At 49.1% G+C, this 57,671-nt stretch carries 54 protein-coding genes and 1 pseudogene (1 of these 55 running past the window's edge); 49 read left to right on the forward strand and 6 right to left on the reverse strand.

Going from position 1 to position 57,671, the window contains the following annotated elements:
• Positions 1 to 354 precede the first annotated feature (354 nt).
• Entirely contained in the window at positions 355 to 1,023 is a 669-nt protein-coding gene (locus tag HPY28_RS24940; RefSeq protein WP_174226299.1) for an MBL fold metallo-hydrolase, read from the forward strand.
• A 66-nt stretch (positions 1,024 to 1,089) separates the two neighbouring features.
• Entirely contained in the window at positions 1,090 to 1,671 is a 582-nt protein-coding gene (locus HPY28_RS24945) for a hypothetical protein (RefSeq protein WP_173622823.1), read from the forward strand.
• A gap of 83 nt (positions 1,672 to 1,754) precedes the next feature.
• Here the strand turns inward: HPY28_RS24945 and HPY28_RS24950 are convergent, their stop codons facing one another.
• Together HPY28_RS24950 and HPY28_RS24955 are read right to left on the reverse strand one after the other, a co-directional pair.
• A complete protein-coding gene (locus HPY28_RS24950) occupies positions 1,755 to 3,032 on the reverse strand; it encodes an erythromycin esterase family protein (RefSeq protein ID WP_174231648.1) in 1,278 nt (425 codons plus the stop codon).
• Between the two features lie 143 nt (positions 3,033 to 3,175).
• On the reverse strand, positions 3,176 to 3,751 hold the full coding sequence (locus tag HPY28_RS24955) for a GNAT family N-acetyltransferase (protein WP_173622825.1): 576 nt from the start codon (positions 3,749 to 3,751) through the stop codon (positions 3,176 to 3,178).
• Positions 3,752 to 3,867: 116 nt separating this feature from the next.
• Between HPY28_RS24955 and pdxR the strand changes: the two genes are divergently transcribed.
• The 17 genes and pseudogenes from pdxR (at position 3,868) to HPY28_RS25035 (ending at position 25,135) form a co-directional block, all read left to right on the forward strand.
• A complete protein-coding gene (pdxR, locus tag HPY28_RS24960; RefSeq protein ID WP_174231649.1) occupies positions 3,868 to 5,289 on the forward strand; it encodes a MocR-like pyridoxine biosynthesis transcription factor PdxR in 1,422 nt (473 codons plus the stop codon).
• A 91-nt stretch (positions 5,290 to 5,380) separates the two neighbouring features.
• Positions 5,381 to 5,950, forward strand: coding sequence for a TetR/AcrR family transcriptional regulator (locus HPY28_RS24965; RefSeq protein WP_106834671.1), 570 nt, complete (start codon positions 5,381 to 5,383; stop codon positions 5,948 to 5,950).
• 14 nt (positions 5,951 to 5,964) lie between these two features.
• Positions 5,965 to 6,327 (forward strand): DMT family transporter, encoded by a 363-nt coding sequence (locus tag HPY28_RS24970; protein ID WP_017251610.1) that lies wholly within the window; start codon positions 5,965 to 5,967, stop codon positions 6,325 to 6,327.
• Positions 6,324 to 6,746: a YvaD family protein gene (locus HPY28_RS24975; protein ID WP_017251609.1), complete on the forward strand. Its 423-nt coding sequence runs from the start codon at positions 6,324 to 6,326 to the stop codon at positions 6,744 to 6,746. Before HPY28_RS24970 ends, HPY28_RS24975 begins: the two co-directional genes overlap by 4 nt.
• Positions 6,747 to 6,962: 216 nt before the next feature.
• Entirely contained in the window at positions 6,963 to 7,793 is an 831-nt protein-coding gene (locus tag HPY28_RS24980) for an MIP/aquaporin family protein (protein WP_069849084.1), read from the forward strand.
• Between the two features lie 54 nt (positions 7,794 to 7,847).
• Positions 7,848 to 9,347: a glycerol kinase GlpK gene (glpK, locus tag HPY28_RS24985; RefSeq protein ID WP_174226305.1), complete on the forward strand. Its 1,500-nt coding sequence runs from the start codon at positions 7,848 to 7,850 to the stop codon at positions 9,345 to 9,347.
• 147 nt (positions 9,348 to 9,494) lie between these two features.
• The gene (locus tag HPY28_RS24990) at positions 9,495 to 11,165 is read left to right on the forward strand and encodes a glycerol-3-phosphate dehydrogenase/oxidase (RefSeq protein ID WP_106834669.1); all 1,671 of its coding nucleotides are present in this window, start codon (positions 9,495 to 9,497) and stop codon (positions 11,163 to 11,165) included.
• 13 nt (positions 11,166 to 11,178) lie between these two features.
• Positions 11,179 to 11,733 carry a glycerol-3-phosphate responsive antiterminator gene (locus tag HPY28_RS24995; protein WP_017251605.1) on the forward strand — a complete coding sequence of 185 codons (555 nt, stop codon included), beginning with the start codon at positions 11,179 to 11,181 and terminating at the stop codon, positions 11,731 to 11,733.
• 479 nt (positions 11,734 to 12,212) lie between these two features.
• A pseudogene (locus tag HPY28_RS30985) lies at positions 12,213 to 12,416 on the forward strand (proline dehydrogenase family protein); the annotation flags it as partial.
• A 198-nt stretch (positions 12,417 to 12,614) separates the two neighbouring features.
• Complete coding sequence (locus tag HPY28_RS25000) at positions 12,615 to 14,990, forward strand: DUF7408 domain-containing protein (protein ID WP_254613200.1); 2,376 nt, start codon at positions 12,615 to 12,617, stop codon at positions 14,988 to 14,990.
• Complete coding sequence (locus HPY28_RS25005; RefSeq protein ID WP_173622831.1) at positions 14,987 to 15,913, forward strand: ABC transporter ATP-binding protein; 927 nt, start codon at positions 14,987 to 14,989, stop codon at positions 15,911 to 15,913. Before HPY28_RS25000 ends, HPY28_RS25005 begins: the two co-directional genes overlap by 4 nt.
• On the forward strand, positions 15,910 to 16,770 hold the full coding sequence (locus tag HPY28_RS25010) for an ABC transporter permease (RefSeq protein WP_017251602.1): 861 nt from the start codon (positions 15,910 to 15,912) through the stop codon (positions 16,768 to 16,770). The genes HPY28_RS25005 and HPY28_RS25010 overlap by 4 nt, the downstream gene beginning before the upstream one ends.
• A gap of 3 nt (positions 16,771 to 16,773) precedes the next feature.
• The gene (locus HPY28_RS25015; RefSeq protein ID WP_174231651.1) at positions 16,774 to 18,519 is read left to right on the forward strand and encodes a hypothetical protein; all 1,746 of its coding nucleotides are present in this window, start codon (positions 16,774 to 16,776) and stop codon (positions 18,517 to 18,519) included.
• Positions 18,520 to 18,549: 30 nt separating this feature from the next.
• Positions 18,550 to 19,533 carry an AAA family ATPase gene (locus HPY28_RS25020; RefSeq protein WP_017251600.1) on the forward strand — a complete coding sequence of 328 codons (984 nt, stop codon included), beginning with the start codon at positions 18,550 to 18,552 and terminating at the stop codon, positions 19,531 to 19,533.
• Positions 19,530 to 20,411, forward strand: coding sequence for a DUF58 domain-containing protein (locus HPY28_RS25025; RefSeq protein WP_173622833.1), 882 nt, complete (start codon positions 19,530 to 19,532; stop codon positions 20,409 to 20,411). The genes HPY28_RS25020 and HPY28_RS25025 overlap by 4 nt, the downstream gene beginning before the upstream one ends.
• Before the next feature lie 16 nt (positions 20,412 to 20,427).
• Positions 20,428 to 22,302 (forward strand): VWA domain-containing protein, encoded by a 1,875-nt coding sequence (locus HPY28_RS25030; protein ID WP_174231652.1) that lies wholly within the window; start codon positions 20,428 to 20,430, stop codon positions 22,300 to 22,302.
• The gene (locus HPY28_RS25035; RefSeq protein WP_174231653.1) at positions 22,292 to 25,135 is read left to right on the forward strand and encodes a VWA domain-containing protein; all 2,844 of its coding nucleotides are present in this window, start codon (positions 22,292 to 22,294) and stop codon (positions 25,133 to 25,135) included. Before HPY28_RS25030 ends, HPY28_RS25035 begins: the two co-directional genes overlap by 11 nt.
• 57 nt (positions 25,136 to 25,192) lie before the next feature.
• Here the strand turns inward: HPY28_RS25035 and HPY28_RS25040 are convergent, their stop codons facing one another.
• The gene (locus HPY28_RS25040) at positions 25,193 to 27,322 is read right to left on the reverse strand and encodes a multicopper oxidase family protein (protein WP_174226310.1); all 2,130 of its coding nucleotides are present in this window, start codon (positions 27,320 to 27,322) and stop codon (positions 25,193 to 25,195) included.
• A gap of 292 nt (positions 27,323 to 27,614) precedes the next feature.
• On the opposite strand from HPY28_RS25040, the gene HPY28_RS25045 reads away from it, so the two are divergent.
• Positions 27,615 to 28,379: a class I SAM-dependent methyltransferase gene (locus HPY28_RS25045; protein ID WP_017251596.1), complete on the forward strand. Its 765-nt coding sequence runs from the start codon at positions 27,615 to 27,617 to the stop codon at positions 28,377 to 28,379.
• Between the two features lie 210 nt (positions 28,380 to 28,589).
• Positions 28,590 to 30,314, forward strand: coding sequence for a methyl-accepting chemotaxis protein (locus HPY28_RS25050; RefSeq protein ID WP_017251594.1), 1,725 nt, complete (start codon positions 28,590 to 28,592; stop codon positions 30,312 to 30,314).
• Positions 30,315 to 30,426: 112 nt separating this feature from the next.
• On the opposite strand, the gene HPY28_RS25055 is transcribed toward HPY28_RS25050, so the two are convergent.
• Together HPY28_RS25055 and HPY28_RS25060 are read right to left on the reverse strand one after the other, a co-directional pair.
• Positions 30,427 to 31,566 carry an ABC transporter permease gene (locus HPY28_RS25055; RefSeq protein WP_173622837.1) on the reverse strand — a complete coding sequence of 380 codons (1,140 nt, stop codon included), beginning with the start codon at positions 31,564 to 31,566 and terminating at the stop codon, positions 30,427 to 30,429.
• On the reverse strand, positions 31,563 to 32,306 hold the full coding sequence (locus tag HPY28_RS25060; protein ID WP_017251592.1) for an ABC transporter ATP-binding protein: 744 nt from the start codon (positions 32,304 to 32,306) through the stop codon (positions 31,563 to 31,565). The genes HPY28_RS25055 and HPY28_RS25060 overlap by 4 nt, the downstream gene beginning before the upstream one ends.
• 218 nt (positions 32,307 to 32,524) lie before the next feature.
• Here HPY28_RS25060 and HPY28_RS25065 point away from each other — a divergent pair, with 218 nt between their 5' ends.
• The 6 genes from HPY28_RS25065 (at position 32,525) to HPY28_RS25090 (ending at position 37,220) form a co-directional block, all read left to right on the forward strand.
• Positions 32,525 to 32,944 (forward strand): hypothetical protein, encoded by a 420-nt coding sequence (locus HPY28_RS25065; protein ID WP_017251591.1) that lies wholly within the window; start codon positions 32,525 to 32,527, stop codon positions 32,942 to 32,944.
• Between the two features lie 109 nt (positions 32,945 to 33,053).
• Positions 33,054 to 33,698 (forward strand): SurA N-terminal domain-containing protein, encoded by a 645-nt coding sequence (locus HPY28_RS25070; protein ID WP_017251590.1) that lies wholly within the window; start codon positions 33,054 to 33,056, stop codon positions 33,696 to 33,698.
• Positions 33,699 to 33,840: 142 nt separating this feature from the next.
• Complete coding sequence (locus HPY28_RS25075) at positions 33,841 to 35,349, forward strand: spore germination protein (RefSeq protein ID WP_174231654.1); 1,509 nt, start codon at positions 33,841 to 33,843, stop codon at positions 35,347 to 35,349.
• A gap of 35 nt (positions 35,350 to 35,384) precedes the next feature.
• Positions 35,385 to 36,566 carry a Ger(x)C family spore germination protein gene (locus HPY28_RS25080; RefSeq protein ID WP_174231655.1) on the forward strand — a complete coding sequence of 394 codons (1,182 nt, stop codon included), beginning with the start codon at positions 35,385 to 35,387 and terminating at the stop codon, positions 36,564 to 36,566.
• 28 nt (positions 36,567 to 36,594) lie between these two features.
• Entirely contained in the window at positions 36,595 to 36,822 is a 228-nt protein-coding gene (locus tag HPY28_RS25085) for a hypothetical protein (RefSeq protein WP_017251587.1), read from the forward strand.
• A gap of 47 nt (positions 36,823 to 36,869) precedes the next feature.
• A complete protein-coding gene (locus HPY28_RS25090) occupies positions 36,870 to 37,220 on the forward strand; it encodes a DUF2512 family protein (RefSeq protein WP_017251586.1) in 351 nt (116 codons plus the stop codon).
• A gap of 59 nt (positions 37,221 to 37,279) precedes the next feature.
• Here the strand turns inward: HPY28_RS25090 and HPY28_RS25095 are convergent, their stop codons facing one another.
• Positions 37,280 to 38,116: an oxidoreductase gene (locus HPY28_RS25095; RefSeq protein ID WP_174231656.1), complete on the reverse strand. Its 837-nt coding sequence runs from the start codon at positions 38,114 to 38,116 to the stop codon at positions 37,280 to 37,282.
• A 336-nt stretch (positions 38,117 to 38,452) separates the two neighbouring features.
• Between HPY28_RS25095 and coxB the strand changes: the two genes are divergently transcribed.
• The 22 genes from coxB to HPY28_RS25205 form a co-directional block, all read left to right on the forward strand.
• Positions 38,453 to 39,481, forward strand: coding sequence for a cytochrome c oxidase subunit II (gene coxB, locus HPY28_RS25100; RefSeq protein WP_017251584.1), 1,029 nt, complete (start codon positions 38,453 to 38,455; stop codon positions 39,479 to 39,481).
• Between the two features lie 71 nt (positions 39,482 to 39,552).
• Positions 39,553 to 41,397 carry a cytochrome c oxidase subunit I gene (ctaD, locus tag HPY28_RS25105; protein WP_017251583.1) on the forward strand — a complete coding sequence of 615 codons (1,845 nt, stop codon included), beginning with the start codon at positions 39,553 to 39,555 and terminating at the stop codon, positions 41,395 to 41,397.
• Positions 41,397 to 42,023, forward strand: coding sequence for a cytochrome c oxidase subunit 3 (locus HPY28_RS25110; RefSeq protein ID WP_017251582.1), 627 nt, complete (start codon positions 41,397 to 41,399; stop codon positions 42,021 to 42,023). Before ctaD ends, HPY28_RS25110 begins: the two co-directional genes overlap by 1 nt.
• A 3-nt stretch (positions 42,024 to 42,026) precedes the next feature.
• Positions 42,027 to 42,344 carry a cytochrome C oxidase subunit IV family protein gene (locus HPY28_RS25115; RefSeq protein WP_007723383.1) on the forward strand — a complete coding sequence of 106 codons (318 nt, stop codon included), beginning with the start codon at positions 42,027 to 42,029 and terminating at the stop codon, positions 42,342 to 42,344.
• A 600-nt stretch (positions 42,345 to 42,944) separates the two neighbouring features.
• Positions 42,945 to 43,244 carry an EthD family reductase gene (locus HPY28_RS25120; RefSeq protein ID WP_007723387.1) on the forward strand — a complete coding sequence of 100 codons (300 nt, stop codon included), beginning with the start codon at positions 42,945 to 42,947 and terminating at the stop codon, positions 43,242 to 43,244.
• A 2-nt stretch (positions 43,245 to 43,246) separates the two neighbouring features.
• Positions 43,247 to 43,708, forward strand: a complete 462-nt coding sequence (locus tag HPY28_RS25125; RefSeq protein ID WP_017251578.1) for a PaaI family thioesterase — start codon at positions 43,247 to 43,249, stop codon at positions 43,706 to 43,708.
• Positions 43,709 to 43,801: 93 nt separating this feature from the next.
• Positions 43,802 to 44,203, forward strand: a complete 402-nt coding sequence (locus HPY28_RS25130; protein WP_016741459.1) for a PaaI family thioesterase — start codon at positions 43,802 to 43,804, stop codon at positions 44,201 to 44,203.
• Positions 44,203 to 44,988: an enoyl-CoA hydratase-related protein gene (locus HPY28_RS25135; RefSeq protein ID WP_174231657.1), complete on the forward strand. Its 786-nt coding sequence runs from the start codon at positions 44,203 to 44,205 to the stop codon at positions 44,986 to 44,988. The genes HPY28_RS25130 and HPY28_RS25135 overlap by 1 nt, the downstream gene beginning before the upstream one ends.
• 56 nt (positions 44,989 to 45,044) lie before the next feature.
• A complete protein-coding gene (locus HPY28_RS25140) occupies positions 45,045 to 46,373 on the forward strand; it encodes a phenylacetate--CoA ligase family protein (protein WP_173622844.1) in 1,329 nt (442 codons plus the stop codon).
• Between the two features lie 33 nt (positions 46,374 to 46,406).
• Positions 46,407 to 47,180 (forward strand): enoyl-CoA hydratase-related protein, encoded by a 774-nt coding sequence (locus HPY28_RS25145; RefSeq protein ID WP_173622845.1) that lies wholly within the window; start codon positions 46,407 to 46,409, stop codon positions 47,178 to 47,180.
• A 9-nt stretch (positions 47,181 to 47,189) separates the two neighbouring features.
• Positions 47,190 to 47,969 (forward strand): enoyl-CoA hydratase-related protein, encoded by a 780-nt coding sequence (locus tag HPY28_RS25150; protein ID WP_174231658.1) that lies wholly within the window; start codon positions 47,190 to 47,192, stop codon positions 47,967 to 47,969.
• 22 nt (positions 47,970 to 47,991) lie between these two features.
• Positions 47,992 to 48,849, forward strand: a complete 858-nt coding sequence (locus HPY28_RS25155; protein ID WP_174231659.1) for a 3-hydroxyacyl-CoA dehydrogenase family protein — start codon at positions 47,992 to 47,994, stop codon at positions 48,847 to 48,849.
• On the forward strand, positions 48,833 to 49,588 hold the full coding sequence (locus HPY28_RS25160) for a 3-hydroxyacyl-CoA dehydrogenase family protein (protein WP_174231660.1): 756 nt from the start codon (positions 48,833 to 48,835) through the stop codon (positions 49,586 to 49,588). The genes HPY28_RS25155 and HPY28_RS25160 overlap by 17 nt, the downstream gene beginning before the upstream one ends.
• A complete protein-coding gene (locus HPY28_RS25165; RefSeq protein ID WP_174231661.1) occupies positions 49,585 to 50,784 on the forward strand; it encodes a thiolase family protein in 1,200 nt (399 codons plus the stop codon). The genes HPY28_RS25160 and HPY28_RS25165 overlap by 4 nt, the downstream gene beginning before the upstream one ends.
• Before the next feature lie 34 nt (positions 50,785 to 50,818).
• Entirely contained in the window at positions 50,819 to 52,018 is a 1,200-nt protein-coding gene (locus HPY28_RS25170) for a thiolase family protein (RefSeq protein WP_017251570.1), read from the forward strand.
• Between the two features lie 27 nt (positions 52,019 to 52,045).
• Positions 52,046 to 52,471, forward strand: a complete 426-nt coding sequence (locus tag HPY28_RS25175; RefSeq protein WP_174226317.1) for a thioesterase family protein — start codon at positions 52,046 to 52,048, stop codon at positions 52,469 to 52,471.
• A 169-nt stretch (positions 52,472 to 52,640) separates the two neighbouring features.
• Positions 52,641 to 53,468, forward strand: a complete 828-nt coding sequence (gene paaX / locus HPY28_RS25180) for a phenylacetic acid degradation operon negative regulatory protein PaaX (RefSeq protein ID WP_017251568.1) — start codon at positions 52,641 to 52,643, stop codon at positions 53,466 to 53,468.
• Positions 53,469 to 53,601: 133 nt separating this feature from the next.
• Positions 53,602 to 54,480 (forward strand): branched-chain amino acid ABC transporter permease, encoded by an 879-nt coding sequence (locus HPY28_RS25185; RefSeq protein ID WP_017251567.1) that lies wholly within the window; start codon positions 53,602 to 53,604, stop codon positions 54,478 to 54,480.
• Positions 54,477 to 55,508: a branched-chain amino acid ABC transporter permease gene (locus tag HPY28_RS25190; RefSeq protein WP_254613201.1), complete on the forward strand. Its 1,032-nt coding sequence runs from the start codon at positions 54,477 to 54,479 to the stop codon at positions 55,506 to 55,508. Before HPY28_RS25185 ends, HPY28_RS25190 begins: the two co-directional genes overlap by 4 nt.
• The gene (locus HPY28_RS25195; RefSeq protein WP_173622851.1) at positions 55,505 to 56,266 is read left to right on the forward strand and encodes an ABC transporter ATP-binding protein; all 762 of its coding nucleotides are present in this window, start codon (positions 55,505 to 55,507) and stop codon (positions 56,264 to 56,266) included. The genes HPY28_RS25190 and HPY28_RS25195 overlap by 4 nt, the downstream gene beginning before the upstream one ends.
• A gap of 22 nt (positions 56,267 to 56,288) precedes the next feature.
• Positions 56,289 to 57,032 carry an ABC transporter ATP-binding protein gene (locus HPY28_RS25200; protein WP_174226321.1) on the forward strand — a complete coding sequence of 248 codons (744 nt, stop codon included), beginning with the start codon at positions 56,289 to 56,291 and terminating at the stop codon, positions 57,030 to 57,032.
• A 50-nt stretch (positions 57,033 to 57,082) separates the two neighbouring features.
• Positions 57,083 to 57,671, forward strand: partial view of an ABC transporter substrate-binding protein gene (locus HPY28_RS25205; RefSeq protein ID WP_017251563.1) — the start only. The gene runs 599 nt beyond the window's last position; the window shows 589 of its 1,188 coding nt (coding positions 1-589); it begins with the start codon at positions 57,083 to 57,085; its stop codon lies off the right edge, out of view.

The following is a 57,671-nucleotide window of genomic DNA, read 5'->3' on the forward strand; positions in this document are numbered from 1 at the left end:
CTTAGCAACTGATCATGCAGATCCAGTTTTGAATGAATAATGAATGAAGAAGCCATTCCTTTAAGGAATGGCTTTTTTTGTGATAGGTTTGGAAACAAATACGTTCCCCGTATTCACTGGAATATAGACTAAAAGCGTTAGATTCAATGCGATTCATTAAACTAACGGGCTTGTTCCCTGTTCTTGAAATAGGATTTTACAATGGTGATTGTATCTAATTTGGCCGAAGTTCGTTTCTTTTGGATTGCTATCTCGAGCGCTTTATACAGAAGACGTTTACAGATGTTGACAACAACGAAACTAGCGTAATAATATATCCTTACGTAAAAATTTAATTTTACGGAGGTCTGATTGATGGAAATTTCAAAGGGAGTATCAATGCTTCATCTAGATTTTCATGGAAATATCATTCACCCCGTTCTTTTGTGGGATCGAGACATGGCTGTTTTAATAGACACAGGATTCCCAGGGCAAATGGAAGATTTACGCGTGGGGATAGAAAAGGTAGGAGTATCGCTCGACAAGCTAAAAGCTGTGATTTTGACGCATCAAGATGTGGATCATATCGGCAGTCTTCCAGAGATTTTGCAGGAGTGCGGGGATCATGTTCACGTTTACGCACACGAACTGGAGAAACCGTATGTCCAAGGGGAGAAACCGCTTTTAAAAGACGGGCACCTTGAGAATCCTCCAAAAGGCAGAGTGGACTATACCGTGAGTGACGGTCAGGAACTGCCGTTTTGCGGCGGGATTCGTGTCATCCATACTCCTGGACATACTCCCGGTCATATCAGCCTTTATTTAACGAAAAGCAAGACTCTCATTGCCGGGGATTCGATGTACAGTGTGAACGGGATTCTCTCAGGAATTCATGAACCGTCCACACCGGATATGGATGCAGCTCGTCTCTCTATAAAGAAGTATGTAGACCTCGACATTGTCTCTGTGGTTTGTTACCACGGAGGATTCAGTCATGGAAATGTTAAGGGTCAAATAGTAGGACTCAGTCAGGGGTTACGCTAATTTCGTGACAAAACCTCTCTTTTCCCCGTCTTATTGAAAAGCTGGAAAAAGGAAGGAGCTTTATTCGTGAAAAAATGGAATTATATCTTAGCGGGTGTTCTTAGTTCTACACTTATTTTTGGGGGAACGCCTGGCTTTGCAAAAAATAAAACGGAAACCAATCAAGGTACGAATTCAATGTCAACCGACAAGCCTATTGGACACGGCTTACATCTATGGAGCAATCCTGGTTTCCAATATACGCTGGAAGATCGGTCGAACAGCATAAAATTTCCCATTCCTGTCCCAAAAGAATTAGAGGGGAAAAGTAAGGGGCAGGAGCCTATTACTCCTGCACTTCCTTACTTGGACTTTACTAGTGACGATTCTAAATACGAGTTTTATATGTTTCATACTGGAACCGAACGCGAGGTTTTCCTACAACTTCTTCAATATGAAAAAGGGAAGCTTAGCTCTATGGGAGCTATAAAAGTAGCAGAAGATGTTCCAAATCGTATTTATGGCTTCTACAACGATGGGCGTAATTCCATCTATGTCCTTACGTTAAATAAAGAGGGTGAGTTGGATAGCTCGGCCGAGTACGTGTGGGATAATGAGACGAAGATGATCATAAAAGTATCGGAGCTCAAAGCCTCAAAACCTGATTGATGAAAATACTGAAGAATCACAGAAAACGGCAGCCTGTTTAATCGGCTGCCGTAATTTTATAAACAGGCAAATGTACTCACCCGTTAATCCTTTATCATTACCGAAGGAGTAGCCGTTCGTACGAAGATGATCGCATCAAAAGCTTTTGCCGGAACCATCTGCAACGTATACAGCTTCTCCATTTTTCCATACCATCCACTAAAAACATCACCGATTGCACTGATGGGCTGCGCTTTATTTAGATAGGTGTAAAAATCCTGATGATGCTTTGCCTTTGCAAAATCTAGGAATCCATCCGCCATCCCTGTCTGTGCAAACAGAACAGCTAGCCGATCTTTGCCACTATTTTTTACAGTAAACGCTTTGCGCTCATTGGTAGAGGCGTCATTTGCAAGGAAGGTGCTTTCGTAGAATTCACTTCCGATTGCGTAATATCGGTCCCCAAAGGCTTTTGCGAGATGTGCCCCCATGCAGGTTGTCATTCCTACGGAAGTAGAGGTCTTTTCAATGTGTCCATTATGTCCAGCGATGAACATGTTCTTGCGACCGTACTGTTTCTTTTCAAAGGATAAAATCCACATCACTTTGTCCGCCATGTAGCGATCACGGGTGTTGCTGTAGTTCACATTTGTTCCGCGCAGTGTAGCGTTTTGCTTGATGGATTCTGCGAAGGCAGTAGCCAGCTCATATGCTTTCTCAGAGCTTTTCGCGATGTAAACGGATTGGTTTTGTTTCATCTGATCCATCAAGCTTTTTATGTGGGGGATCGCTTCCTGTACGAGGGCGACCTTTTGATTATACACCGTCTTATCATTCAGATTCGTAAGCAGCTTCTCATACTTGGATGCGAGTGTCGGATCGACTTTTTTCAAATAGGAAAATAGCCCGTTTTTGTTATGGTCATAGCGTTGCATGTCAAAGCCGTAAAAATGAATTTGATCTTTGGTATCTCGCTTCTCATTAAAGGCGCGCATCCAAGAGAGAAGGGCGGCCATTTCTTCTGTATGGTAAATCGTAAATCCGATGGCTTTTGCGGCATCCTGAGCAGTTCCGCTGCCGCCTAAAATGTATTCATTGACCTTTTGTCCACCGCCAAAATCACCTTCGATGGCAAATACGCGATATCCTTGCTTTTCTACCAAATGCTTAAAAATATCTAACTTCAGCGTAGTGAATTGCTTGTTGCCATGCGTAGCTTCTCCAAACCCGATGATGGTTTTTGCAGGAAGCTCCATTTTTGAAACAGGGACAAGGTTTGCTTGGAATGACTGTTGCAAGGTGTTGGCTGATGCGGGATGGAACCCTGTCAATACACTCAGGATGATGAACAAGCTGATAGTGAATAGGAGTTTTCTCTTCATGTCACTCTCTCTTTCTTGCGCTGATCTTTTGTTTGTAAGTGGTTTTTCTTACCATTTTCCCTATTATACTCCTTTATGAAGTCGTTTACCTAGATTAAAAAAACACACCTGGTTTTGAGATTCCCGGGTGCATTTTCTCTTTGTTACTTTACATATTTCGCCCGATATTCATCTGCCAGCATGGACATAAGAATAGAGTCGTGATAGGTGTGGTTGTAATAAAGGGCTTGTCGCTGTACGCCTTCACGCTGGAATCCGAGCTTTTCATACGTGTGGATGGCACGTTCGTTAAAGGCGAATACGTTTAGCTCGATGCGATGCAGATTGAGGATGCCAAAACCATAATCGAGCATCAGCAGGAGGGCTTCGCTGCCGTAGCCTTTACCTTGATGGGCATTTTGGTCAATCGAAATTCGGATAAAGGCGTTGCGATTATTCCGATCGATATCCCCGATCTGGACGTCGCCAATCACCTGATCATTTTCGCACAGGCAGATCAATAAGAGGACACTGGAAGAGTCCTGGCCTTTGTTCTCGATGTACTGGTGGATTTGCTCACGAGTGAAATGCTTTTGTGTACCAGTCAGCATACGCGTTTCCTTGTTGAACAAGGAGCGGAAGTATAATTCGGTATCTTCTGTACCAATCGGTCGTAAAAAGACGCGTTCCCCTTCCAAAAAGCGAACCGCTGCACGTGTATTCTCCTGTGTCATAGACATAGTCTTTGTCCTCCTGTTCGTTCAAAACTTCTTTTTCTTAGGATAACGAGCAAGTGTATACTTGAAAATGTGCAGTTTTGTAAAAATGAAAAGGACAGATGGAGGGGGAAATCGAGATGCTCTTGACCCCAAAATGGCAGGAAAATGACAACGAGCCGCAATACGTACAGCTTTATGCTTATTTGAAAAAGGAAATCGTCGCAGGACGCTTGGCGGTGAGTAGCAAGCTGCCGTCCGTTCGAAAGCTGGCTGACTTGCTAGGCTTAAGCACAACACCCGTGGAGATGGCATACCAGCAGCTGCTGGCGGAAGGTTTTATCCAAAGTAAACCGCGCAGTGGGTATTACGTGGAGAAATTACCAGATCCTGAAGTGAAACCGGGTGCTGGTGCGAGCGCACAAACTATCCATCGGCCCATGGTGCGTGACGAGCGGGAGTACGTCTATGACTTTCATCTCTCCCGCAATGATTTTTCGTTATTTCCAACCATGATTTGGCGCCGTCTGTACAATGAGACGCTTCACATAGAGCAGCAGGAGAATCTTTTTTATGGAGATCCGCAAGGGGAGGCTGGACTCAGGAAGCAAATCGCTGACTACTTGCACAGGTACCGGGGTGTCGCTTGTTCGCCAAATCAAGTGGTGATTGGGGCGGGCCAGTTTGGCTTGCTGTCCTTGATCTGTTTGATGGTAAAGCCACAGTTCCAACGCATCGGCGTAGAAAATCCGGGGTATTTGCTGTTTGCCAATACGTTTCGCCAGCATGGATACGACGTGGCGCCGATCTCACTGACAGAGGACGGAATTAGCGTCAGTGAGCTATATGAGTCAGGGGTTGGACTGGCTGCCGTTTCTTCGGCTCATCAATACCCACGTGGGATGATCATGCCCATATCCAAGCGGCTGCAATTGCTCGAATGGTCCAAGAATGTGGGAGGATACATCATCGAAGACGATTACGACGGAGAGTTTCGTTACCATGGCAGACCGATTCCGTCCATGCAGGGTTTGCTCCCGGATGCGAATGTGATCTATATGGGGAGCTTTGCGCAGGTGTTGGCGCCAGCAATCGGCATATGGTACATGGTCTTGCCAGAATCTCTGCTGGATACGTACCACAACCTGCTGCGCGAGACACTTCTGGAACCATCTTCATCCCGACTGCATCAGCGGACGATGGAAGCCTTTATGGAAAAAGGATACTTCGAAAAGCATGTCCGCAAAATGCGCAAGCTGTACCGCAAAAAGCATGATGCGCTGCTGCTGGCTGTGCAAAAGCATTTTGGCGATAGAGCGACAGTCATTGGAGCCGATGCGGGGTTTCACGTCCTACTGCGGGTAAACAGCGAGCGAAGCGAGGAGGAGTTGAAAAAGCTGGCGATTCAGGCAGGCGTGAGAGCCTCGGCTGCATCGTTTACATGGCTGGTGCCACCTAATCCCTTGCCAAAAGAGTTTTTCCTCGGCTTCGCGGGTATTCCATTGGAAAAAATCGAACCCGGTATCGAAGCGTTGAGCCAAGCGTGGTTTGGCGATTGTTGACAATGCATGAGTACGCCGTTATGCTAAGAGTACCTTTTGGAAAATATGAAAAACAAAATATTTTCCTTGTTTTCGAAAGGAGGGCAAGAACATGCAGGAGCGAATCCTACAATGCGCCTATCATGAGATTGAGACCAAGGGCGTCCGTTTTACCATGTCCGATTTAGCTCGGCGCGCAGGCGTTAGTACCAAGACGTTGTATGCGAGCTTTCCTTCGAAAGAAGCCTTGATCACCAAAGTCATTGAAGAAAACATCGAGGATTTGCGTAAAGCGGAGGATCAGATTTTACATGATCTTGACCTCGATTTGGTAGAGAAGATGCGACAACTCCTGGCACTGGTTCCGAACAACTTCTCACGAACGGACCTGCGCGTGTGGTACGAGCTGAAGCGCTACTATCCCGAGCAATGGAAGCTGATCGACGAGTTCAATCAACAGGAGTGGGAGCATGTTCGGATCATTCTGGAGCAAGGGGTTGAGAAGGGCGTGTTTCGTCGTATCCAGCTTCCGATCCTGATTCAGATGTATACCGGGACGCTCAACCAGCTGATTGATCAGCAGTTGGCGAACCAGCATCAAGTGACGATTGGCGATGCGCTGGATGCAGTCATCGATATTTTACTAGGTGGCATCGTAGATTCTTCGTCTTCAAACAAGTAAGTAGGAGGAACATAATGAGTTGGGTCTATCTATTAATGGCCATTTTGCTAGAGGTGGCTGGAACAACATCGATGAAGCTGTCTGACGGGCTGAGCAAGCCTGTCCCTAGTGTGATGATGTTTATCTTTTATATTTTGTGCTTCTCGTCGCTGAGCCTGGCGCTCAAGGAAATGGAGGTCGGGACCGCCTATGCCATCTGGTCGGGTCTCGGCACCGCGATCATCGCGGTCATTGGTGTGGTGGTCTTCAAGGACGCCTTCACTGTCAAAAAATTGATTGCTGTCGGACTGATCATTGTGGGCTGTGTGCTGTTGAATCTGGGAGACACCTCCCACGCGCAATCTTCTAAAGAGACAGGAGTAGCTGAGGCGAAATGAGTGAGAACAATGCAAGAGCAATGCTAGTGTTCTTCTGGGTCACCGATGTTGCTTTTGTCGTATACTGGCTTGTTACATTTTTGGAGCTTCTCCCTGTGGAATATCTGTATCAGGATTACTACAACCCCAATTTGCTTGCATGGAACTTGTCCTTTTTTCCATTGGATATTTTCATTTCCATCACGGGCTTTGCCAGTCTGTACGCCTATCGCAGAGGACGGCACATCTGGAAGCCGCTTGCCATGTTGTCGCTCGTTTTGACATCCTGCTCGGGTTTGCAGGCGATCGCTTTTTGGGCGTTCAAGGCAGATTACGATTGGTCCTGGTGGATTCCGAACCTGTACCTGCTGATATATCCGTTATTCTTTTTGCCGGGCTTGATGCGAGAATTGGCAAAAGTGAAGGAAAGGGATTCTTGACAAATTTTGAGCGGTGGCTATATAGTAGGTCTTAAGTTAATAGTGCTGTGGAGATTGGGAGATCAGCTAATATTTGCAAAATGAGGGCATTGGCTCTTGTTTAGCGAGTATTAGCTTTTTTATTTTCTCTCCAGATAAACCACAAAGGAGTTAGCGTATTGTAAGCGCTTAACAGGAGTAGGTTTACGTTTTTTCCAAAAAGGGGGAGGATGGGGCATGTCTATTTATGTAGGGGAATTGATCGGGACGATGATCTTGATCATTTTGGGGGCAGGTGTTTGCGCCGGACAAAACTTGAAAAAGGCGTACTCCCAAAACGGCGGTTGGATTGTCATTACGCTGGGGTGGGGTCTGGCAGTTGCGTGCGGAGCGTATGCAGTTGGAAGCATTAGCGGAGCGCATTTGAATCCGGCACTTACGATTGCACTGGCAAGCATCGGTCAATTTCCGTGGGAGCATGTTCCGGGCTACATAGCGGCTCAACTGATAGGGGCGTTTATGGGAGCGACGTTCGTCTGGATCTTTTATTACCCGCATTGGCGTGAGACGAATGATGCAGGAGCCAAATTGGGGGTATTTGCAACAGGTCCTGCGATTCCCAATACAGTCGCGAATCTGTTCAGTGAAATTTTAGGTACGTTTTTCTTGGTGCTCGGTCTACTGGCGATCGGAGCGAATAAATTTGCAGAAGGACTGAATCCGTTTATCGTCGGCTTCCTGATTGTCGCAATTGGTTTGTCTCTTGGTGGTACTACTGGTTATGCGATCAATCCGGCCCGTGACCTGGGACCTCGTCTCGCTCATGCTCTCTTGCCCATCCACGGCAAAGGAAAGTCCAACTGGCGCTATGCATGGATTCCTGTTGTTGGACCTATCATTGGAGCAGTAAGTGGAGCGTTTTTTTACAAATGGACGTTTACAGATCATTCGCTGACAGGTGTAATAGCATTAGCGGCTTTCATGGTGATTGCCATCGTGGTCGGAATGACAACCAAAAAATCAATCGGCAGCAAGGAGCGACTCGCATCCGAGAGTGCGCGTTCTTAGACATAAAGGTAAGAATGAAGGCGATTTCATATGAGTGAAGGAGGAACAGTTGTCATGGACAATAAATATATGCTTTCCCTCGATCAGGGAACCACGAGCTCTCGCGCTATTTTATTCGATAAATCAGGTGCCATTATCGGTGTGGCCCAGAAGGAATTTACGCAAATCTATCCGAAGCCGGGTTGGGTGGAGCACAATGCTGAGGAAATCTGGGAATCGCAGCTGGAGGTTTTGAAAGCGGTTTTACTGGAGAATCATGTGAAGCCGGAAGAAATTGCAGGAATCGGGATTACCAATCAGCGGGAAACAACCGTGGTATGGGATAAGCACACGGGTAAGCCGATTCACAATGCGATTGTATGGCAAAGCAGACAGTCCATCGATATTTGCAACCAGTTGAAAGAGCAAGGCTATGAGCATATCGTTCGTGAAAAGACAGGATTGTTGATTGACGCCTACTTCTCCGGGACAAAGGTAAAATGGCTGCTCGATCATGTCGAGGGAGCACGGGAGCGAGCCGAGAAAGGCGACCTCTTGTTTGGAACCATCGATACGTGGCTGATTTGGAAGCTGACCAATGGCCTTGTGCATGTGACCGACTATTCCAATGCTTCGCGCACGTTGATGTTTAATATTCATTCCCTGGAGTGGGACGATGAGCTGTTGAACATGCTTCAAATCCCGAAAGCCATGCTGCCAGCTGTCCGTCCTTCCAGCGAATTGTACGGCTACACAGACGAGAAGCTCTTCGAATTCCAGATTCCGATTGCCGGGATTGCCGGAGACCAGCAAGCCGCTTTGTTTGGGCAGGCGTGCTTTGCGGAAGGGCAGGCCAAAAACACATACGGAACAGGTTGCTTCATGCTGATGAATACCGGAGAAAAGGCAGTTGCATCCAAGAACGGGTTGTTGACGACCATTGCCTGGGGAGTGGATGGCAAGGTAGAATACGCCCTGGAAGGTAGTATTTTTGTAGCTGGTGCGGCGATTCAATGGCTGCGTGACGGACTCAAGCTGATTGAAAAATCATCGGATTCGGAAAAACACGCACTGGCTGTTGACAGCACAGATGGTGTTTATATGGTTCCAGCCTTTGTTGGATTGGGAGCACCGTATTGGGATATGGAAGCAAGAGGCGCGATCTTCGGCTTGACTCGCGGAACGACGGAAGATCATTTGATTCGGGCAGCGCTGGAGTCACTGGCTTATCAGACACGGGATGTGCTTGAAGCGATGGAGGCTGATTCTGGCATCCGGCTGCAAAAGCTGGCGGTAGACGGTGGAGCCGTGGCGAATAACTTTTTGATGCAGTTCCAGTCTGACATCCTGAATACAGAGGTTGAGCGTCCGCGTGTCAATGAAACGACCGCGCTGGGAGCAGCTTACCTGGCAGGGCTTGCCGTCGGGTATTGGGGCAGCAAGGAAGATATTGTGAATAACAAAGTGGTGGAGCGCTCCTTCTCACCGGATATGGCGGAGGAACTGCGCCAGGAGCTGTACGCAGGTTGGAAGCAAGCTGTTACAGCAACGATGGGTTACAAGATTAGGCATTGATTTTTGTGTAAAAGAGGTCTAAAGTTAAAGATAAGTTAATCATGCTGTGGAGACTACGGAGACAGCCAGTATCAGAAGAGCAATGACATTGCATTGCTTCTTTTGGATATTGGCTGTCTTTTTCTTTTAGAGAGGATGAGAAGAACGATGAACGATCAACATGCATTATCATCAAGTCAACGCCAGGCTTGTCTGGATAAAATGGCAACGAAACAACTCGATCTTTTGGTTATTGGCGGTGGGGTGACGGGAGCAGGTATTGCCCTCGACGCAGCCGCGAGAGGTCTGAGTGTCGGACTCGTGGAAAAACAGGACTTCGCTGCGGGAACCAGTAGTCGCTCTACCAAGCTCGTTCATGGAGGATTGCGCTATTTGAAGCAGGGCGATGTGCAGTTGGTGCGGGAAGTAGGCCGGGAGCGAGCTATTTTGTATCGCAATGCGCCACATATCGTCATCCCGGAAAAAATGATTTTGCCCATCGTGAAAAATGGTACCTATGGCAAGCTGGCAACCTCTATTGGTTTGTATGTTTACGATGTGTTGGCTGGAGTCGAAAGAAAAGAACGACGCATCATGCTGAACAAAGAGAGAACTGTGGAGGCAGAACCGCTTTTGCGCCGCGATATTCTCAAGGGCGGCGGGCTTTATTTCGAGTATCGGACAGATGATGCTAGACTTACGGTTGAGGTCATGAAAACAGCAAGCTCGCACGGAGCGCTTTGCGTGAACTATACCGAAGCCACTGGCTTTATTTATGAAAACGGCAAAGTCATCGGGATTAGCGCGAAGGATTTGCTTACGGGCACAGAGTACTCCCTCCATGCCAAAAAAATCGTCAACGCAGCAGGTCCTTGGGTGGATCAGCTTCGAGAAAAGGACCACTCCCTGTATGGCAAGCGCCTCCACCTGACAAAAGGTGTCCACCTGGTCGTGCCATATAACAGACTGCCGTTGAAGCAGGCCGTTTATTTCGATGTATCCGATGGGCGCATGCTGTTTGCCATTCCGCGCAATAACAGTACGTATATCGGTACCACTGACACGAATTACAAAGGTGTGCTGGAGCGGCCAACAGTGACGAGAGAAGACATGGAGTATGTATTGAATGCCGCGAACGAGATGTTCCCTTCTGTGAAGCTGACGGAACAGGATGTCAGCTCCAGCTGGGCAGGACTCAGACCACTGATCCATGAAGATGGCAAGTCCCCATCCGAATTGTCACGCAAGGACGAGATTTTTTATTCCAAAAGCGGGCTGATTACGATCGCAGGTGGAAAATTGACGGGCTTCCGCAAAATGGCCGAGCGCATTGTGGATGTGGTGGCCAAGCAGTTGACCGAAGAAGAGGGCAGAGCATTTGAAGCTTGTCGGACAGACAAAATCGTCCTCGCTGGCGGAAAATTTGACTCCGCAGCCAAGATTCCTGTATTTGTGAAAGCACAGGCAGAGCGACTTCGCCAATGGGGAATCACCGAGGAACAAATCCGCGTTCTGGTCGGAAAATATGGAAGCAACAGTGAGCAAATCGTAACAATGTGCCTGGAGTTTTTGACACAAAATGCTCAAAATGTGTCTCCAATCGAAGCACTGCTGAAAGCAGAACTGCGCTACGCTGTAAAGGAAGAAATGGTCATGACCATGAGTGATTTTCTGATTCGTCGTAGTGGCAGACTATTCTTCGAGAGGGATACACTGGAGCCTGTGTATCGAATGGTGGGAGAAGAGCTCGCTCATGAGCTGCAATGGTCGGATGAGAGGAAAGAACATGAAATAAAAGCGTTTGAAGAGGAATATCATCTTGCGAAAACATTTCAATAGGGGTGATTCGTGATTGGCAAACCTGATCAATCAAAAAATACTTCCTGCCGCCCGGACATTAAAAGAATTTGATGAACTCATGGAAAGCTGCTACGAGCGCATTATTTTGCTGAATGCTCATGTTGCGCAAGTAAAGCCACTGGGAAAACGGGCCAGAGCATTCGGGAAAAAACTGCTGATCCATGCTGATCTCATAGACGGGTTGAAGTCTGATGAATATGCGATGGAGTTTCTTGCGCAAGAAGCCCAGCCCGAAGGAATCATCACCACACGGAACAGTGCCGTTCTTGCCGCCAAGAAAAAAGGGCTCATTTCCATCCAACGACTGTTTCTCATTGATACGATGGCATTAGACAGCAGCCTTACCCAGCTTGCGAGAACCAAACCGGATTACGTCGAGGTTTTGCCAGGAATCATTCCCCACCTGATCGAAGAAATCACTGTACGAACCAGCATTCCGGTTATCGCTGGAGGATTTATTCGTACAAAGGAAGATGTGGATCGCGCTATTCTTGCCGGTGCGACATCTGTAACCACTTCTCGCAGAGAGCTGTGGACGAAATCATAAGGACATATTAGGGTAGTCAAAAGCCGGTCATTCCTGTTCGTAGGAATACCGGTTTTTTTGATAGGTAGATACCCTTTTATTTATAGGGATGTCAGTAGTCTATGCGGATGAACGCCACCGTGCATATACACATATAGTCAGCAAAAATAAGAGGAAAGAAGGCGGTTGCGTGAATTATCAAAGCTCTCAATGGCAATCATCGTATTCTTCGCGGGAAGGACATTCTTCTTATTACCCTTGGCAAAGAGATCGAGAACGGCCACCAGGATGGGATCGTGGAAGAGAGTGGCAGCGACCTTTCCGGAGTTGGGAGTTTGACCACAGACGGAGATGCCCGGACCACTGTCGTTGGTGCCCTCCTGGCTGCTGCGGACGCTTTCGCTAACAGATAAGTAGTAGAACGAGAGCCAAATCTTGAGAGGTATTCGAGATTTGGCTCTTTCTTTGGGTAATAGAAAAGGAAGGCGACACTCGCCACGCACGACCAAGCGATTGTAGACGAGCTAGCCCGTCGAGACTATTTGCATCGACCGAATGTAGAAGTCGAGCTGTTATACGGGGGGCGTCCAGAGCTGGCTCATGCCTTGCGAGAAAAAGGGGTTCCGGTGCGCTTGTACCTCACATATGGGACAGAGTGGTACTTGTACTTGTGTCATCGACTGGCGGAGAACCTCAGGATGTAGGGTATGGCATGTCATAGAAGGATTACGAAAAACGTCAGAGCACAATCCTGACGTTTTTTCTTTTTTTCACGTTTGCACTTTGTGACCAAACGACTTCATTTTGAAAAAAATGTAGCTATTTGTCTGGAAATAACGTCAATAACTGTATGAGAAGAAAAGATAGGAAGAAAAAGAATGGTCCGTGGAGGTTTTGAACGAATGAAAACGGCGCAGTGTAAGCGATGGCTCCTGGCCTTCTGTGCGTTCCTCCTGTTGGTAGCGGGTGTTCCTTTCGGATTAACGGGGACAGCCTTGGCAGAAGGAAACATTCAGTTGGGAGTAACAGTCGGAATTGAAGGAAAGTACAGGGATACGGGGATGGTACCCGTTGTGGTAACGGTGAGAAATGGAGGGGCGGATATTGAAGGGGAACTGTTTGTCGCCACTGGGGAACAGGGAGACAGACGCTTCGCAGTTGCCAATTATCAGCCGGTTTCGATTGCAGGCGGAGTGACCAAGCAGGTAACGATTCTCGTTCCTGGATCAGAGCTGCATGGCAATTCTTTTGTGGCCTTGATGCAAAATGATAAGATCATCACGCAAACTCCGGTAACAGGCGTTTCATACAGCGAGGATACGTTGATGATCGGCGTGTTGGCAGAAAATCCCGACACAGCTAACTTCCTTGGTGTACTGCCGAAAGGCTCTATTCATAACCCTGTCCAGCTCTTGACGATGAAGGCAGACAATATGCCTGTGACAGGTACTCAACTCCAAATGATCAATATGCTCGTTATCAATAATTTTGCTTTGGATTCATTGAATGAACAGCAGATCAAGGCGATTCGGGATTGGACGAATTCTGGCGGGATGCTGATTTTAGCCGGAGGAGCACAGTACAAGAAAGCCGGAGGCATTTTGGCTGACTTGTCGCCCGTAGAAGTGACTGGAGTGACGAGTGTACAGACACTCTCTAGTTTAAAAGTGGATAAGACCAATCCGATTGCACTGACATCACCCTTTACTGTAAGCAATGGGACATTGAAGGCAGGGAAGGTTCTGTACAGCGAAGGCAATATTCCTCTGATGGCTGTCCATAACGTGGGAGCCGGAAAAGTAATGTACGTCGCCTATGATTTGGCGGCGGAACCAGTAGCCAGCTGGGCAGGAAACAGTCGCTTTTGGGCAGATACATTAGTAAAGGCTTTTGGTTCTTCCATGAACGCTTCAAATAGGAGCATGATCGACAACGTATGGCCGCTTCGGGATGCTGCTGATCGAGTCCCATCCTTGAAAATTCCGGAGGTTGGCTGGTTCGCCGTGTTTTTTGGAATTTATGCACTGGTTGTAGGGCCAGTTCTTTTCTATATTTTGCGGAGACGCCGCAAGCAAAGCTACATGTGGGTAATCGTCCCTGCCCTTTCGGTGTTGGTGGGAATCGGAATCTTCTCGATTGGTGCCATCCAGCGGGGGGTGGGTGTAAAGCTGCATCAGGTAGGTTATATTGAGCTGCAAAACAACGGACAGGCGAATGCGATGAGTGTAACCGCATTATTCGTACCGAGTAATGACGACTATCGTTTGACGATAAAGGGAGAGGGTATAACCCAACCCGTCACTGAAAGAGATTATATCGATCAAATTCCGAAAACGTGGATTTCCATACAGCCAGATCAGACTCATATTGATTTTCGAGATGTAGAATTTTGGTCGATGCGCAAGGTTGCAACGGAGCAAACCTTATCGGACGTAGGAAAAATAGAATCGAACCTGTCGTATGAGAATGGCGCACTGAAAGGAACTGTGACAAACCATACGAAGTACTCGCTGCGAGATGTGACGATCTCGACAGGTATAACGGTACAAGAGTTTCCGCAGTTGGCGGCTGGCAGCAGTATCGAAGTGAACTTGCCGTTTGCCTCTCAACATCAAGCAAGGCGGAACCAACATCGGATGAATACGGGGAATGCACTGCCGCAGTATATGCAATCGAATGGCTATGACAGACAAACGCGCGAGCAAGTCATCGTGGAAATGCTCGACATGATGGACAGACGTGGTGGTCAGTCTGAAGTGGTAAAACTCGTTGGCTGGACCGATGAGCAAGTTGTTGAGGCTGTCGTACCAAACGAAAATACAGAGAACAGCAGCATTGCGATGGTCACTTCGACACTGCAAGTGAATCCATCCAAGGACGGACACATTTATTATCCGACGGGATCATTTGATGTGACGATGTCGGGTAGCTCTGTTCCGGTAGATGACTATGGAGATGGCTTTAGATTGCCTGCCGGGGATATTACCTTTGACATCAATCTGAATCAGGAAGGGCAGGATCTTCTCATCAGCAATTTGTATCTGTACACCTGGTCAGAGGACAATACGACATTTGAAAAAGAGGTTTACAACTGGAAGACAAAAGCTTTCGAACCATTTGAAAAAGCATTCATGAACAACGTCATGACAAGCGACAAGACCACTACTTATGTTTCGGGCGACGGCATTGTCCGCATCAAATTTGCCCACCAGTTTGAGGATGATCGCCACATTGGGGTTCCAAGTGTCAGTGTGGAAGGGAAGGTGAGCAAGAAATGATCCAGATCCAAAATTTGCGTAAGCGCTACGGCAAAATGGAAGCGTTGAAAGGACTTTCGCTCGAAATTGACAAGGGAACCGTTTTTGGTTTCGTCGGTCCGAACGGGGCAGGAAAATCGACGACGATGTCCATTTTGGCGACTTTATTGGAGCCGACCAGTGGGAAAGCATACGTAGGCGGCTACGAAGTGACCAAGCATCCAAAGGAAGTACGCAAGCTGATTGGCTACATGCCTGACTTTTTTGGTGTCTACGACAATTTGACAGCAGAAGAGTACCTTGATTTTTACGGCGCGAATTACGATATTCCGGCAGCAGAGCGAAAACAAATCATTCCGCAGTTATTAGAGCTGGTGAATCTCACGCACAAGCGGGATGCCTACGTCGACTCGTTGTCGAGGGGGATGAAGCAGCGTCTCGGGCTGGCTCGCTCGCTGGTTCACAATCCGGAAGTGCTCATTTTGGACGAACCAGCTTCTGGGTTGGACCCGCGTGCACGCATTGAGCTGCGGGAGATTTTGAAGGAACTGCGGGACATGGGCAAGACGATTATCATTAGCTCGCACATATTGCCTGAGCTAGCGGAGATGTGCGACGTCATCGGGATTGTGGAGGAAGGCAATCTGGTTGCCTTTGGACGAGTCGATGAGATTTACTCGAAAATGCAAGAACAGCGGGTATTGCGTATCCGTCTATTGGATCGGGTTGATGAAGCAATGACGCGCTTGCGTGAGATGCCCGTCATTACAAGGGTGACACGCGAAGGAAACTGGGTCGTTGCAGGCTTTTCAGGCAATGACGAAGAGCAGGTTGAGCTGCTGCGTGAGCTTGCGGTGTCAGGCTATCCTGTCGCCGCGTTTAATGAGTCAGTTGGTGATTTAGAAGAAATCTTCCTGGAAATTACGAAAGGGGTGGGCTCATGAGCGACTTGAGACGATTTCGCAACCCTGTCTTGTTTAATGAATGGAAAATGCGGATGCGGACCAATCGGTCACCGTGGATCATCCTGCTCTATTTGCTTGTTTTGGGCGCAATGACGCTCACGCTGATTTTCTTTATGACAAACGGTGGCAGCTACTACAATCCGAATGATACACGCGAGCTGTTCATGATGCTGTCTGTGTTTCAACTCGGGATGATCTGTTTCGTCGTGCCAGGACTAACGTCAGGTGTGATTTCCGGTGAGCGCGAACGCCAGACGTTGAGCGTACTGTTGACCACGAATGTCAGTGCCACACGATTGATTTTAGGCAAATGGCTGGCGTCGCTCAGCTTCATGACCTTCTTAGTTATTGCGACTATCCCGCTCTATGCTATCGTCTTTTTGTATGGAGGAATCTCACCTGCACAAGTGATCAAGGTGTTTGGTTTTTACGTCATTACGATGTTTGGCATCGGCAGCATTGGTGTGCTCATGTCCACGCTGATCAAGCGGACAGGTATCGCTACGGTCGTCACTTATGCCGTGGTGTTCGGATATGCGATTGGGTCGAGCATACTGGCGGAAATTATCAAAGAGTTCATTCGGTACCAGCGACGATCGGGTGGCATGTCATCTGCGACTAGGCCGGACTGGCCGGATCTCCTGCATAATTTCAACCCATTGTTTGCGATGTTAAACATTTTTGAAGAAGGGCCGCAGCTCAGGATTGGGAATGTGGACCCGTACGCGGTTTACTGCCTGTTTTTCGGGATCATTACACTGTTCTGCCTTTTACTCGCTATCTATCTCATTCAGCCAGTGAAACCGAGATTTCGCAAAGTAAAAGAGGAGCAATAAGCCATGTTTACCTCTAAATCGAACGACGAGCTGAAGTCACTGCTTGCGCCTATTCGAAAGCAACTGGGCTTGCGTGTATGGATACAGCAGCTAACGGTCTATGGTTTGTGGGGAATGGGGGCGAGTCTGGTGCTCCTCCTCCTTGCCCGTATCTGGCCGATTCCGTTTTACCAATGGATCGCGGTAGTACTGCCAGTGCTTGTTGTCATCACGGGTCTGGTGCGTGCGCTTTGGATGCGCCCTACCTGGCTCCACTGTGCGCAAGTGGCAGACGGTAATGGTTTGGCTCAGCGAGTCGTCACAGCATGGGAGAATCAAGAGAATCAGTCGATGGTAGCGGGTATGCAGAGGGAAGACGCCCTGCAGCATCTGCGTAAAAATTTGCCGCAAATCGTAGAGAGCGTCCGCATCTGGTCACTGGTCCAAAGAAAGGTGTATGTCACAAGCAGCTTGCTATTGGTATGCCTGGTGCTGTTTCTTTGGCCGAATCCGCAAGACTTGCGACTGGCCCAGATAGCAGAGGAAAAGAAAGCAATCGCGCAGGTCAAGGAAGAAGTAGAGGAAATCAAACAGGACGTAAAAAAGAATACAGGCTTAACCGACGTGCAGAAAAAGCAGCTGGAGGAAATGCTGGAGCAGGCAAAAAAGGCTCTGGCGAAAGCAGACGATCCGGCAGAACGTCAAAATGCATTGCGCGCTGCGGAAAAACAATTGGAGAAGGTCAGAGATGCAGAGCAGCACAAAGAAAAAGCGCTGCAAGCACTCCAGCGCAGCTTGGGTAATCAAGAAGGGACCAAATCCTTGGCTGGCGCGATGGAAGCGAAAGATCGACAAGCGATGACCGAGGCCCTGGCACAAATGGCAAAAGCCATAGAAAGCATGCCGCAAAAAGAGCGGGAAGAGATCGCCCGCGAACTCGCAAGTGCAGCAGAACAATTGAAAAAAGAGGCAGAGTCTGCCGACTCGAAGGAGCTGGAGGATATCGCCAAACAACTGACGGAGGCAGCCCAGCAAACAGCGCAAGGACAAATGCCTCAAGCAATGACTGCGCTCGAGAACAGCTTGATGCAAGCGATGACGGGCATCCAGCAATCTCAGCAAGCCATGCTTGCAGCTATACATGCCGCTGCTTCGCTCAATCAGTCGCAGATGACGCTTGCCAGTGCAGGCGCACAAGCAGGAAATGCTGGAGCGAGTGGAGCTGGGGCAGGTACGGCGGCAACAGGCCAGGCGACTCCAGCATCGGGGACACCCGGGAATCAGCCAACTGCGGCAACACCGGGAACAGGTACCAATCCCAATCAAGGGACGAACCCGGCAAACCAGTCCGGAAATGGAAATAATGGCTCCGGGCAAGGGAATGGAAACGGAAACGGTAATGGCAACGGCAACGGAAATGGAAATGGAAATGGAAATGGAAATGGAAATGGAAATGGAAATGGCGGTCAAGGAAGCGGTCAAGGTGGCGGGGCCGGGTTAGGAAAAGGCAAACACGAGCTCGTTACCGTCCCGGCAGATCGCATAGGTGGAGACAAAGGACCTGTTGATACAGTCGGAGGTACACTCGGGTCAGGACCTTCCCAGTCGCAGCAAAGCGGAAACACACAAGTCTCCTCCGGTGGAACACTGCCGTATGAGGAAGTGTACGGCCAGTATGAGCAATTTGCCCGTGAAAGTATGGAAAAGGGCAGTATTCCCGGCGATTACCAACAGATCGTAAAGGATTATTTCAGCAAAATTGAGCCTTAGATCATTCAACAACAGAAAGGAGACACGGCGATGGCGCAGCAAACGCTAGAGGATTGCTTGCAGCGAGTAGAGCTTGTCAGGCAGGAGATTGGAAAGGTATTGGTAGGACAAAAAGATGTGGTCGAGCAACTTCTGTGGGCCGTGTTTGCAGGTGGACATGCGCTTTTGGAAGGCGTACCCGGATTGGGCAAAACGCTGCTTGTTCGGACACTGTCTCAAGCCTTCGAGCTGTCGTTTCAGCGTATTCAGTTCACACCGGACCTGATGCCGACAGACATTACTGGAACGAACATCCTGTTGGTCGACGAGAAGGGTCAGCAGTCTTTCCAATTCCAACATGGTCCGATCTTCGCTCATGTCGTGCTGGCTGACGAAATCAACCGGGCGACGCCGAAGACGCAAAGCGCTCTGTTGGAGGCCATGCAGGAGCGAACCGTTTCTGCCGGCGGTGTGACTCGTCAGCTGCCGGCGCCATTCTTCGTTCTCGCGACACAGAACCCGCTGGAACAGGAAGGGACATACCCGTTGCCAGAAGCGCAAATGGACCGCTTTTTATTGAAGATCGACGTGCCGTATCCGACGGAAGAAGAACTGAAAATGATCGTGCGGCAAACGACCACGAGTCAGGTGATCACCGTGGAAAAAGTGGCTTCAGCCGAGCAAATTGCTGAGATTCAGCAGGCAGCGCGTGAAGTGCTGGTTGCCGATGCGGTACTAGATTACGCCGTGAAGCTGCTTTTAGCGACGCATCCGGGGGAACAGGCGATTGCTTCCGTGAACAAATATGTGCGCAACGGTGCAGGTCCACGTGGCGTGCAGGCGATTGTCTCCTTGGCAAAGGTACGTGCGTTATTGGCTGGCCGATACAATCTGGCATACGAGGACGTGACAGCAGTTGCTCTGCCAGCGTTGCGCCACCGCATTTTCCTCAATTTTGAAGGAGAGGCAAACGGCATCCGACCAGACCGCGTCATTATGGATATTTTGGACGAACTGGGGACGCAGAAAGTATGAATCAACACCTGCTTGATCCGTCATGGCTCGCCAGACTGGAGCGAATGCAGATGGCTAGCCGCAAAGCGGTCAGCGGTAGCCAGGCAGGCAAGCGAAGGGCGAGACAGCTGGGCAGCTCCATGGAGTTCGCGGACTTTCGGGCGTATGTTCCCGGCGATGATTTGCGGCAGCTCGATTGGAATGCGTATGCCCGTTCAGGCAAGCTGTTTTTGAAAAAGTACTTGGATGAAACAGAGCTTCATGTGAACTTGTATATCGATTGCAGTCGCTCGATGAGCTACGGGCAACCGAACAAAATGGCCCGAGCTGTCGAGATTGCCGCGGCTCTTGGCTATTTGTCCCTGTGCCATCTCGATCATGTGTCGGTCTATGCATTTGACAGCCGCATTACGGCAGCACTTACCGGGCTGCAAGGAAAGAGTCAGGCACATCGCTTGCTCAGCTTCCTATCTTCCCTGCAAGAAGGGGAAGCAGGTGATATTCAAACGGCAATGCGTCAGCCTGGGGCTGTCAGCGGCAAAGCTGGCACATCTATCGTGCTGTCGGACTTTTTGTTCGAGTCAGGCTATACGGAAGGCATCGCGTATTTGCAGGCGGCCAAACAAGAGGTCACGCTGGTTCAGGTGCTTTCCAAAGAAGAGCTTGCGCCCGAGTATGCGGGAGAGCTGCGGTTGATAGATTCAGAGACCGGGCAAGCAAAAGAAGTATCCCTGACCAGCCTTTTGATGGAAGAGTACCACAAGAGCTTGCAAGATTATCAACAAGAACTGTCCGCGTTTGCTTATGGAAGAGGGATCGCCTTCGTGTCTGTAGAGGCGGAACAATCGCTGGAATCGATTGTCTTCCATGTCTTTCGTCAGGCCGGCTTGATTCGCTAGAGAGGAGAGAGACTACATGCAGTGGATGGGTTTGGGCAACTTGTGGTTTGCGCTGATTATCCCGGCCATCATCGTCCTCTACCTGCTCAAGCGAAAAGTAGAGGATCGTGTCATACCAAGTACACTCCTGTGGCAGCGCACGATGCAAAACTGGGAAGCGGTGAAACCGTGGGAAAGGCTGCGGCGTAACCTGTTGTTGCTGCTGCAACTGCTCGTTGCCTGCATGCTCGTGCTGGCTTTGATACGACCGGCCGTTCCCACTGAGGGAATCACATCCGACCATACGATTTTGGTCGTGGATACATCAGGGAGCATGATGGCGAAGGAAGGGAACGAGACGCGGCTAGAACGAGCCGTTTTACAGGCAAAAGCACTCGTAGAGAAGCTGGGAAGTAGCCAGACAATGACCCTCATCGAGGCAGGGCGTGAGCCGAATGTTTTGGTTTCCAAAAGTGCAGACAAAGAGCCGCTCTTGCAAGCCATCGAAAAGCTTGCGCCTTTTTCCGGGACATCCGATCAAATCGCTGCGTTGTCATTAGCGGGAGCTATTGCAGAGAATGAACCAGGTAGTGGAGTGGTTTGGATGGGGGACGGAAGCGGGGAACGCAAGCTGGATGGAGGCCCAGTTCCTGCTTTTTCCGGGAGCTTTCAGTTTATGCAGATGGGAAGCACCCGCGAGAATACCGCAATCGGTGTTTTTGTGACCCAGCCGACGGAAAAAGGGGTAGAGGGACTGCTGCGGGTGGACAATCACGGCAGTATGCCTGCGAAAGGAAAAGTCACTATTTTTGATGAGCAAGACAAGTTGCTGGATACCGATTCTTTTGCGATTGGGGCAGGTAGCTCCCAGACATTTTCGTTTCAGAAGCTAGCGGTGTCTAGCGTCTATCGTGCAGTCATCGAACCGGAGCAGGACGGACTTTCCCAGGATAATGTCATGTGGAGCGTGCCATTCGCTGCCGGGAGGGGAAAGGCAGCGTTGTATTCGCCAGAGGGGAACCGCTTCCTCCATCAAGTATTGCAGACAGTCGGAAGTCTTGAGGTGGAAACGATTCAGCAGGCACCGGTTACAGCGGCGGCTGCGCGTGACTTGTGGGTTTTTGACGGAGTCGTGCCAGAACAGTTGCCAAAAGGAAACATTTTGTTGATTGCTCCGAACAAGAAAACAGAGTGGTTACCGCTTGCTGGGGAAAAAGAACTGGATCAACAGCCAAGGCCAGTTTCCCCGGATGACCCTCTGCTCAAGCACGTAGATTGGCGGGATGTGCACGTCGCCAAAGGATACGTATTGGACGAGATGCCTGGTATGAAGCCATTGGTACGCGCAGGCGATGTCGATCTGGTCAGAGCCGGGATCATAGACGGGCGTCGAATGGTCATCATCGGATTTGATTTGCATGCATCGGATTTTCCACTGCGTCCTGCTTTTCCGATTTTCATGCAAAATATCGTCAATTGGCTGTCACCTGGTCAAACAGCCCCAATCCCCACGGCACATCCGGGAGAGGTCTTGACCATCCCACTCTCACCTGGAGCGACAACACGTACCTTGACGTATCCGAATGGACACCAGCAGTCTCTTACGGAGGACGCCACGTCGAAAACGATGCAACTACCGGAGCTGACCGGACTATATCGTCTTGACGAAGGGGTAGATACCGGGACCAAAAGTACGTATTTTACTGTCCAAATGAATGAGGAAGAATCGAATATTACACCAAAGTCTGTGAGCGTTGCCCGGAAGAATGCCGAAGAACAAAAGGAGAGTGAGGAAGCAACAGCGACTGACACAACAGGAGCACTGGGAACGAAGGAGTTGACCTATTGGTTGGCGGCGTTTGCTCTCTTGGTGTTATTGGTGGAATGGAGGGTGTATCAGCGTGGGTATTAACTTTATACAGCCGCTATTCCTGTTGTTATTGCTTCCCGTTGCGTACGTCATCATCAGCTGGTGGCGACATCAAAAGCAAATGCCAATGGCCAGAAAGGCGACAATTGCAACTATTCGCTCGCTCTTGTTCCTCCTTCTGGTGTTGGCGTTGGCAGGGACACAGCTATTGACACCTGTTCAGGCGAAAACGATTGTGTTTGTTGTAGATCGATCCGCTTCTATGAAGGACGATCCGCGGGTTCTCTCCTTTCTGCGCGAGGCGATCGGGCAAAAGCAAGTAGCAGATAAGTATGCTGTCATTGCAGTAGGTGCAGAGGCAGCGGTTGATCAACCGTTGACGATACGCCAAGAGGTACAGCCCTTGGGCGTGGATGTCAACCGGAATGCAACCAATTTGGCAGAAGGAATCCGATTGGCGTCTGCCATGATCCCTACCAATGCCAGAGGAAAAGTCGTCTTGCTGACAGATGGTCAGGAAACAAACGGAGATGCGGCACGGCAGACAAGACTGGCGAGGGAGCGAGGAATCGCTGTAGAGGCTGTTTCCTTACAGCAGCCACACGGGGATGAGGTCGTTCTTTCATCTGTACAGGTACCGCAAAGACTGTATGCGGGAGAGGAATACGGCATCACCGTTGATGTGGAGAGTACAATAGCAACCGAGGCAACCCTACGCTTGTATGAAGGCAATCGAGAGGCGGGCCAGCAAACGGTACAGATCGGCAAGGGCAACAACCGCTTCGTTTTTTCGCAAAAAGCGATGCAGCAGGGCTTCCATCGCTATCGCGTGGAAATCGAGCCGCGACAAGATACCGTAGCGGCGAACAATCAGGCTACTGCCTACACACAGGTAGCCGGGGCACCAGTCGTGCTCGTAGCCGAAGGGCATCCAGGTGCCGCCAGCAACCTCATTCAAGCGCTGGAAGCGGGCAATATCAAGGTGGAGCTGCGCGATCTTGCACTGCTGCCAAAGGAGCTTGAGGGCTACAAACAATTTGCCTCCATCGTACTGGCAGATGTGCCTGCTACCAGCATGACTGATGCGGATATGGAACGGATGCGGACCGCTGTACGTGATTTGGGCATTGGTTTGATCATGACAGGGGGGAAAGATAGCTTCGGCATGGGTGGCTGGTTCCAGACACCAATCGAAGAGGCATTGCCCGTTCACATGGATTTGAAAGGGAAGGAACAGCTCCCTACGCTCGGGCTCCAACTGGTCATCGACAAATCGGGCAGTATGAGTGCCGATGCCAGAGGTGCGGATAAGATGGCGCTGGCTAGAGAAGCCGCAATTCGAGCGACAACCATGATGAATGCACAGGACTATATCGGGGTGATCGCATTTGACGATGCGCCATGGGATGTCGTAGCGCCACAATCTGTCACGAAGCTGGATGAAATCCAACAGCAGATCAGCAAAATCCAAGCGGATGGCGGGACCGATATTTTCCCTGCCTTACAGCTGGGCTACGAACGTGTAAAGGCGATGAACACCCAGCGCAAGCATGTTATTTTGCTCACAGATGGGCAGTCTGCAATCGGCGATGATTACGAGGGCCTGCTACAACAAATGACGGCTGAAAATATTACCGTTTCAACTGTGGCGCTGGGTGATGATTCGGATAGGTCGCTGCTGGAGATGATTGCCGAGTTAGGAAAGGGCAGATATTACTTTGCCAACGATGCCGAATCTATCCCGAAAATCTTCAGTAAGGAAACAGCGTTAGCCAGTCGCACGTTTATTGTAGAGAAGCCCCAAGTACCAGGCTATACAGGGATGGGAGCATGGCCTACGCTGAAGCAGACATTGCCTCCAGTGCGAGCGTATATAGCAACAACACCGAAGCAAACAGCTGAATCATCCTTGATGAGTGCTGACGATGATCCGATTCTCACCCGCTGGCAGTACGGCCTGGGGCGTTCTGTCGCCTGGACGAGTGATCTGGAAGGGAAGTGGTCACCGGACTGGGTGGCTTGGGGAGGAAACAGCCGTCTGTGGAACGAAATCGTGGCATGGACTTTCCCACAAATTACAGAAGGCACTTGGAAGACGACCACGAGCGTGAACGGCGCAAAAGGCAATGTGAGGGTTACGATGCCAGCTGGTGGAAGCATGCCTCAAGAGATGGAGGCAGTGGTTCTCAATCAAGAGATGAAGCGAGAAGTCATCAAGCTTAAGCCGGTTGCGCCAGGCGTCATGGAGGGTGAATTCGAGACAGCTGATCCGGGCACTTACATGATTCAGATCTCCCAAAAAAATCAAGGCCGAGTCATGGCGAGCCAAACGACTGGATTGACCGTTTCCTATTCACCCGAATACGGAATACATGCCGATGGAGAGAAAGAACTTCAAGAGTGGCTAAGTGCCGGTGGCGGGAATCAGATCACCAAACCGGAAGAAGCTTTTGGCGGCACGCTTCCTGATAAATGGGACACACAGTCAATCAGTGAGTGGTTGCTGATGTTGGCGGCTTTGCTGCTGCCAATCGATATCGCCGTTCGCCGTCTGCAGTTGCCGGATCAATGGTGGGCAAGGCTATCTAGTCTATGGAGATTGCGCAAGTCCACGTCTGCCGATTCTGAACAACAGGCAGTATTGTCTCGCCTCGGCGAGAAGCGCTCTGCGACAAGACGGACACGTGAAGAGCGGATAGATGACCAGAAAGTCGTATCTGCTCCTCTTATTCATCCGGTAGGGACGGCTGGAAATCGGGTGAAGCCAGCAGCAATCAAGAACGAGCAGGCAAAAGAGAAGCAGGAGAAGCAAACACAGCCTGACGAAACGCTAAACAGACTATTGGCGGCCAAGAACCGGAAAAAGTCTCAGTAACAGACAAAAAAGAAAGCAGCAGCCTGGCGAAAATCGCTACGGACTGCTGTTTTCTTTTTAGAGATGCTCTTCATACACGAGCGGGATTGCTATACCAAAAGCAGTGTCACCTGTAGGCAGGCTCTCTTCCATTGATGCATCAGGATTATTCGCGCGGAAAGCAACTTCATAGGTTTCACCTGGCGCTACCTGGAGAGTGTCCGTCCACCATGGACTTCCTGTCACCTTTTTGCCGTCTCGACTCAAGATGAGCATGTGATGACCATGCAGATACATCGATTGATCCTGGAAGCTGCGGTTGACGAAAGTCAGCTTTATGAGATCCCCTTCTTCCATCATCATTCGCGTCTCAGGAAGCAAGTCGCCATTTACCGTCGACAAACGCTCGAATTGACCGTCAAAAAATCCGTACTGACCATCAATGAGCAGTTGATATTCCCGATCAAAATGGGAAGAGAGATCAAAAGGAAGCGCAATCGGACTGCCGTAACGTGCAGGGTCAAAGACAGAAAGCTCTGCATCTAAGAAGGGCACAGCATCTTCGGACCCGTCTGGACGTAAGAGTAGCCCTTTGTCATGCTGGCTTGCAGCTGGAGCAAATAGCACGGGACGATTAGGCATCGTAAACTGAATGTCGTATCGCCCGCCTGCCCCCGGCTGCAAGGCTTGATTGGCAATCAAATTCGGTTCGTTTACCTCGGTTCCGTCAATCGCTACTACCTGAAAAGGAGTTCCTTGCAGCAAATAGGTGACAGGAGCATTTTCTGCGTTAATAAAGCGAAGGCGAACCGTTGTGCCAGGAGTAACTGTTTCGATTTTTCGTGTATGTGAGCCGTTTAACATCGCGCCTGCCTTTTCGTCCTTGTGATGAATCATGGCGATGTCGCGGATGGGTGCGCCTGTAGTGGTAGCCTCGGCTGGCTCGATCACAAGGGCGCCGAACAGTCCGTTCACTACTTGCTCAGGAATTTGCTGATGAGAATGATACCAATACGTTCCTGTTTGTTCTGCACGAAAACGATAAACAGATTTTTCTCCTTTTGCAATGCGATCATAGCTAGCGGGAGTCTGCATGCCATGCCAGTGGATGTCTATCCCTTCGGAAATATCCTTGTTCAAAAGGATGATTTCGACGAGCTCCCCTTGCTTCATACGCAGCTCAGGCCCGGGATATTGTCCATTCAGGGTCCATGCTTCTACGGTTTTTCCTGATGCTTGAAGGATGGGTGTTTTCTGTGCGTTCAGCGAAAACGTTCGATCCGGGGTTTCTTGTTTTGGTTCTGTTGGCCCATCGACACTTCCAAGTTTCCCTGTGGAAGGCATCGAATGGGCACTCGCCTTTACAGGGAAAACGAAATCGGGGAAAGCGTGATCGTCCTGATTCTGACCTCCCGAAGGTGAATGATCGGGAAGGCGACTCGCTATCATCGCTTGATTTCCCCAGATCGTCGCAAGTAAAGCAGTCATCAGAAGAAACGTGGCAAAACGGATAAAGCGATGTAGGCGACGTGGTTTTACCCAAATTTCCGCAGTGGAATGGTATTGATGCTGCCACGATTGCTGAATCCAGAGCAGGGAGACTCCGGCTAATAATACGCCCCAAGCGAGAAACAAAATGGACGGTTCCAGTGTAACAGCCGGAAAAAAGACTTGAAGAAAGAGTGCGATCAGACAACTCAAGACGCTAGCTTGTAGCGGAACGAGCAATTCGGGGCAAGATGCATCTCCTCGCCACTCTGCATCTAATGCGTCGTTTAGATCTGGCGAGTTTGCTTTTGCAGACCTAGCATTTTTCTCTTGTAACAAAATGCGGGTATAATCCGTATCTACTTGTGACTGCCTTGACTCTCTGCCGCCTTTCCCGGTCAACTCCCACAATCGTGGAAAAGTAGAGAGAAGGCAAAAGAGCAATGGAACAAAAATAAAAGGTAAAAAGCCAAGCAACGTATCCTTTATGTAAAGCCAACCAAAGGATTCAAACAAAACCCATGTCATCACCAAATGCCCCGCAAATACAAAAAGGGCCGACCATGAAAAACATAAAGTGATGCGAGCACTGCTTATGAAAGCCCGTTTCGTCGGACGGAAAACGAGCTGGTTTGCCATGATTGTTGGGACCAGCATGACGATGAGAAGGACCAGAAACAATCCTTGATGAATCCCGGCAAGCACTTCAAAATCAGCCATGATCAGTTCCTCCTGTTTACTAGTTCGATACTAATGATATAGAGAAACGGCTGAAGACCAAACGTACCGAGGCAGTATTTTCACTCCGCCTTAAGTCGGAGAAGTGCGCTTGATCTACATACAGGATATACATTACAATTTTAGTAATCTTTCTCGGATTATCAGAATATTGGGAAGGGGGCTTTTTCTCATGTCCTTTGATTTTGTACAAACGTAACAACGCGCTCGAGCTCCTCCTGCCTCGTCTGGTTTGGAAATGAACAGACTGGTATAAATGAGAGGAGAAGCAGAAATGGAAAATAAGGATTGGATCAAAAGCTTTCAAGAGGAAGTGGAGGCACCATTCGCTGGGTGGGATTTTGCCAGATTGACTGCGACAGGCAGGATGCAGGATGCACCACTTGGCTGGAACTACGTAAATATCGTGAAAAAGAACATGCTTGGGATTCGCTCTATGCTGGAAATGGGAACAGGCGGTGGAGAACTGTTTTCTACGCTTGCGCCGTTCCCTGTGGAGACGTATGCGACAGAAGGCTATGAGCCGAATGTAGCGGTGGCAAAAGCCAATCTGGAGCCCTTGGGTGTTCGTGTGTTTCCGGTAGACGGGGAAGAAATATTGCCTTTTGAGGATCAGTCACTCGACTTGATTATCAATCGACATGAAGCTTATTTGCCGTCTGAAATGAAGCGCCTGTTGAAGCCAGGGGGCACATTTGTCACTCAGCAAGTAGGCGGTCAAGACAATCTCGACCTGAATCGATTGCTGGGCGCTCCAATTCCGCCTGATTACTTGCACTGGAATCTTGCCTATGCAGTGAACGAGCTGGAGGAAGTCGGTCTTACGATTGTGGAGCAAAGAGAGGAAATGAGCCTTTCACGTTTTTACGATATCGGTGCCATTGTTTACTACTTGAAGGCGATCGAATGGCAGATTCGCGACTTTACTGTAGAAAAGTACGCGGATGCCTTGCTCGATCTGCACCAAAAAATCGAAGCGGTTGGGTATATCGATATTCCTACCCATCGATTTTTCCTGATTGCCCAACAAAAGTCCTAATTAAATCACTACCGATTGTCGATAAGACTGGTAGGGAGTGTTTAGGAAAAGCACCCTTTTTGGGTGTTTTTTTTATCGAGTATCACCGTGTGAGAACAACAATGCTGATCCTTTTACGAAAAGGCAAAACCTCCCGCAACAATGCATCTGCTCCCAGGTGGGTAGTCCGCAATACACATATCGTAACCGGCGAAGGAGAAGTGAAACAGGATGAGTAAGAGCTTGGCAACACGGGTCGTTGCTCTTGTAGCGGTGATCATTGCCGTCATGATGGCAATCAATATTATTATGATTTACGAAAATAGCGTAACTACTGTTGAAAAGACACTCTCGCGCTCAAGCATCAACACAGCCTTGCATATCTCCCAAGGGCTTGACTCAGAGAAGATAGCGAAATTTATATCTCAGCCACAAGAATCTGACGATTACTGGTCTATCCGAAATTTGTTGCTTGATTACACCGAAAAAACAGGTGCCCTTTATGTTTATATTCTTCATGCAGACGGTGAAAAGGTAAGGATTATGGTGGATGGAACGGCGAAAGGAGCAAAGGGAGCATCTGCAATCGGTCAAGAGACAACCTCTACTGGCATAGCTGACATTGCTCCTGCCCTGGAAGGCGGATCGAACAGTACGCCAATCGTCAAAGACCCTGTGTTCGGGGACTACCTGAGTGCATTCGCACCGATTGAAGATCCATCTGGTCAAGTAATTGCGGTGCTAGGTGTAGATACTGCGGCAGACAAAGTGGAACTGATTAATGATCAGGTTTTGGATGAGACCATGCCACGCATCATTCTCTCTATGATTGTCGTAACGATTATTGCTTTGGTTGCTGTATTCTTTTTGATCAAGAAGATGCTGCGTCCACTGCAAGTTGTACAAGAGGCGTCTATGCGTATTGCTTCTGGTGATCTCACGTCTACAGAGATTTCTGTTTCCAACAAAAAAGACGAGATTGGCCGAATTGTCGTTGCTTTTGGTGAGATGACGACACAGCTGCGTCAAATCATTGGCGGTGTAAAAGAGACAACCGAGCATATCGACAGCATGGCGAATTCCATTCGGGAAGGTGCCAACTCTGTCCGCGAGCAAAACAAAAATATCGTGGTTACCAGCCAAGAGATTGCGCAGGGGAATGAGCAGACAGCAACTGCGATGGAGATGACGGTGCAAACGGTTCAAGAATTCTTGAGCGAGCTGTCTGAATTGAATACGGCGATGGACGAGATGGATGCAGTATCCAATCGCGTGTCCGATATCGGAGAGAGCAGCTACAAAGTATTGCAAGAGTTTTTGGCAGATGGAACAGAGACGAACAAACAATTTCATGAAGTGCAAAATACAATGGCGATTCTTGAAGAAAAATCGAGCCGAATTAACGACGTGATTGAAACGATTCAGCAAATCGCCGGACAGACCAATCTGTTGGCATTGAATGCAGCCATCGAGAGCGCGCGTGCTGGCGAAGCGGGCAGAGGCTTCGCAGTGGTAGCGGGAGAAGTTCGCAAGCTGGCTGAACAGACAGGTGCGGCAACCCACGTCATTCAGGAGAGCATCAAAGACATTCAAGATCAGGTAAGACAAGCTACGGAAAAGACAAATGCGACGCTGGATCGCTACAACGCGGGTACAGAGCGTTTGGATTCCGTTACACAAGGCATTACGGCTCTGTCTGACATGACGCATACCTTGAAGACGTCGCTTGCGAATGTCATGGCGAGCGTAGAGACGATGAAGCAAGGTCAGAACAAGGTGAATGAATCCGTGTTGACGGTTACTGCCATCTCGGAACAAACAGCAGCAGCTACTGAAGAAGTATCTGCTACGATGCATGAGGTCAGTGGAAACGTTGATCAGTTCGTGTCTGAAACGGAGCAGGTGACAGACAGCATTCAGGAGCTGCGCAGCAAGGTGGATACGTTCCGACTCTAAACAAATCACTTTATCAATAAATAAAAAAGCAGCTCTTCTACTGATGAAGAGCTGCTTTTTTTGTGGCTGTAGTGGAGGGAAGAAGCGGCATTTGATAAAAAGCATTCTTTAACTACAATAACCCAATGAGCACAAGAACTACACCGTGAAAACCCAACAGAATCATGCGCAGCCAGCTAAATGACTGTTTCAACTGACCATCTCGAATCGGAAAAATCGCATACCCGTTTCGCTTTTGCTGGTGGCGCCAGAGGGTGCCGATCTGGCTGGCAGTCATGAAGAGAAAGAGCAGGCCGGCAATGATTTTTGCATATGGGCCTGGCAAAATCAGGACCAGGAAGGCGGATAGCAGGATGAGCCTGAAGTATATACCCGCAAAGTCACCAGATCGAATAAATTTTTTGGTAAACAAATGACGTCCTGCTGTTGATTGACGATAAGGCAGCAGCTTCGTCAGGGCAATGAGCCACGAGCGTGACTTCACCTGGTGCTGCATGGCAGGGACATCCCGGAAGTTATTCATGAACTGATAAAAGCGGTGACGCAAGCCGCTTTCGATAGCCAGCAGGCGATACCATTGTATGGAATGTTTTTTCTTATAGGTCAACATTCGCAAATGGAGCCAGATCAAGAGCGCAGCGCAGATCAGAACACCAAATGGGATCATACCCACGCGTAAGAATTGTCCTTCACTCAATACCCAAGCGAGGAGGATATACGAAAAGGCAAATCGAGCGAGCGTATAGAATCCGATCTTCTTCTGATCTGGCAAACGTAAGAACGTCCAACTGCTGTAAACATTCCACCCCTTCAAGAGCAGGGGAATGCACCAATAAACCCACAGCTGCACGCCTTGTGCACCTACGACCTCTGTATACATAGGCATGAGCAGGAGCAGGACGATAAACACCACGATGCTCTGAGTAGCAAAATTGTAGACGAGCGCCTTCCGGAAATAGCGATCCAGCCTTACTTCGTGCGGAGTCAAAAAAAGCAAATCCGCTTCCAATAAAAACGTGCGTAGGGGGCTTCTCACAACGACAAAAGCAATTACGAGAGCCATGGCATACGGCAAAGGGAACCAGGGTGGGATCATCGCGATGATGCTGCGGTAGTAGAAGGCGAGCAAGCCCATCAAAAAGATCGCGACGAACATCAGGCCGCCATTGGCCATGTACTGGGCATATCGAATGAATTCGACTGAAAAGGCATGGAACCGTTTGCGAAATAATTGATCTACGTCTATTTTCACTGGCCGTCATCCTCTACGATATGCAAGTATATGTCGTCCAAGGAGCTATCTGGGAGCCCTGTAATACCCCGAAGCTCCTCTAACGTTCCTTGGGCTCTAATCTCGCCTTTGTGCAAAATGATGAATCGGTCACAATGCTTTTCGGCGGTGGCCAAAATATGTGTGGACATCAGAATGCCAGCTCCTTGCTCCTTGCAACGGTTTAACCACGTGAGAAGAGAACGAATCCCCAGAGGGTCCAGACCCAGGATCGGTTCATCCACGATGTACAGAGGCGGTTGTACGAGCAGCGCCATCATGATCATGAGCTTTTGTCTCATGCCTTTGGAAAACTGCTGGGGAAATCGGTCTTTCATTTCTTCCATGCGGAATTCTTTTAAGAGAGGACGTGCCCGTTCATAAAAAACTTCCTGGTCCAGCCCATGGCTCATGGCCATTAACTCGATATGCTCCCACAGCGTAAGCTCTTCGTAATAAATGGGTGACTCGGGAATATACCCGTAAGACAAACGATAGTTTTCAGGGTCTGATTGAAAGGTCTTCCCCGCAATGCTGATTTCGCCTGCGTTTGGTTCCAAGAGTCCTAAAATATGCTTGATGGTCGTGCTTTTGCCTGCGCCATTCAGCCCGATTAGCGCTACAATTTCCTTTTCGCGTATGTGAAAGGAGACGTCTTTGATTACAGCGTGGTTGTAAGAGTACCCACCCGTTACCCCTTTTACCTCCAGCAAGGTTGTCATGGTATCCTCCTTTATGAATAAACGGTCATGTCCCCGTTTATTTGAGAGAAATGCTAGATAGTCTTCCATCTATTTTAGCTGAATTCAGGATTTGGAAATACATTTGTTTGCCGCCTTTTTTTACACGAGACTGAACAAAGAGGGATAACCGTACAAGCAATGCTTCTCTCCGCTACATAAACAAGTAGTATAAAGGACGGACGGGGGAGGTGGAATCTATGACAGCGGGACCATATGAAAATCAGAGAAATATAGATCAGCATATACAGCGCATCTATTTGAAATTAGACAAATTCGAAGAACGAATCGATCAGCTTGAGGGACAAATGATAGTAGTCACGAAATGGTTGGAACGAATTGAACATCAATTGGGACGCATGGAGGATGTGCGTTATGATGTACTGCAAGTTTTGAACAAGTTGCAAACCGAGTTAGAAATGAAAGCAGAGAAGACGGAAAAAGACAAAGATATTATCCTGCAATTACTGGAGAACGATACGCGGGACAAGGAAGCACTCGCTCAGTTCATGGAAGTAGAAAAAGACAGGAAACAAGAACGCTTTTTACAGGTTTGGGCAGTTTTAGGTCCTGTCATCGCCTCCGTTCTCTCCTCTTTTTTTACCCGATTTTTTATGTAGCGCATAATATGTTTAGAATGTGGAAAAGTTGTGTAATACGCTTTCCATTTTTCTACCGTAACTTCTTTCTATACTTGGAGGGCAGATTATAGAAAGAGAGGATATCCAAGTGAAGAAGTTTGATCTTTCCATGCTTTCGGTTGCCATATTATTAACGGGGTTAGCTGTTTTAGGGTTTTATCAATCATGGGCAAAAGGCAATGACCCTGTATTGGTAACGGCTGGCGATACCTCCATTACACAAAATCAGCTTTACAGTGAAATGAAAAAAATGTACGGAAAACAAACGATACATGAACTTGTTGCGGAAGCGTTAATCAAGCAGGAAGCCAAGGCGCAAAACGTCGCGGTGACGCAAGAAGATATGGATAAAGAGATAGATTCGATGAAACAACAGGTAGGTTCACCTGAGGCATTCCAAAACTACTTGAAGAGTATGGGAATGACCGAGGCCCAGCTGCGGGATAAGTTGAGCGTGCTCATGACACGGGATAGGTTGTTGGATAAAGCATTCCCGGTTACCGAGGAGCAAATTAAAACCTACTACGATACAAATAAAGAACAGCTGGGGTCACCGGCACCTGAGTTTGATAAAGTCAAAGATCAGATCAAGATAATGCTGACTGACCAAAATCGCAGTCAGAACTACGGTACCTGGTTAAATACGCTTCAGGAAAAACATAAAGTAGAATGGCACGACCCATCCTTTGACGATGCACCAGTGCCAGGTGATGCACAAACACCTGCTCCATAGTGTAGAACACATACCAAAAGACCTTGTCCTCTTAAATGAGTGCGAGGTCTTTTTCTGTGAAAACGGATAGGAGCGTTTTGTTTAGTAATGGGAGCAATCGGAGAAACTGTGTTCATAATTGCCGATGTGAGGAGCAATCCGAATGGCTCAGATTGGTTGCAGCTTAGACGACAACGTTCACTATATTAAAGAATCGCTCGGATACAGCAATGATATTGTGATTCGAGAGGTAGTCCTAAATAGCCTAGAACCCATTCGGGCAGCTGTCTTGTATGCGGATGGCATGGTTGATTCGTATTTGGTACAAGCCGTATTAATCGATAGTCTTTTATACAAGACGCGTTTGAAGGAATGGGAAGGGATACGCGAGGACGAGTTCGTTCCCTTTTTAAAAGAATCGGTCCTGACCGTTGGGGATATGGGGGATTTATTCGACTTTCCCACATTGTTTACAGCATTGCTGTCCGGCTGTGTCATCATTCTCATAGATGGCTGCTCGCAAGGAATTCATATTGGTTTGCAGGAGTGGAGGGATAGAGGAGTCACTGAGCCGTCATCCCAAACAGTCATTCGTGGACCGCGGGAAAGCTTCACAGAGACACTCCGTACGAATATTACATTGCTACGGAGACGGATTTCCAGTGAAAAGCTATGGATTGAATTCAACAGAATTGGTGAGGAAACCAAGACAGAAGTCGCGGTTGTGTATATGAAAGGGATTGTAGAAGAGGGTGTTGTAGAAGAAGTACGCAATAGACTGGATCGAATCAGCATCGATGGCATCATGGAAAGCGGAATGATTGAGGAGTTGATCCAGGACGAAGCTTACACGCCTTTCCCTACGATCTCAAACTCGGAGCGCCCGGATGTGGTGGCTGCGAATCTATTAGAGGGACGCGTAGCGATTCTTGTAGATGGGACTCCCTTTGTTTTGACCGTGCCCTCTCTCTTTGTTGAGTTTTTTCATTCAGCGGAAGACTACTATCAGCGCTTTGATTTTAGTACGTTGATTCGCATGCTGCGGTTTGCCTGTTTTTTAATCGCGTTGCTTGCTCCCTCCCTCTATATCGCCATTACGACCTTCCACCAAGAGATGCTCCCGACACAGTTGCTAATTAGCTTGGCGGCACAGCGAGAAGGAGTGCCCTTTCCAGCCTTTATTGAGGCGATCATGATGGAAGTGGCTTTTGAGATATTGCGAGAGGCTGGAATCCGCATGCCGCGAGCAGTAGGTCAAGCCATTTCCATCGTGGGAACACTGGTTATCGGACAAGCAGCGGTGGAAGCGGGGATTGTTTCGGCCGCGATGGTCATTGTGGTCTCGATTACCGCAATATCCAGCTTTATTTTCCCAGCGAGCAATATGTCGATTACCGTGAGGATTCTTCGTTTTCCCCTGATGGTTCTGGCTGCTTCTTTTGGCATATACGGGGTCATTGTAGGGATGCTTGCCTTAGTGTTGCATTTATGCAGTCTGCGCTCATTTGGCGTACCGTATATGGAATCGTTTGCCCCGTTTTCCTTGAAAGAGCAAAGAGACACGATCCTTCGCTTGCCTCGCTGGGCCTTGGACAAACGCCCTGAATCGATTACCAAAAACAATTTGCGTCGCCAATCTAAAGGGATAAAGCCAATTCCACCGCAGAAGTAAGAGGCTTTTCACAGCATGTAAAGGAGTGGGCACCAGTGAAAGGGATAAAAGTTCTTCTCTGTATCGTGCTCGTTATTATCCTAGCTGGTTGTTGGGATCGCAAAGAACTGAACGATTTGGCGATTGCTGTTGGGATCGGTATTGATAAAGTGCAAGGAGGCTATCAAGTTTCCGTTCAAGTTGTAGACCCGGCAGAGGTCGCGGCCAACAAAGGGAAGCCTGGACGTGCGCCCGTTACGCTCTTTACCATGAACGCTCCGACCATCTTTGAGGCTGTGCGTAAAATGACCACGGTATCTCCCCGTAAAATATACATGGCGCACACCAGGATGCTCATATTTGGCGAGGAGGTGGCCAGGGAAGGGATCTCTCCAATCACTGATTTTGTCTCACGCGACCATGAGTTTCGAACTGATTTTTATATCGCCGTAGCTAGAGGAACAACAGCCCGCAATATCTTGAAAGTGATCACACCGCTTGAACAAATTCCTTCCACAGAAATGTTTGCTTCTTTGGAGACTTCTTCCAAAGTATGGGCGCCTACCGCAGCAGTTACGATGGATCAATTGATTACCGACTTTACCAGCAAGGGAAAGCAAGCAGTATTGACAGGTATCCGCACGGCTGGGCCAGGTAGTGAGGGAGACGAACGAAAAAATGTTGAAGAAATAGATACACCTGTCCTGCTTCAATACACGACATTGGCTACGTTCCGGGGGGATAAGCTGATCACTTGGCTGAGTGAAGCGGACAGCAAAGCGTATAGTTACATTACGGGTAAAGTAAAAAGCACGGTTGGAAGCATGCCTTGCAAGGGGGGAGGCCTCTTGACGATGGAAGTCATGCGCGCCGACGCTAAAATCGAGGCTACCATGAAAAATGGCAGGCCTGAAATCATCGTTCACATCGGTTTGGAAAATGATATTGGGGAAGTGCAATGCAAACTCGATCTGACTGACATGGATACGATCAAAGACCTGGAAAAAGAGTCGGAAAAATCAATGGTAGCATTAGCGACAAAAGCAATTGCCAATGCCAAGAAAAATGGCATAGATATCTATGGATTCGGCGAAGCGATCCATCGAAAATACCCGAAAGTATGGAAGAAGATAGGGGGCAATTGGGAAAAGGAATTTACCAAGCTGCCTGTACATGTCATAGCTGATGTGAAAATCAGACGTTTAGGAACCATCAATAATGCCTTTGACGAAAAGTGATTGTGCAACAGGATCAGGGGGAGTTTGTATGTCGACATTTGCTGTCATCGTTGTATCCATAATCGTTTGTGCATACGAGCTACCCCGATTGATTCGGAAGCGGCAGCGCAAAGAGATCGCTGTCTTTCTCGGGTTGCTTGTCATCAGTGTGGGCTTGTACGCAGGAGCCGAAAAAGGGGTTGTCCCCAATCCTGTTTATTGGATGGAAATGGTTTACAAGCCGGTATACGACGGAGTCATGACATGGCTGAAGTAAACGAGGGGCATACTGAGTACACCCCCAGTAAAGGAGAGTAAATAGACGTGGACGGTCTTTTGATGAAGCTGCTCGTTAGTCCGGTGTTAGTCGTTTTGGCAGATGCTCTCTTTCCAGAAGTGAATTTCGCAAATCTATATCAGTCTGTCGGAGTCGGATTTGTCTTGGCAGTCGCCGGATATTTTTTGGATAGGGCGATTCTTACATCAGGGAGTCTTTGGCTGACGACCATGTTTGATTTGATTATCGGCTTTTTGATCGTTTATGGAAGCATTGTGTTTTTGCCGACGGCTCAAATCGCCGCAATCGGGGCCGGTTTTGTTGCGATATTTTTTGGTGTAGCTGAATATATCCAACATGTTTGGCTGATACGCACAGGACGAACGGAAAGTGTATAGTGTTCAACGTGCAAACACACTCCTTACGGGGGTGTGTTCTTTTATGCATAAACAAAACATCACGACCGCTTTGTCACGATTCGCTCAATCCATGACCACGGAAGCCAATTTTTTGCGGCCATCGTGAGCGCCACGCCTCGACCAACCGGGTAGCGGAATCGTGGCTTGGGAGTGGTGGCCGCATGGACAATCGTCGAGATGACTGCGTCGGGAGCAGGTGCCTTTTCTATGATCGCTTCTACGTGACGCATCAGTTGTTTCATTTGGGAGGCGTATGGAGAGGCTTCATCAAGCTGTTGGTCTTGCATGCCTTTCTCCCAGATTGCTGTACGAAAGGAGCCGGGCTCAACAAGGACGACTTGAACCTGAAAGGGTAGCATTTCAAGGCGAAGTGATTCACTGAAGCCTTCGACTGCATGCTTGGATGCGGCATACGGCGAGAGACCGGGGAATCCAAATCGCCCACTGATGCTGCTTAGGTTAATAATTCGTCCAGATTGTTGCTGCCGCATATAAGGCAAGACTGCCCGAGTGACGTCGATCAGTCCGAACACATTTACATCAAACTGCTTGCGCCATTCCTCAGAAGAGACTTCCTCCGCAAAGCCGCCCAACGCGTAGCCGGCATTGTTCACCAACAGATCAATGCGCCCATGCTTTGCAATGATGGAGGAGATCGCATCCTGAATTTGTTCCGGAAGCGTAACATCAAGGGAAAGGACTTCCAGATGCTCAGGATCTATATGCAAGCTTGTCAATTTGTCAAGAGGGTCTCTTTTTGCTAGATCACGCATAGCAGCAATTACCTGAAAACCAGCCTTGACTAAAGCGACTGATGCGTGCTTGCCAAAGCCACTTGAGGTACCAGTGACTAGTGCAATTGGTCTTTTTTGCATGGAATTCTCCTTTGAATTGGATGTTATGGTAGGATTTAACTACAAAGTTCACAAATTTGTTCATAAATTTGTTAACAAAATCATAACAAATAGCCTTTGTATTAAGGAAAATTTATGTATACTTAAATGGTTACCACGCTTGGGTAGAAGTGTGCAATACTGCCCCTTACTTTCCTGTTTGTTTTTGGAATTGCTGCTAATACTTTTCCTGTTTGGGCATTATAGTTGTGGAAAGTATTGAATGCGATTTCTTCATTCAGATAGAAAAGTACGAAAACTTCTAGTTGTAGGCGTGGCTAGAACGTTACCAACACGAAGAAAGAGGGGTTCATTGGTATGAAGGGTTGGCAACAGTATTGGCGTCAGTTTTCCCTGTTTGCTCTGCTGGCGCTAGTGTTAACCGGGTGTGGCAAAGATGAGCTCTCAGCGCTCAAGCCCTCTGGTCCGGTAGCTGCGATGCAGTTTGACCTGATGAAGCTGTCCTCCGCTATCATGATCGGCGTCTTCATTGTCGTTATGACGATCTTTACGTACGTCCTTATCCGTTATCGTAAGCGTCCCGGACAGCAAGGCATTCCTAAGCAGGTCGAAGGAAATCATGCACTTGAAATTCTTTGGACGGTAATTCCTTTCTTGCTTCTTATCATCATGGCGATTCCAACTGTTACTACCGGTTTCGCACTGCACAAGGAGTTTCCGAAAGAGGAAGCAGTTCAAGTAAAGGTTACCGCTCACCAATTCTGGTGGGAATTCGAGTATCCTGATCTTGGCGTATCGACTGCACAAGACTTGGTATTGCCAGTTGGCAAAAAGGTTCAATTCGTATTATCAGCGTCTGATGTTAAGCACGCATTCTGGATTCCTGCATTGGGCGGTAAAATCGATACGAACCCAGGGCAAGAAAACAAATTGTGGCTGCAAGCAGACAAAACAGGCATTTACTACGGTAAATGTGCGGAGCTCTGTGGAGCGTCCCATGCCTTGATGGACTTCAAGGTAGAAGTAAAGGAACAAGCAGATTTTGACACTTGGGTAGCTAACATGAAGGGCGTTCAGGCAAAAGAACCTGTAACGGCAACTTCTCCACTGGCTGCAGAAGGTCAACAAATCTTCGATAAGAGCTGTTTGGGATGTCACGCTGTGGCAGGTAAAGGCGGAAAGATGGGGCCAAACCTGACTAACTTTGCAGATCGCGAACGTGTAGCAGGTATCAAAGCACATACGCCTGAAAACATTGCAGAGTGGCTGAAAGATCCGCAAAAAATGAAACCGGGCAACAAAATGCCTAACCTCAACCTCGATGACAACCAAGTGAAAGCGCTTGTAGAGTACATGGAGACATTGAGCGTAAGCGAAAAAAAGTAAAGTAAAACCTCATAAAACTTATTGCATTGACAATCGTCATAGGCAGTGACGCTTAAAAAGGAGGTAAACCCGTGTCTGCACATGCTTCTCATGCACCAAATCGCTCGGGGCTGTGGGATTATCTTACGACAGTGGACCATAAGAAAATTGCGATCCTGTATCTGATTGCTGGTGGAATTTTCTTCTTGGCCGGTGGTTTGGAAGCCCTGCTGATTCGTTTGCAGTTGATGTACCCAGAGATTCAATTGGTTGGTGCCAAGACGTTTAACGAATTAATTACGATGCACGGCACCACGATGATTTTCTTGGCAGTTATGCCGATCATTTTTGCTTTGATGAATGCGATTGTTCCCCTTCAAATCGGTGCACGCGACGTAGCATTCCCGTTTGTTAACGCACTCGGATTCTGGCTATTCTTCTTCGGGGGAGTGCTATTGAACACAAGCTGGTTCTTGGGTGGCGCACCTGATGCTGGTTGGACATCGTATACAACTTTGGCTTTGAATCAATACAGTGGAATCGGCGTAGACTTCTACGTACTCGGTTTGCAAATTGCCGGTCTTGGAACGCTGATTGGTGGTATTAACTTCTTGGTTACCATCATCAACATGCGTGCTCCAGGTATGACATTCATGCGTATGCCAATGTTCACCTGGTCGTCCTTTATTACATCCGGTTTGATCCTCTTCGCATTCCCTGCGATTACGGTTGGTTTGGTTCTGTTGATGTTTGACCGTTTGTTCGGCGGAAACTTTTTCAACCCTGACGCAGGTGGTAACGTTGTTATCTGGGAGCACTTGTTCTGGATCTTCGGTCACCCCGAAGTATACATTTTGATTCTCCCAGCATTCGGTATCATTTCTGAAGTGGTTTCTACATTCTCAAGAAAGCGTCTGTTTGGTTACAGCTCCATGGTATTTGCAACTGCGCTGATCGGTTTCTTGGGCTTCATGGTGTGGGCTCACCACATGTTCACAACAGGTTTGGGCGCAATTGCCAACACGCTGTTTGGACTTGCAACCATGTTGATTGCTGTTCCTACAGGTATCAAAATCTTTAACTGGCTGTTGACCATGTGGGGCGGTCAAATCCGCTTCCCTACCGCAAACCTGTTTGCAGTAGGATTTATCCCAACGTTTACAATCGGTGGTATGACAGGGGTTATGCTTGCGGTTCCGCCAGCTGACTACCAATACCATGACAGTTATTTCGTAGTTGCTCACTTCCACTACGTTATCGTAGGGGGTCTCGTATTCGGTCTCTTCGCTGGTCTTTACTACTGGTGGCCGAAAATGTTCGGTAAAATGCTGAACGAAACAATCGGTAAATGGAACTTCTGGACGTTCTTCATTGGTTTCCACCTTACCTTCTTCCCGCAACACTTCCTGGGTCTGATGGGGATGCCGCGTCGCGTCTTTACATACCTCAAGGATCAGAACCTGGATATGGGGAACTTTATCAGTACGATTGGTGCATTTGGTATGACGATCGGTACCATCCTATTCTTGATCAACGTAGTCGTTGCAGCGAAAAGCTCCAAACGCGCTCCTGCAGATCCATGGGATGGACGTTCACTCGAATGGGCGATTCCTTCGCCGCCACCAGAATACAACTTTGTTCAAACCCCTCTCGTTCGTGGTTTGGATGCGTTGTGGGTTGAGAAGATGGCTGGTAACAAAGGTATGACACCTGCAGAACCAATCGGTGACATTCACATGCCATCACCATCGTTCCTGCCATTCTTGATGTCTCTCGGTCTGTTCATTGCAGGTTATGGCTTTATCTACCACAACTACGTGGTCGTAGTTATTGGATTGCTCTTTACACTGGGCTGCATGTTTACCCGTTCTGTGAAAGACGATCCAGGTTATCACATTCATGAGGACGAACTCGACGAGAAAGGGGTAAAGGCTTAATGGCTAACCATCATGCACATGCAGTATTGCCTGACGAACCGGAAAAAGCCACCCTTGAAGGCAAGAATAAGGTTCTTGGCTTCTGGCTCTTCCTCGGTGGAGAGACAGTTCTCTTCGGTTCCTTGTTTGCAACATTTATCGCTCTTCGTGATCAGGCAAATGGTGGACCGACGTCCCAATCGTTGTTTGACATGAATCTCGTTGCCGTGGCAACACTTCTCTTGCTTACCAGCTCGATGACAAGTGTTATGGCTACGCTGGCTCTGCACAAGAAAGACCTGAAGAAGATTCAGCTTTGGCTGACCATCACTGTATTGCTCGGTCTCGGCTTCCTTGCTTTGGAGATTTACGAGTTTGTACACTATGTGAATGAAGGACTGAAAATGTCAACAAGTGCATTCTCATCTGCCTTCTACACCTTGGTTGGATTCCACGGAGCTCACGTAGCGTTCGGGATTAGCTGGATCATCCTTTTGCAAGTATCTGCGACGAAAAAGGGCCTGACGGTAGTAACTGCACCGAAGTTCTATCTGGCATGTCTGTACTGGCACTTTATCGACGTTGTATGGGTATTCATCTTTACCGTGGTATATCTCATGGGTATGATCGGTGGAAAGGTGGGATAATCTATGGGAGCACAAGCTCATAATGAAGAGGTACGCAAGCCGAAAGTCAAACACGAGGGTCCGAAAAGACACCTAGTTGCTTTCATCGGATCTCTCGTATTGACTGCACTGGCATTCATTGCAGTGGCGTATGAAGCAATTCCATCAGGTTTTACCGTACCATTCATCGTTGCTTTGGCCTTCGTTCAAGCGTTCTTCCAGCTGTATGTCTGGATGCACATGGATCAAAAAGGTCATGAGTTTGCACGTATCAGTATTTTTGCAGGGTTATTCGTAATCCTGTTGGCAATTTTCGTCTTTATTTTCTGGGTTTGGATCTAGGAAGTGGAGCGAATAGAAGAGGACAGACATTGGGTCTGTCCTCTTTTTTGCGTTTAAAGGAGCTGTGGTGGAGGGGAAGAAGCGAATTTCCAGTCTACGCTTCGGCCTACGCCCTGCAAGGGGTGGAACTGTCCGCTCCGGAGGCGCTTGACTGGAAATTCGCTTCTTCCCACGTGGCTTTTATTAAGCATGGAAAAAGTTGATTCAAGGAAGTCTCACTGAAATACCCCCAACAAGTACTTTGAGAAATCAAATGCAGCCACAGCTGTTCGAAAGTCCTGTCACATGTTTGGAAGGAGACCGCCCGAACGAAGAGAGGATACAGGCGACTGGAAAACATGTGGCAGGGCTTCCCCCGACCACAAAAGATGGAATTGATGGAATTCACCCCATCGAAGCATATTCTGTCAGCCTTTTCCCAGTCATAAACATGAAGAGAAGGAGGGAAAACAATTCGGCAGAGTTTTCTTGCTTTTTGAAAAATACTTGCACCTGTCACAAAGGCTTTATATAATAAAAATATTAACATGCGTTAAAATAACGTTATATGAATTAGTCGTCACACATTACAACTATAATCTGAGGAAAGCAGGGATCATGATGGTGAAATTGGTAGCGATTTATCGCAAGCCCGAAGATATCGATGCTTTTGACAAGCACTATTTCGAGGTACATGGCCCATTGGCAGAGAAAATGCCTGGCTTAATCAAAATGGAAGTGAGCAAAATCTACGGAACACCAATGGGAGAATCCGACCTGCATCTGATGGCAGAAATGTACTTTGAATCAAAAGAAGCGTTGATGGAAGCGTTGTCATCGCCTGAAGGTCGTGCAGCAGGAAAAGACCTCCGTGGTTTCGCTGGACCAATTGTGTCCATGCATTTTGCAGAAGTAGTTTAATCATGACCACAAAAAGATTGATAGACGAACAAGCGATCCATCAGAAGCATTACACAGAGATTTGTGAGAAGCTAAAGCAAGATCCATTTGCGCAATTTTTGGGTATCAAGCTGATTGAGCTGGGAGAAGGAACGGCGACTGCGGAAGTCACAGTTGCCGAGCATATGCTGAATGCACATGGCACCGCTCATGGCGCAATCATCTTCTCCCTGGCAGACTTTGTTTTTGCAGCGGCCTGTAATTCCTATGGCAAAACGTCTGTAGCACTGTCGATGAACATCGGATTTTTGGCTGCTGCCATGAAAGGGAATCGCTTGGTGGCAACCGCGACCGAAGAGAAGAAAAACAATCGAACAGCTTGGTACCGTATTCGCGTAGAAACGGAGCATGGCTTGGTAGCGACACTGGATGCACTGGCTTACCGGAAAAGTGATTACTTCGTCGAAATCGACGAAAACGAATAACTGACAGCGAAAATAAAACGGAGAAAGGATGCCAAAAGCCACGTGCTTAGGCTCCTTTCACTGTTTCAAGACGATACGTGAAAGGGGGCAAAGATGTCAGTGGAGATCCGTAATCGATTCAATCACTACCTGGGCATAGAAGTTGTGCACCGAGATGAACAGGGCTGTAAGGTAGCACTGAAAATTCGCCCCGAGCTGTTCAATAGCATCGAAGGTGTCGTACACGGAGGCGTTACGGCGACATTAGCCGATGTGGCAATGGGGCATGGGGCAGCACCTCATGTGGATGGTGTACAGCAATGTGTGACGGTGGAGAGCAAGATTCAATACCTGCACCCAGCTCGCGGTGAGGTACTCGAGGCACAATCTCATGTATTGAAACAAGGAAAAAGCTTGATCGTGATGGAAGCACGCGTGACTTGTGATGGCAAGCTTGTGGCTTTTGCTACCGGAACGTATGCACGGGTTAATCCGCCTGCACAAGGAGGACGTTGATGATGGAAGAGAGCGTTCGATTTGAACGTGAAGGACATATAGGACTGATTACGCTGAATCGCCCAGATGAGTTGAATGCGCTGAACTACGATACATTGGAGCGCCTGGGAAACTTGATTGAGCAGGTACGTCTGGATGCAAAAGAGATTCGCGTGGTCATCGTGAAGGCAGAAGGGCGAGCATTTAGCGCAGGGGCAGATTTGAAGGAGCGCCGTACACTGACGGAACAGCAGGTACGCCGCAATGTACGCAAAATCCGCGATGTATTTACTGCGTTGGAGAGGCTTCCGCAGCCGACGATTGCCATGATTAACGGATTTGCTTTTGGCGGGGGTTTTGAGCTGGCGCTGGCCTGTGATTTCCGCTATGCCGTCGCAGATGCCAAAATGGGTCTGACAGAGGTGAGCTTGGGCATCATTCCAGGTGCGGGTGGTACGCAGCGGTTGTCTCGCTTAATCGGAGTCTCCAAGGCAAAGGAGTTGATCCTGACTGCCAGGCGCATCCAAGCGCAGGAAGCGTATCAAATCGGTTTTGTAAATGCTGTTGCAAAAGATACAGAGGAGCTGCGTGAGCTGGCAATGGGGCTGGCAGACGAGATTTTAGCAAATGCTCCGCTGGCTGTGTATCAGGCAAAATCAGCCATTGATCGCGGAAGCAGTGTCGATTTGCAGACAGGACTAGATATCGAAATCATGTGTTATGAAGTGATTATTCCCACGACAGATCGTCTGGAAGCATTGGAAGCCTTTCGCGAAAAGCGAAAACCAGTTTTTAAGGGCGAGTAACATTTTCAAACAAGTACTCCTACCGAGTCATAACGCAAGGGGATGAGGGAAGCGACATGATCTTTAATACAGAAATGGAAACGCTACCAAGAGAGAAAATGACGGAACTGCAACTGGCACGCTTGAAAGAAACGGTCAAACGCGTATATGAGCGCGTCTCTTTCCACACCAAGGCATTCAATGAAGCTGGTGTGAAACCAGAAGATATCCAATCGATCGAAGACATACAGAAGCTCCCATTTATGAAAAAGACAGATTTGCGAGAAAATTATCCATTCAATCTGTTTGCAGTCGAAATGAAGGAAGTAGCACGCATTCACGGTTCATCCGGGACAAAAGGAAAACCGACTGTTGTCGGCTACACCAAAAAAGACCTGGAGAATTGGGCGGAGATCGTGGCGCGCGCCATTTGCTGTGCGGGTGGTGAGCCGGGAGACATTTTCCATAACGCGTATGGCTACGGCCTTTTTACAGGCGGATTGGGTCTACACAACGGCATCGAGCACATGGGCGCAGTTGCAGTGCCAGTATCCGGTGGAAATACCTCCCGTCAAATTACGTTGATCGAGGACTTCAAGCCACGTGGCATTGCAGCAACGCCATCCTATGTCCTCAACATCGTGGAAGAGATGAAAAAGCAAGGAATCGATCCGCGTGAGACGAGTGTCAAATACGGGATTTTTGGTGCAGAGCCGTGGTCGGAAGAAATGCGCGTACAACTGGAGCATGAGCTCGACATTAAAGCGGTGGACATTTACGGGCTGAGCGAAGTGATGGGGCCAGGTGTTTCCATTGAATGTCATGAAGGGCAGGATGGCCTGCATATCGCAGAAGACCATTTCTACGCAGAAATTATCGATCCGAGCACTGGAGAAGTGCTCCCATATGGACAAGAAGGCGAGCTCGTATTCACGTCACTCACGAAAGAAGCATTCCCGGTTGTGCGCTACCGTACGGGTGATATCGCTTCCCTCAATACTGAGCCCTGTAAGTGCGGACGGACAACCATGCGTATGTCGCGCATCAAAGGGCGTGTAGATGACATGCTCATTATTCGCGGGGTCAATGTGTTCCCGACAGAGATCGAGTCCGTTTTGCTTACGTTCCACCAATTGGCTCCACACTACCAGGTCGTCATTGAACGCGACGGTGCCCTCGACCGTTTTGAGGTGCACTGTGAGCTGACACCAGCATATGCAAATGAGATCAGTGGAAATGACAGCTCTGCTCTCTCGCCATTGGTGAAAGAAATTTGCCATCAGATCAAAAATACGTTGGGTGTGTCCGTGGTGCTGCGGGTGCAACCGCCGAATTCTTTGACGCGCAGCGAAGGAAAAGCGATTCGTGTCGTGGATAACCGGAACAAATCACAGGCAGCTATTTAAACCAGCTCCTGTAAAAAAAGGGTGTGACAGTTCATGGCCTATGAATATATTAGCGTAGCCAGTGAAGATGGTGTCGGTATCATTACGTTGAATCGACCGAAGATTCTAAACGCACTGAATTTGCAGCTCGTCGACGAATTGGTTGAACAGCTGGAGCAAATGGACCGCGACCCGGATATTCGGGTGATCATCCTGACTGGCAACGCGAGGGCGTTCGCAGCGGGTGCCGACATTAATGAAATGGCGGAAGCATCAGCCATCGACATCATGAAGCGCAATCAGTTCGCGGTTTGGGATCGCATCTCGCTTATCTCCAAGCCGATTATTGGTGCCGTCAGCGGCTTTGTGCTCGGTGGTGGCTGTGAATTAATGATGAACTGCGATATCGTGATCGCTTCGGAGACAGCCGTCATTGGTCAACCGGAAATCAAGCTTGGAGTCATGCCTGGGGCTGGTGGTACACAGCGTCTGACGCGTGCGGTAGGTGAGCGAAAAGCATTGGAGATGCTGCTCACAGGTGAACCGATTTCGGCCAAAGAAGCGTTGAAATACGGATTGGTCAATCGGGTAGTACCAGTGGAGGCGTACTACCAGGAAGCGCTCAAGCTGGCGAAGCAAATCGCCCAGCAGCCGCCGCTCGCAGTACAGGTAATCAAAAAAGCCGTGTACAAAGCTGGTGATCTCCCTCTTCAAGAGGGGATGGATTACGAGCGAAACAGCTTTTATCTTCTTTTGGCAAGCGAAGATCGAAAAGAAGGCATGCAAGCTTTTCTGGAGAAGCGCAAACCCCGTTTTACGGGAAATTAGGAGGCGGCCATGTACGAAACGATTCTTTATGAAGTGTCAGAAGGCGTAGCAGTAGTGACCTTGAACCGTCCGGACAAATTCAATGCGTTTACAGCCGTCATGAACAAGGAAATCACCGATGCATTGAAGCAAGCGCAGAAGGATGCGGATGTGCGCTGCATCGTTCTTACCGGGGCAGGGCGGGCGTTCAATGCCGGTCAGGATCTCAGTGACGTTTCTGGAGGGGGAGATGTGGATTACGGTGGTTTCTTGCGGGATCGCTATAATCCAATGATCCTTCAGTTTCAAAAAACAGAGAAGCCGATCATTGCAGCAGTAAACGGTGTAGCAGCAGGTGCAGGCATGAGTGTTGCGCTAGCGTGCGATATTCGCCTGGCATCGGAAAAGGCATCCTTCGTCAATGCTTTTGTCAACATCGGGCTCGTTCCTGATTCAGGAGGCTGCTATTTCTTGCCACGCATCGTCGGGATCGGCAAGGCGTTGGAGCTGGCGATGACAGGGGAAAAAGTATCTGCTGAGGAAGCAATGCGAATTGGATTGGTCAATCAAGTGTACCCTGCGGAGAGCTTCATAGAGAATGCGTTGGCGTATGCGCGCAAGCTGGCGTCACTGCCGACGAAGGGGATTGGTTTAATCAAGCGCACGATGTACAAAGGGCTTGAGATGGGGTTGGAAGAGACCTTGGAATATGAAGCTTTTGCACAAGAGGCGGCTGGCAGCACAGCGGATCATAAGGAAGGGGTCACCGCTTTCATGGAAAAGCGTGCGCCTCGTTTTACAGGCCGTTAGAGGCGAAGGGAGGCAAGCCCAGGTGAGTATAAAAACAGTAGGCGTCATCGGGGCGGGAACGATGGGAGCGGGGATCGCTCTCGTTTGTGCTCGCAAAGGACATCAGGTCATGCTGCTGGATGCAAATCAGGCGGTGCTGGACAAAGCGCTTGTCTATTTGGAATCGATCCTGACAAAAGACGTGGAGAAAAGCAAAATCAGTGAACAAGAAATGGCAGAGACGCTAGAGCTGGTCCATCTCGTATCGGAAATAGAGGAATTGGCAGACTGCGATATCGTCATCGAAGCGGTGCCAGAGCGTCTTGATTTGAAAAAAAGCATTTTCAGCCAGCTTTCTGTGATTTGCAGAGAGGATGCCCTTTTACTAACGAATACTTCCTCCATCTCGATTACGGAGATTGCAGGAGGGCTTTCGCATCCCGAGCGCATTCTCGGATTTCATTTTTTCAATCCGGCACCTGTCATGCCCTTGGTTGAGGTTATTCGCGGGAAAAAATCGAGTGAGGAAAATGTGGAGGTGGCGTATCGATTTGCCCAAGAGTTGGGCAAGGTGCCTGTCCTGGTGACGGACACCCCAGGCTTTATCGTCAATCGAATCGCGCGGCCTTACTATAATGAAGCATTGCGTATCATGGGCGATCATGTGGCAGGTGTGGAACAGATTGACCGCATTATGAAGCTGGCTGGCGGATTCAAAATGGGACCGTTTGAGTTGCAAGACATGATCGGCATCGACATCAATTTTGCCACCACCAAATCGATCTATACCGACTTCTTCCATGAAGGACGATTTAAGCCTAGCCGGATTCAGCAACAAATGGTTCAATCCGGCAGCTTGGGCAGAAAGACGGGGGAAGGCTTCTATGATTACAACGAATAAGGCTGTATTGCTCGTGGGCACAAGCCCGCTGTACGCAGAGTTGAATCATTTGATGGTGGAAAGAGGTTACCAGGTGCTTACGCTTGCAGAAGCGATGGCTGAACCTGATCTGATTGAATTGGCTGTGGAAGTAAATAGCGTCGATTTGCAGGCGAAAAAGAGGCAGGTACGCGAGCTGGATGACCTATTGCCACCAAACGTACCGATTATCACAACTTCGCTCGCGATTACAGCGACAGAGGTAGCGTCATGGACACAGCATCCTGAACGCGTTTGCGGATTTGGAACGCTCGTGCCCTTGGTTGAACGGGAGCTGATCGAGATTGCCCCTGCCCTGCAAACGGAGCTGGATACGATTCAAGCAACGGAAGGCTTCTTTCAATCACTCGGGAAAGCAACGGAGACCGTAAATGACGAGGTAGGTCTCGTGTTCCCACGCATTTTAACACTCATTATCAACGAGGCTACCTTTACGCTGATGGAAAAAGCAGCAACCGCTACCGATATCGATATCGCGATGAAAAAAGGAACCAACTACCCATACGGCCCTCTCGAATGGGCAGATCGTATCGGGTTGGATGAGATTTTTGCGATATCGAGAGGCTTGCAGCGCGACCTGGCCGAGGAGCGTTACCGCACAGCGCCGCTATTACGCAAGCTGGTTCTGGCAGGGCGTGTCGGCGTACGCAGTGGGCAAGGCTTTTACACGTACGAAGAAAAAGTGGGTGTAGAGGCATGAGCTTGACTACCAAGAAGGTGTACGTAGCAGCAGCAGTACGTACACCAATCGGCAAGCTGGGCGGAAGTCTGAAGAACACCCCCATCGACGACCTGACAGCCATTGTCTTGAATGGAGCGCTTGCGAAGGCAGGACAATCCGGTGAGATTGTTGATGGGGTCATCATGGGTAACGTCATATCGGCAGGACCGTTTATTAACATTGCGCGCGTTGGTTTGTTGAAAGCAGGGCTTCCTGACACGATACCTGGACTGACTGTGAATCGGGTATGTGCATCCGGGCTAGAGGCAGTCAATTTGGCTGCGCAGTCCATCCAGGCAGGACATAGTCAGGTCATGCTGGCAGGCGGTGTAGAGAATTTGACTCGTTCACCGTACATCATGGAAAAATTCGAGCAGCCGTATCAACGTGGGGGACAGATGCTGATCGAGTCCTTTGGCGGACCTCGTTCTGCTCCTGTCTCGCTTTATGGCGATCTGACCATGGGAGATACAGCGGAAAACGTGGCGGAGCAATTTGGCATCAGTCGCGAGGATCAGGATCGTTTTGCAGCAGAGAGCCAGTCTCGGGCTATCAACGCTATAGAGGCAGGTCTGTTTCGCGATGAGATCATTCCCATCACGTTAACTGGGAAAAAAGGGGAAGAAGCGCTGTTTGATACGGATGAATTCCCAAGAAGGGATTCTAGTGTGGAGTCATTGTCCAAATTGCGACCTGCCTTCCGAAAAGATGGTAGCGTCACAGCAGGCAACTCCTCCGGTATCAACGATGGCGCAGCGGCCTTGCTGCTGATGAATGAAGAAATGCTGTTAAAGACAGGCATCGCTCCTTTGGGGCGCATTGTTCATTTTGTCAGTGCTGGTGTAGATCCGCGCATTATGGGCATTGGTCCGGTCGCTGCGATCCGCAAGCTGTTAGCAGAAACGAACATGACCGTAGATCAAATTGATCTATTTGAGTTAAATGAAGCTTTTGCTTCCCAGTCACTCGCCTGCATGCGCGAACTGGGACTGGACCCTTTGAAAACGAATGTAAACGGTGGAGCAATCGCGTTGGGTCATCCACTCGGAATGAGCGGTGCCCGACTGGCAGGTACGATACTTTTCGAGCTGAGACGTCGCCAAAAGAAATACGGAATCGTTTCTTTGTGTATAGGCGGCGGTCAAGGATTGGCCACGTTAGTAGAAGTGCTATAGAAACAAAGCCCTTGTGCATGGGAGGAGTGGAAGAATGAGTACACCTGTCATCATAGATGCTGTGCGCACGCCAATCGGCCGTATTGGTGGTGCGTTGAAGGATGTGCGCCCGGATGACCTGGGCGCATTGGTGATTCAAAAGCTACTGGAACGAAACTCGATCGATCCGAAGACGATTGATGATGTCATCATGGGTTGTGCCAATCAGGCTGGGGAAGATAACCGCAATGTCGCGCGTATGTCACTTCTGTTGGCGGGGCTACCTGTCGAAGTGCCGGGAGTGACAGTGAACCGTCTGTGCGGCTCAGGTCTGGAGGCTGTGAACCAAAGCGCGAATGCAATCAAAGCCGGAGCAGGTCATGTCTATATCGCGGGCGGGACAGAGAGCATGACACGCTCTCCGCTGGTGATGATGAAGCCAGGCACAGCTTTCCAGCGCGGCAATCAGCAGTTGGTCGATACGACATTGGGCTGGCGATTGGTTAACGAAAAAATGAAAGAGATGTATCCGCCGATCAGCTTGGGGGAAACAGCGGAGAAGGTAGCGGAGCAATATGGCATTAGCCGTGAAGCGCAGGATGAGTTTGCTTTGCGCAGTCAGCAAAATTACGCACGTGCCTTAGCAGAAGGAAAGTGGGATGCGGAGATCGTTCCCGTTGAGCTGAAAGGGCGCAAAGGCGAGGTTACGCTGTTTGAGCACGATGAGCATGCACGTCCAGAGACGACCATCGAACAGCTCCAAAAGCTGAAACCAGCATTCCAAGCAGATGGCAGCGTCACAGCAGGAAACTCCAGCGGTCTAAACGATGGAGCCTGCGCTCTGCTTATCATGGAACAGGAAGCGGCTCTTGCAGCCGGCTTGAAGCCTCGTGCAAGAATCGTCGCATCCGCTGTGGCAGGGGTCGATCCTTCCGTAATGGGAATTGGGCCTGTACCTGCTACTCGCAAAGTACTGAAGCAGGCAGGCTTGTCGCTTACGCAGATTGATCTGTTCGAATTCAACGAGGCTTTTGCGGCGCAGGCAGTGGCGAGCGTACGTGAGCTGGGGGTCAACCCTGATCTGGTCAACGTAAATGGCGGAGCAATTGCTTTGGGCCATCCTCTCGGGTGTAGCGGAGCGCGCATCCTTACTACTCTTTTGAATGAAATGGAGCGTCGTGATGCTCATTACGGGCTGGCTGCGATGTGCATTGGAGTTGGACAGGGAATTGCGACGATTATCGAGCGTGTGTAGCTTGGGTAGATAGGGAGGCAGGTACTCTTGATAGATAGACTGCAGCCAGGTACGACGGAAGAATTTACTGTGACAGTGACAAAGGACATGCTGCCTGTTTTTGAAGGCCAAGTCGTGCATCCCGTGATGTCGACAGTCAGCATGATTTATTACATGGAATGGGCGGGAAGACGTGTCATTTTACCGTACCTGGAAGCTGATGAAGAGGGCTCGGGATTTGCTGTAGACATCAAGCATGTCGGCCCAGCAGTGATTGGTCAAGCGGTCACGTTCCGGGCTACCTGCGTGCAGGTTACCGAAAAACGCGTAGTGTGCGAGGTTACGGCAGACACTACGCGTAATCGTGTAGGACTCGGTACGTTCGTCCAAGCCATCTTCAAAAAGGACGAGATCAAGCACCGATTTGAGGCCTTGCAAGCAGAGATCAACCAGGAAGTAAATGGGAAATCATAAATATGACAGAATAAATTGACTCTTTTAAAATGTTTTACTATAATTACGTTTAAATTACGTTATACGATTTTATCGTCATATACTCTCGATCGATTCACGCACTTCCTACAGAATATGGTACAATTTCACACAGCATATAGGTATGAATCGATTTGGGGGTAGAAGAAACGTGAAGCCACAATCCATGCTTTTTACAATTTACGGGGAATACGTCCGCCATTATGGAAGCGAAATCTGGATTGGTAGTCTGACCAAGCTGATGGGGGAATTCGGACTGTCGGAGCCGGCTGTTCGTGCAGCAATCTCCCGGATGCTTCGCCAAGGCTGGCTGGAATCGCGAAAAGTAGGGAACCGCAGCTTCTACTCGGTATCCGAGCGCGGCAAAAAGCGGCTGGAAGAAGCAGCGGCACGTATTTATAAGGTCGAGACAGATGTGTGGGACGGCAAGTGGTGCATTGCCAGCTACAACATCCCAGAGGAGCGTCGAGCGCTGCGTGATCAACTGCGCAAGGAGCTGGGCTGGATGGGCTTCGGGATGCTGACGACCAGCACATGGATCAGCCCGAATAACCTCAGTGATCGCGTGAAGGACCTGACGGAAGCCCACGAGATTACAGAGTATGTCGAGATTTTTACATCAGAGCATATGGGCTGGAGCGATCCGAAGCAGCTCGTGCAGAAATGCTGGGATATCGATGAAATCAATGAAAAATACAAGGCCTTCATCGATGCCTACCGAGGTGAATATGAGCAGCTTTCAGCAAAACTCAGCAATGGGGAAGAGGTTCCAGACAGCCATTGCTTCGTGGAAAAGACAAAGCTCGTCCACCAGTACCGCAAGTTCTTGTTCATCGATCCTGATTTGCCGCAGGAATTGTTGCCAGAGCTGTGGTTGGGCAAAGAGGCGGATCAGTTGTTCCAAAATTACTACCAGTTATTGAATCCAGGGGCAGTACGATTCTTCGAGACCGTGTATGAAGCTGCGCCATCCGCATAGGCGATAGCTGCGAAGGAAAGGCCCTAGCAAGTCTAGGGTCTTTTTCATTCAATTCATTTTCCATTATTTAAAATGTAAGCGTTTTACTTGGGTGTATTTGGTGGACGCGAAACAAAGGGGGTACAGCACGAATATGACGGAATTGCTACAGTACGTTGCAAACGGCCTCGTCAGTGGCGGGATTTACGCGATCGTAGCGGTGGGTTTCATCACGATTTACAACGTAAGCAAGGTCATTAATCTGGCACAGGGTGAATTTTTGATGCTGGGCGGAATGGTCACAGTCGCCTTGATTGGTATGAATCTTCCATATGGGTTGGCGGCATTGCTCGCGATCCTCCTGGTCACCTTGATCGGTGTTTTGATGCAGAAATACGTAATCGCTTATGTCAAAAAGGCTAATCCAATTAGTTTGATTATTTTGACGATAGGAATTTCGACACTCATTCGCGGCATTGCCAGCTTTATTTGGGGAAAAGATGCGTTTGCACTCGAACCGATTACGAGCAATGAGCCGATCTCGATCGGCGGCGTGATGATCGCGCAACAAAGTATCTGGATTTTGGCTGCTGTTCTTATCATTCTTTTTCTACTTTGGTACTTGATGGACAAGACGATTCTCGGCAAAAAAATTAACGCCTGTTCGGTCAACCCAATGGCAGCTCGCTTGATGGGGATCAGCCCAACAAAGATGAGTATGCTGGCCTTTGCCATCAGTGGAGCGACAGGGGCGATTGCAGGAATCGTGATCGCGCCGCTTTCCGTAACCTCCTACGATATAGGCGTGCTGCTCGGAATCAAAGGCTTTTCCGCAGCCATTCTAGGCGGACTGGGGAATCCATTGGGTGCAGCCGTAGCCGCCTTTTTACTCGGGATCGTCGAGTCGCTAGGAGCTGGTTACATCAGCTCGGGTATGAAGGACGCGATCGCCTTTCTGGTGTTGATCGGCATGCTGTTGATTAAGCCATCCGGCATCTTTGGAGAACGTAGCGTTGGAAAAGGAGGGCTATGATGAAGCAGATCATCGATAAGTGGGGCAAAAGCATAGGAATCTACCTGTTTTTGATGATTCTTTTCCCATTCGTTATGCCAGATGAATACTATCGATCTGTCGGAATTATTATCGGTCTTCAAGCAATCGTAACCATCGGGCTATGTCTCGTGATGGGGCTGGCCGGACAAATTTCGTTGGGGCAAGCCTCGTTTTGGGGGATAGGCGCCTATACGTCGGCTGTATTGACCACGAAGTACGGTCTGCCGCCATTTGTCGGTCTTATCGCCGCTGCAGTTGTTCCAGGGTTATTCGCCTTTATCCTCGGACGGGCGATAGCGGGGCTGCAAGGCTACTACCTCGCGATGGCAACTCTCGCATTTGGCTACATCGTCCAGATCGGGATTACGGAATGGGAGTCGGTCACAGGGGGAGCAAACGGGATGATCAGCATTCCGCAGATGACTTTCTTCGGTGGAAGCGAGCTATCCATGTACTTTCTGATTTGGGGAGTCGTCACCTGTGTGCTGCTCTTCTCACTTAATCTCTTGAATTCACGAGTCGGCAGAGCGTTTCGGGCGATTCACAAAAGTGAAATTGCCGCGACCTCGATGGGAATTGATGTCCGCAAGTTCAAGCTGAATGCCTTTGTAGTAAGCGGCATGTTCGCTGGTATTTCCGGCGGCTTGTATGCCCATTACATGGGAATTCTTGATCCGCAGCCGTTCGGACTGCACGAGTCGATCAAGTTTCTGACGATGGTCGTCATCGGCGGGATGACAAGCATCTGGGGCGCTTTGATCGGGACCATCCTGATTGGCTTTATCAGTGAAGGGCTGATCCTCTTGGGTGAAGTGGTGCCGGGCTTGCAGGGGGATGTGGATACGATTGTGTTCGGTGCGATTCTCGTGCTGATCATTATGTTCATGCCAGAAGGATTGGTTCCGCGTATCCGGGCTGCTTTCGAAAAAGGGCAGGCGAAAAGGGCGAAGGCCATGGCTGACGACGCACAACGAAAGCAGCAGGTGGAAAGGAAGGCTGCAACATGACAACACTTTTGGATGTGCAAAAGCTCTCTCGTGATTTTGGCGGCGTGCGGGCAGTGAATCAAGTAGATTTTCAGGTGCGAGAAGGAGAGATCCTCGCGCTGATCGGTCCGAATGGCGCTGGAAAAAGCACGGTGCTCAACATGGTGTCGGGTGTGATCCCGCCTTCGGAAGGAGAGATTCGCTTCAGCAGCCAGCCGTTGACACGTGTGCAAGGCTACGAATATGCCGGATTGGGCATCACCCGAACCTTTCAAAACCTCCAAACCTTTGACGATATGACCGTCTTGGAAAACGTGATGGTCGGCATGCATACCAAGACAAGCGCGAGTCTCTTTTCCTGCGGCATGAATCTGGCAAAGTCCCGCAAGGAAGAGAAGATGATGCAGGAGCAAGCACAGACGTGGATAGAGAATGTTGGCTTGGCAGAGGAAGCGTCCTTGCTGGCTGGGAGCTTGCCATACGGGAAACTGCGGCTGATGGAGATTGCCCGCGCAATGGTAGCCAAGCCACGGCTGCTCTTGTTGGATGAGCCTGCTGCGGGTCTGAATCATACCGAGACGGCGGAGATGAGCCGCATGTTTTGCGAGATTCGCGACAACGGAACGGCTATTTTACTAGTGGAGCATGACATGGATATGATCATGACGATTGCGGACCGCATCGTTGTATTGGATCAAGGATCAAAAATCGCAGAAGGAACCCCGCGTGAGATTCAGGAGAACCCGCGAGTGATTGCGGCGTATCTTGGTGCAGAATGAAGCGCGAAAGAGGTGGACAAACATGGGGAAGGCAGTCCTTACAGTAGACAACATCACGGCTCGCTACGGTCCGGTGGAAGTGTTGCACGGGATTACTTTACAAGTGAACGAAGGCGAGATCGTCTCTCTGTTAGGTGCAAATGGGGCAGGTAAAACGACACTTTTGAACTGTATTTGCGGTCTGCACAGCGACAAGGAAGGCAAGATTTGGTTTCGTGACGCGGACATTACACGTGTTCCTGCGGAGCTGGTAGTACCGCGGGGCATGGCGCATGTACCGGAGCGCAGACAAATTTTTTCGACGCTGACCGTAGAGGACAATTTGTGGCTGGGTGCTTCGCATCGGATGCCCAAGACGAGCAAAAAGGAAATTGCCAAAGAAATGGAGACGGTGTATGAACGTTTTCCCATTTTGGCAGAGCGGAAATGGCAGCTCGGGGGAACGCTTTCCGGGGGGCAACAGCAGATGCTCGCCATTGGCAGAGCGCTCTTGTCTCGACCGCAGCTTCTTTTGTTGGACGAGCCTTCGCTAGGATTGGCTCCATTGATTGCCAAAGAAATCCTGACGATTGTGCAGGAGATTCGCTCGGAGTGGGGCACCACGGTGCTGTTGGTCGAGCAAAATGCTCGCGCAGCGCTCGCTATTTCCGACCGGGCTTACGTACTCAGTACAGGAACCGTCATGCTGGAAGGGAAGGCAGACGAGATTAGCAATGACCCGCGTGTGCAATCTGCTTATTTGGGAAGCTCCCACGAGGCAGTGTAGCCAATAGCAGTTTGACTAAGATAGACACATACATTTGAGGGGGTACACCCATGAAAAAACGAACATTCAAAAAATGGCTATTTCCAGCAGCAGTCGCTTCGCTCGTTTTCTTGAGTGCCTGTGGAGGCGGCGCTACGCCAGCGGCAGAGTCGGGCACTGGTGGCGCCAGCAAGGACCCGATCAAGGTCGGCGCTATTTTCTCGCTGACTGGTCCGAACAGTCCGCTCGGCGTACCAGAGAAGCAAGCGGTAGAGTTGTTGGTAAAAGAAATCAACGGCGCTGGCGGAGTAGAGGGTCGACCGTTGGAAGTCATTTTTGAAGACGACAAGTCTGACAATACGGAAGCAGTAAAAGCAATCAAAAAGCTCGCTTCGAAAGAAAAGGTCGTAGCTGTACTCGGTTCCTCGGGCAGTGGTCCGTCTCTCGGGATGGCTGAGTATGCCGCAGCAGAAAAGCTCCCGCTGATCTCGATGGCAGCGGCAGACCAAATCACCAATCCAGTTCGTGCAGGCATCTACAAAACGCCGCACACGGACGTACACGGAACGAAGCGCATCTTCAAATATTTGAAGGAAAAAGGCATTACGAAAATTGCTACGCTCAATGACAGCAATCCATATGGAAGTGGCTGGACCACGC

This window comes from Brevibacillus sp. HB1.2 (assembly GCF_013332495.1).
GTDB classification, from domain to species: Bacteria; Bacillota; Bacilli; order Brevibacillales; family Brevibacillaceae; genus Brevibacillus; species Brevibacillus porteri.

What these genes read in the sequence shown, in the direction of transcription:
- HPY28_RS25040 (WP_174226310.1), bottom strand. Translation starts at nt 27,322, where the DNA reads ATGGCTGATTTTGAAGTGCTTGCCGGGATTCATCAAGGATTGTTTCTG.
- HPY28_RS25135 (WP_174231657.1), top strand. Translation starts at nt 44,203, where the DNA reads ATGATGGAAGAGAGCGTTCGATTTGAACGTGAAGGACATATAGGACTG.
- coxB (WP_017251584.1), top strand. Translation starts at nt 38,453, where the DNA reads ATGAAGGGTTGGCAACAGTATTGGCGTCAGTTTTCCCTGTTTGCTCTG.
- HPY28_RS25060 (WP_017251592.1), bottom strand. Translation starts at nt 32,306, where the DNA reads ATGACAACCTTGCTGGAGGTAAAAGGGGTAACGGGTGGGTACTCTTAC.
- HPY28_RS25190 (WP_254613201.1), top strand. Translation starts at nt 54,477, where the DNA reads ATGATGAAGCAGATCATCGATAAGTGGGGCAAAAGCATAGGAATCTAC.
- HPY28_RS25185 (WP_017251567.1), top strand. Translation starts at nt 53,602, where the DNA reads ATGACGGAATTGCTACAGTACGTTGCAAACGGCCTCGTCAGTGGCGGG.
- HPY28_RS25120 (WP_007723387.1), top strand. Translation starts at nt 42,945, where the DNA reads ATGGTGAAATTGGTAGCGATTTATCGCAAGCCCGAAGATATCGATGCT.
- HPY28_RS24950 (WP_174231648.1), bottom strand. Translation starts at nt 3,032, where the DNA reads ATGAAGAGAAAACTCCTATTCACTATCAGCTTGTTCATCATCCTGAGT.
- HPY28_RS25075 (WP_174231654.1), top strand. Translation starts at nt 33,841, where the DNA reads ATGGCTCAGATTGGTTGCAGCTTAGACGACAACGTTCACTATATTAAA.
- HPY28_RS25045 (WP_017251596.1), top strand. Translation starts at nt 27,615, where the DNA reads ATGGAAAATAAGGATTGGATCAAAAGCTTTCAAGAGGAAGTGGAGGCA.
- HPY28_RS25115 (WP_007723383.1), top strand. Translation starts at nt 42,027, where the DNA reads ATGGGAGCACAAGCTCATAATGAAGAGGTACGCAAGCCGAAAGTCAAA.
- HPY28_RS25130 (WP_016741459.1), top strand. Translation starts at nt 43,802, where the DNA reads ATGTCAGTGGAGATCCGTAATCGATTCAATCACTACCTGGGCATAGAA.
- HPY28_RS25200 (WP_174226321.1), top strand. Translation starts at nt 56,289, where the DNA reads ATGGGGAAGGCAGTCCTTACAGTAGACAACATCACGGCTCGCTACGGT.
- HPY28_RS25000 (WP_254613200.1), top strand. Translation starts at nt 12,615, where the DNA reads ATGAAAACGGCGCAGTGTAAGCGATGGCTCCTGGCCTTCTGTGCGTTC.
- HPY28_RS24970 (WP_017251610.1), top strand. Translation starts at nt 5,965, where the DNA reads ATGAGTTGGGTCTATCTATTAATGGCCATTTTGCTAGAGGTGGCTGGA.
- HPY28_RS24965 (WP_106834671.1), top strand. Translation starts at nt 5,381, where the DNA reads ATGCAGGAGCGAATCCTACAATGCGCCTATCATGAGATTGAGACCAAG.
- HPY28_RS25010 (WP_017251602.1), top strand. Translation starts at nt 15,910, where the DNA reads ATGAGCGACTTGAGACGATTTCGCAACCCTGTCTTGTTTAATGAATGG.
- HPY28_RS25005 (WP_173622831.1), top strand. Translation starts at nt 14,987, where the DNA reads ATGATCCAGATCCAAAATTTGCGTAAGCGCTACGGCAAAATGGAAGCG.
- HPY28_RS24975 (WP_017251609.1), top strand. Translation starts at nt 6,324, where the DNA reads ATGAGTGAGAACAATGCAAGAGCAATGCTAGTGTTCTTCTGGGTCACC.
- HPY28_RS25065 (WP_017251591.1), top strand. Translation starts at nt 32,525, where the DNA reads ATGACAGCGGGACCATATGAAAATCAGAGAAATATAGATCAGCATATA.
- HPY28_RS24980 (WP_069849084.1), top strand. Translation starts at nt 6,963, where the DNA reads ATGTCTATTTATGTAGGGGAATTGATCGGGACGATGATCTTGATCATT.
- HPY28_RS25030 (WP_174231652.1), top strand. Translation starts at nt 20,428, where the DNA reads ATGCAGTGGATGGGTTTGGGCAACTTGTGGTTTGCGCTGATTATCCCG.
- HPY28_RS25150 (WP_174231658.1), top strand. Translation starts at nt 47,190, where the DNA reads ATGTACGAAACGATTCTTTATGAAGTGTCAGAAGGCGTAGCAGTAGTG.
- HPY28_RS25050 (WP_017251594.1), top strand. Translation starts at nt 28,590, where the DNA reads ATGAGTAAGAGCTTGGCAACACGGGTCGTTGCTCTTGTAGCGGTGATC.
- HPY28_RS25140 (WP_173622844.1), top strand. Translation starts at nt 45,045, where the DNA reads ATGATCTTTAATACAGAAATGGAAACGCTACCAAGAGAGAAAATGACG.
- HPY28_RS25145 (WP_173622845.1), top strand. Translation starts at nt 46,407, where the DNA reads ATGGCCTATGAATATATTAGCGTAGCCAGTGAAGATGGTGTCGGTATC.
- HPY28_RS24990 (WP_106834669.1), top strand. Translation starts at nt 9,495, where the DNA reads ATGAACGATCAACATGCATTATCATCAAGTCAACGCCAGGCTTGTCTG.
- HPY28_RS25095 (WP_174231656.1), bottom strand. Translation starts at nt 38,116, where the DNA reads ATGCAAAAAAGACCAATTGCACTAGTCACTGGTACCTCAAGTGGCTTT.
- HPY28_RS25110 (WP_017251582.1), top strand. Translation starts at nt 41,397, where the DNA reads ATGGCTAACCATCATGCACATGCAGTATTGCCTGACGAACCGGAAAAA.
- HPY28_RS25125 (WP_017251578.1), top strand. Translation starts at nt 43,247, where the DNA reads ATGACCACAAAAAGATTGATAGACGAACAAGCGATCCATCAGAAGCAT.
- HPY28_RS25195 (WP_173622851.1), top strand. Translation starts at nt 55,505, where the DNA reads ATGACAACACTTTTGGATGTGCAAAAGCTCTCTCGTGATTTTGGCGGC.
- glpK (WP_174226305.1), top strand. Translation starts at nt 7,848, where the DNA reads ATGGACAATAAATATATGCTTTCCCTCGATCAGGGAACCACGAGCTCT.
- HPY28_RS25025 (WP_173622833.1), top strand. Translation starts at nt 19,530, where the DNA reads ATGAATCAACACCTGCTTGATCCGTCATGGCTCGCCAGACTGGAGCGA.
- HPY28_RS25170 (WP_017251570.1), top strand. Translation starts at nt 50,819, where the DNA reads ATGAGTACACCTGTCATCATAGATGCTGTGCGCACGCCAATCGGCCGT.
- HPY28_RS25020 (WP_017251600.1), top strand. Translation starts at nt 18,550, where the DNA reads ATGGCGCAGCAAACGCTAGAGGATTGCTTGCAGCGAGTAGAGCTTGTC.
- HPY28_RS25015 (WP_174231651.1), top strand. Translation starts at nt 16,774, where the DNA reads ATGTTTACCTCTAAATCGAACGACGAGCTGAAGTCACTGCTTGCGCCT.
- HPY28_RS24955 (WP_173622825.1), bottom strand. Translation starts at nt 3,751, where the DNA reads ATGTCTATGACACAGGAGAATACACGTGCAGCGGTTCGCTTTTTGGAA.
- HPY28_RS25085 (WP_017251587.1), top strand. Translation starts at nt 36,595, where the DNA reads ATGTCGACATTTGCTGTCATCGTTGTATCCATAATCGTTTGTGCATAC.
- HPY28_RS25165 (WP_174231661.1), top strand. Translation starts at nt 49,585, where the DNA reads ATGAGCTTGACTACCAAGAAGGTGTACGTAGCAGCAGCAGTACGTACA.
- pdxR (WP_174231649.1), top strand. Translation starts at nt 3,868, where the DNA reads ATGCTCTTGACCCCAAAATGGCAGGAAAATGACAACGAGCCGCAATAC.
- HPY28_RS24940 (WP_174226299.1), top strand. Translation starts at nt 355, where the DNA reads ATGGAAATTTCAAAGGGAGTATCAATGCTTCATCTAGATTTTCATGGA.
- HPY28_RS25160 (WP_174231660.1), top strand. Translation starts at nt 48,833, where the DNA reads ATGATTACAACGAATAAGGCTGTATTGCTCGTGGGCACAAGCCCGCTG.